Origin of the sequence: Maribacter confluentis (assembly GCF_030505015.1) — a bacterium.
In the GTDB taxonomy this organism is placed as follows: Bacteria; Bacteroidota; Bacteroidia; order Flavobacteriales; family Flavobacteriaceae; genus Maribacter; species Maribacter sedimenticola.
The window spans coordinates 3,633,307-3,690,977 of record NZ_JAUKUC010000001.1; the positions used below are offsets into that span (position 1 = coordinate 3,633,307).

A 57,671-nucleotide genomic window follows, 5' to 3' on the forward strand; every position below is an offset into this window, starting at 1 on the left:
AATGGATGCAACAAATGATCGACGGGGATACCGAAAAACGTTCAATATGGGCAAAGGTGTTGCAACGAAGAGGAGAAATGGGGTACCCTTATGTGTTCTTTAGCGATAATGCCAATAATGGTGCTGCAGATGTGTATAAGGACAAGAATTTGCCTATCTACGCAAGTAACCTGTGTACGGAAATCATGTTGCCTTCAAATGATAATTGGTCTTTTGTTTGTGTATTATCTTCGGTAAACGTATTACACTATGACAAGTGGAAGAATACAGATGCTGTGGAAACTATGGTTTATTTCTTAGATGCGGTCATTACAGAATTTATTGAGAAATTGGAACGTTACCGTGATTCTGATAGTAGAGAGGACAAGCAGACCTTCCTCTTTATGGAACGTGCATATAATTTTGCAAAGGATAACCGATCCTTGGGTCTTGGTGTTCTTGGATGGCATTCCTTACTTCAATCAAAACGTTTGCCTTTCAACAGTCAAGAAGCCTATAATTTAAATAGTGAGATTTTCAAAAGTATTAAAGAGCGATCGTACAAGGCATCAGAGAAGCTGGCCGTTAAATTTGGTGAGCCAGAAGTGCTTAAAGGTTATGGTAGAAGAAATGCAACCCTGAACGCAATTGCACCAACCACATCATCTGCCTTTATCCTAGGGCAGGTATCGCAAGGTATAGAGCCTATATGGTCAAATATTTATGTAAAGGACATAGCCAAAGTAAAGACTACCATCAAGAATCCGTTCTTAATGGAGCTTTTAGAGGAAAAGGGCAAAAATACTACAGAAGTATGGCATAGTATCCGTGATCGTGATGGGTCTGTTCAGCATTTGGATTTCCTTTCGGATCTGGAGAAAGATGTTTTCAAAACTTATTCAGAGATAGACCAGATGGATATTATATACCAAGCGGCAAATCGTCAGAACCATATTGATCAGGGACAATCCGTAAATATTATTGTACATCCGGACATGCCTGTTAAGGAAATCAATAAAATTCATGTAACGGCTTGGAAACTAGGTCTTAAGTCATTATACTATCAGCATAGTATGAACGCGGCGCAGAAGTTCAAACAAAAGAAAGAATGTGCAAGTTGTGAGGCTTAAATGATCAATCCTATACTGTTAATATTAAAAAGGTCGGCTAATACAGCCGACCTTTTTAATTAATTGTTTTTAATTTTTTTTACGCTATGCAGTTGCGTTTTGTGGTGCCCAATGGCTACATGACATACCAGGGGCTGCCTTTTGCGGATTGGCACAATCGCTAGATTCGTACCGTACACAGGTTATACAGTTAGTATCGTCCTTTAAAGCGGCCTTCATATCAAAACTATCGCACGTATAACTATTGCCTACCTTGACACCATGTACTTTACAGGTGTTGCCTTCCAATAAATTTTCACAATTAATACAGCTATTACCTAATCTTATCGACATAACAAATCATTTTAAATTCTCTCCAATATAAATTTCAGTTGTTTTAGAAACAATTTAAATTGCTGATATTCATGTATTTAAATTTAGATTGTATAAAAATAAGTAAGGTGTAAGCCTTAGGATTAGTATGCGGATTAATATTTCTGTTCACTATTTTTAAATAGTTGCTAAAGGATTTTCGTTTCCTATAATCAATAGAGTACAATAACTTTTTAGGTAAGATTATACTATTATAAACAAGTTTACCTGGTCCAATGCTAGAGCGCAGATTTTCAAATATCAATGGTAGTAATGTAGCTTGCCGGGTAAAAAAAACCTTTTAAGAAGGTTGCTGTACAGGGAGATAAAGTGACCTGGCTGGGGCTCGAACCCAGGACCCTCTCCTTAAAAGGGAGATGCTCTACCAACTGAGCTACCAGGTCAAAATAAAAAGAACAAAATCATGTATTCCAATTCCAAAAAAAAAAGGTCACATGTTGCAATAAAAAAGCCTCTTTTTGTTGAAGAGGCTACTATTTACTGGTGACCTGGCTGGGGCTCGAACCCAGGACCCTCTCCTTAAAAGGGAGATGCTCTACCAACTGAGCTACCAGGTCTAAAACATATCAAGATTATTTCCCTCAATGCGGGTGCAAATATAAGTCGATTACTTTATTATGCAAACCCTTTTCAAGATAAATTCATTTTTTTTTGAAATCCCTTTATTTTAGTTCAATTTTGCGCAAATGGAGAATATGAAAATAGTATTGCTGGGGTACATGGGCAGTGGAAAGACTACCATAGGTAGAATTGTTGCTAACCATTTAGGTATTAATTTTTTAGACTTGGACGAGTATATAGAGGAGCAGGAAAAAATGACCGTTGCAAATATATTCAGAGAACGTGGAGAGCTTTATTTCAGAAAAAAGGAACGTGAATATCTTGCTGATATTTTTTTACGGAAAGATAGTTTTGTGCTTTCATTGGGCGGTGGTACACCTTGTTTTGGTGATAATATGCAATTGGTAAACCAGCAAACCAAAAATTCATTTTATTTAAATATCCATATAGACGAACTTACAAATAGGCTAAAGCAGGAAAAGGAGCATAGACCTATGATCGCCCATCTTGCCAATGAAGAAGTGCAACAGTTTATTGGTAAGCACTTATTTGAGCGTAGCTACTTTTATAACATGGCCCATCAGAAAATAAAGGGCAATCAACGTACACCTTCCGCGTTGGCAGAAGAAATCATTGGTATGTTAGTCTAAATAGACCCGATCGTTCTTGGTTTCAAAATGTACGTTTACATGCTCTTGAAGTGACGTTGATAATGAAATGCCCTTATAATCTGCTTTTACAGGATATTTTTTATGGTTTCTGTTCACAAGAACGGCGGTTTTCAATTGTTTTAATGGGGTTTTTAAAAAATGATGCACGCCATAGATCAATGTAGTGCCGGAGTTAAGGACATCATCTACAATTACTACGGATTTGTTCATGAATTCCTTTTCATCAATAGAAGTGGATACTCCACTTTGTAAAGGATTCTTTTTATCCATCATTACCTTGCATAGTGTAATTTTGGCCGTCGTTATCTTGCGGAGGGTTGTCGCAATTTTTTTTGCAAAATTTAACCCGCCACCTTCAATGCCGGCAATGATAATTTCTTCTTCAGAAACGTTTGCTTCATAGATCTGATAGGCAATTCGCTCAATTTTATGCTTGATCTGTAAATGGGAGAGTATTGTGTGTTCCATGCAATTTATCTATAAGTAATAAAGATACTATTGTTTTTAAAAGTATTCTTATTCTTCTTCGTCTTTGGGTGTATTTAAGGCTCCTGGTCTTTCTGAGGTATCGCCTAACTCAGGGGCGTCCAAAAACTCATCAATTTCACGCCGGTCTTTCTTGGTGGGCCGTCCTATACCTTTTTTACGGTAATAATCCTTGGAATATTGCAAAAGCTCGTTATGTTCAAAAGCCTCTTTAGGTGTAGTATCCTTACGGTAAATGTCTACCAACTTTGCACCAACCCTGCTTTTAGGAATATCCAGTACGGTTAATTTAAAATCTATCTGGTTTTTGCGTACTATAATATCATCCATTGGGTAAACTTCCCTACCAGGCTTAACCGTTTGGCCATTTATTTTGACATGCCCTTTTTTACATGCCGTAGAGGCAATGTTCCTGGTCTTGAAATAACGGGTGCTCCATAAGAATTTATCTATGCGCATGTTGCTACAATTCTTTGTTAACTTCTCAACAAAAATAGGGGAAAATTGTATCTTGCGCGCTTAAATAAGATTTTTGATGAATTTGAAATATGCCTATTTATTAATTGCCGGTTTTTTTGTTATAAGTTCCTGTAAGAAGGATGATGACCCTATTGGGGAAATTGTACCGCCAAGATTACTTAGTGAGGTAGCGGTAGAGGACGATGCAGAAATCATTGAATTTTTAAAAACACATTTCTACAATGAAGAGGAGTTTGAAACTCCGCCAGATGGTTTTGATTACAAAATTAAATTTGATACCATAGCAGGCGATAATGAGGGAAAGGAATCCATTTTTGACAGTAAAAATTTAATTACCGAAACCTTTACCGTGGCGTCTTCGGATTTTGGCAGGGATGATGATGAGGTAATGACCGTTAAATTGTATACACTGGTCGTAAGACAGGGAATCAAGGAGGGTAAGCCTACAATTGGTGATAATGTTATTATCCGTTATGAAGGATCGCTGTTGGATGGAACGTTGTTCGATGCATCTACCAACCAACCAACGGTTTTTAACCTTTCTGGGGTTGTAAGGGGATTTGGTAATGGAATGAAAAATTTTCAAACAGGACAGGGACCTATTGAAGTAGGTGATGGTACGGTTACGTATGATGGTTATGGAATTGGTGCCATTTTTATACCTTCTGCCCTAGGTTATTTTGATGATTTACAAAACAGGTTGTCAGTTGCTCCAAAATATAGTCCGTTAATTTTTAAGATTGATGCTTTTGCCTACGAACCGGATTTTGATTTTGATGGGGATGGAATACCTTCCATTCAAGAAGATCTTAACGGTAACGGAAATTTAAACGACGATAATACGGATGATGATTTGGAAGGTTTAACCGTTTATTTACCAAATTATAATGATTCTGATGATGATAATGATGGTATACCTACTATCGATGAAATTAAGATTAATGGTGTTATCGTGAAAGATGACAAAGGAATTGTGCAATTTCCAGATACGGATAAAGATGGTATTCCTGATCATTTGGACAATGATCTGTAACAGCTTATTATTAAGCATAAAAAAGCCTCCTAAAATTTTAGGAGGCTTTTTTATGCTTTTAAAATAATTTTATAGTGCCAAGGATAAGCTCAATATCAACTGGTCTGGCCTTGTATCAATTCTACTAGGACCTACATTGGTAATATTGGTATTGATAAAAGAAGCTTCGTTATCGCTAAATCCTCTTTCGTAACGTAGATCAATACCTAGTTTTCCTAGATTTACACCGGCACCTATATTCATTCCTACGGAAAAGTCATTTTCTACATCATCAATGGTTATTCCGTCAAATTCAGTGTCAAGAATATATTGAAAGGCCGGTCCGGCAAATACATGTAATGGTCCTACAACATTAATGCCCAAAAGTACCGGTACATCTAATTTGCTCATATCAAAATCATTGCCGTCATAATCAGATTTTGTCTTTGTATAGACCAATTCTGGTCTAACATATACTTTAGATGCTCCTATCTTACCGAAAACCCCTAAATGATATCCCACATTTCTATCAGGATTTCTGGCAGCGTCACCGGCAGACTCAAAATAATCGCCGTTTGCACTATAGTTTAAACCTCCCTTTAAACCAAATTCGCCCTGAGCCATTGTATAAAGACCAGAAAGAGCCATAAAAACTACTAAAACTGTTTTTTTCATATTTGTCATTTTTTATAAGGAACCATCAGCAATAACAATACCAAAGGTTCCCTTTCTCGTTATACCATCAAAACGTGCAGGTTATTTCTTTATTGTTTAACAAAGCATTTGGGTTGATCTTCATTTTTTTGAGTTATTAATTATATTTTTTCTATTGCTTTTTAGATGAACATCTTTGGTTTTTATTAAGTTTTTACCACGTGCAGTTCATTATATTTGCACTTATATTTAGACAATTTGAAATTTACATTACACAAAACGGATGCACAATCCAAGGCTAGGGCAGGTACCATGATAACAGATCATGGTGCTATTGAAACCCCAATATTTATGCCGGTAGGTACCGTTGCCTCTGTAAAAGGGGTACACCAAAAAGAATTAAGGGAAGAAATCAATCCAGATATTATTCTAGGCAATACCTACCATCTTTTTTTAAGACCCAAAACGGATATATTAAAAAAAGCGGGGGGTCTTCATGAATTTATGGGCTGGGACAGGAATATTTTGACCGATAGCGGTGGCTATCAAGTATATTCATTATCGGCCAATAGAAAAATAAAAGAGGAAGGGGTAAAGTTCAAGTCCCATATAGATGGTTCCATGCATATGTTTACTCCAGAAAATGTGATGGAGATTCAACGTACTATTGGTGCGGATATCATAATGGCCTTTGATGAATGTACCCCTTATCCATGTGAATATAATTATGCCAAGCGCTCCATGCATATGACACATAGGTGGTTGGACCGGTGTATAAAACATTTGGAAAAAACTCCATTTGAGTATGATTACGAACAAACTTTTTTTCCTATTGTACAAGGTTCTACCTATAAGGATTTAAGAAGACAGTCTGCGGAATATATAGCTAATGCAGGAGCACAAGGCAATGCTATTGGCGGGCTATCCGTGGGTGAGCCGGCAGAGGAAATGTACGGAATGACGGAAGTTGTCTGTGAAATTTTGCCAGAAGATAAACCAAGGTATTTAATGGGGGTAGGAACACCGATTAATATTTTGGAGAATATAGCGTTGGGTATAGATATGTTCGACTGTGTTATGCCTACCAGAAACGCTAGAAATGGTATGTTGTTTACTGCTCATGGTACCATTAACATTAAGAATAAGAAATGGGAAGATGATTTTTCTCCCCTTGATGAAATGGGAACCACATTCGTTGACCGTGAGTATTCCAAGGCTTATTTAAGACATTTATTCGCTGCAAATGAATATTTGGGCAAACAAATTGCAACAATACATAACTTAGGGTTCTATATGTGGTTGGTGCGCGAAGCCAGAAGGCATATAATAGAAGGCGATTTTAAAACGTGGAAGGATATGATGGTTAAACAAATGGATAAAAGGCTGTAATGCTTTCAATAATAGATAGATACATATTAAAACGTTACTTGGCGACATTTTCGTTAATGCTGCTCTTGTTCATTCCCATTGGTATTATGGTGAACCTGGCTGAGCAAATTGGCAAGATGATAGACAATGAGGCTCCGCTGAACGAGATTGTAATGTATTATGTAAACTTTACCATTTATATAGGAAACCTATTGTTTCCTATCTTCTTATTTCTGTCCGTTATTTTCTTTACCTCAAAGTTGGCAAACAATACCGAAATTGTGGCTATATTAAGTTCTGGGGTATCCTATAGTAGATTTTTAAGACCTTATCTAATTGGGGCCACCTTAATTGCTATTGTAATGTTTTTTATGACAATGTTCATTGTGCCCAATGCAAGTGTTGGGTTCAATGAGTTTAAATATAAATACCTTAAAAAAGGCAAGCAAGATCGTGTAACAAACAATATTTTTAATCAGCTCAATGAAACCGATTTTATCTATGTAAGCAGTTTTGACCCTGCCAGGCAATTGGGACACAACTTTACTTTTGAACGTTTTGATAAGAACAATGAGTTGGAGTTCAAGATTTCTGCCGCAAACATTAGATGGGTAGAGAAAGATTCTAATTATAGGTTAACTTCATACAAAAAGCGTAAAATTGTTGGCGATACGGCTATTCTGGAAAGTAAACGACGGTTAGATACAATTTTTGCCTTTGATATAGGCGACCTTACCCCGGTATCATATGTGGCAGAAACCAAAAACCTTTTTGAGTTGGATACCTTTATAAAGGACCAAAAAAGAAAGGGAGCTTCAAATATCAATACGTACGTACTTGTAAAGTATAAAAGATGGGCATTGCCACTCACCGCTTTTATTTTAACATTGATAGCGGTTGCGGTTTCATCGGTCAAAAGGAGAGGGGGTATGGGTGTTAATTTGGCGTTTGGTATTTTGGTGGCCTTTGTGTTTATCTTTTTTGACAAGGTATTTGGTACCCTTGCAGAGCAATCCGGTTTTTCACCTTTACTTGCCGTAACCATACCCAATGTAATATTTGGTTGTTTGGCCTTTTACCTGCTACAAAATGCCAAAAGATAGATTACAAAATCTGCTACATTTACATTTCATTGTATTTATATGGGGGTTTACCGCAATTTTGGGCAAACTTATAACTATAGATTCCCTTCCGTTGGTATGGTCAAGAATGGGGCTTGCTACATTGTTTATTTCTTTATATATCTACTTTTCTAAATTTAACATTAAAGTCTCCAAAAAAACTTTTGTTTGGTTATTGCTTGGTGGTATAGTGGTTGCCTTGCATTGGGTGACCTTTTTTTTGGCCATCAAGGTATCTACGGTATCCGTTGCTTTGGCCATGATGTCTACAGGAGCCTTTTTTACGGCACTCATGGAACCGTTTTGGTATAAACGTAAAATCATAACCTATGAGATATTTTTTGGTCTGTTGGTAATTATTGGGCTCTATCTAATTTTTAAGGTAGAAACACAATATATGTATGGTATGGTTATCGCTTTGATCTCTGCATTTTTAGCCGCGGTATTCTCACTGATCAACGGTAAACTGGTACAAACGCATAAACCTTCTGTGATATCCTTTTATGAACTTGGTATTGGTGTGGTTTTTCTAAGTGTAGTATTGCTTATAAAAGGTGATTTGAATATGTCCCTCGTTCAATTAACCAGTATGGATTGGATCTATCTGTTGATCCTTGCAATCATTTGTACTGCTTATGCATTTATCGCATCGGTAAAAATTATGCGCGTACTTACCCCGTATACGGTCATGTTGACTACAAATTTGGAACCTGTATACGGTATTTTATTGGCATGGTTCATCTTTGGTAAAGAAGAGGAAATGAAACCAATGTTCTATGTTGGGGCTTGTATCATTCTTTTAACGGTCATAGCAAACGGTATTTTAAAACAAAGGGCAAATATTAAAAAAAGGGTACCTAAAATTTAGGTATTAAAGTTTTATCTTTGGCCTGACAACTAATGAAACTTTATTGAAATATGGAATATTTGGATTTTGAGCTTCCTATTAAAGAATTGGAAGAACAATTGGACAAGTGCATGATAATTGGCGAAGAAAGTGATGTAGACGTTACGGAGACTTGCAAACAGATAGAGAAAAAACTTGCTGATACTAGAAAAGAAATTTATAAGAACCTTACTGCTTGGCAACGCGTACAGCTTTCTAGACATCCAAATAGACCTTATACATTAGATTACATTAAGGCCATTTGTGGAGATACTTTTTTAGAGCTGCATGGGGATCGTAACGTTAAGGACGATAAGGCTATGATCGGTGGTCTTGGAAAAATCAATGATCAAAGTTTTATGTTCATTGGCCAACAAAAAGGGTATAATACAAAAACACGCCAATACCGTAATTTTGGTATGGCCAATCCAGAGGGGTATAGAAAGGCCTTAAGGCTAATGAAATCGGCAGAAAAGTTCCAAGTGCCCGTTGTATGTTTTATTGATACTCCTGGTGCTTACCCAGGTATTGAGGCAGAGGAACGCGGACAAGGAGAGGCAATTGCACGCAATATTTTGGAAATGACCCGCCTTAAGGTGCCGATCATTGTAGTGATCATTGGTGAAGGAGCATCTGGAGGAGCCTTGGGTATAGGTGTAGGTGATAAGGTACTAATGTTGGAGAATACGTGGTATTCCGTAATTTCACCGGAATCCTGTTCGTCTATTCTATGGAGAAGCTGGGAATATAAGGAAAGAGCTGCCGAAGCCTTGAAGCTGACCGCTACCGATATGAAAAAATTGAAACTGATCGATGAAATTGTAAGGGAACCTGCAGGTGGTGCACATGCAAACAGAGAAAAAACGTTCGAGACCGTAAAAAATAAAATTGCTTCCCATTTTGAGCAATTGCAAAAGTTATCACCAAAAGAATTGGTAAATCAGCGAATGGAAAAATATGCCCAAATGGGTGTTTTCAACGGCTAATCTGCAATTTAGGCAACTTAAAAATATACCGAGGATTTTATTCCTCGGTTTTTTTATCTTATCAACAGAAATTTGTAATTTATTAACAAGCAATTGTTAGTCAACTGTGAACATCGTAATGACGATTTTTGACGTTAACTAAAGGTTAATTGTATATTTTCGTACTATGGAGAACACTAAACCTATTGTGGGTCGCAAGATCGACAAATCTACTATTATTAACCTCGAAAGGGGTAAAATTCCACCACAAGCTGTTGATTTAGAGGAGGTTGTGCTTGGTGCTATGATGATAGATAAAAAAGGTGTGGATGAAGTAATAGATATTTTACATCCAGATGTTTTTTACAAGGACGCGCACCGTTTTATTTACGAAGCCATCTTTATCCTCTTTGAGGAATCACAACCTGTGGATTTATTAACCGTTTCTTCACAATTGAAGAAAGCAGGTAAATTAGAAGCTTGTGGGGGCGATTTTTATTTGATAAAACTTACCCAAAAAGTAGCTTCTTCCGCCCATATTGAATTTCATGCTCGTATAATTCTACAAAAATTTATACAGCGTAGTTTAATTAAAATTTCAGGAGAGATCATTGAGGAGGCCTATGATGAAAGTACAGATGTCTTTAGCCTATTGGATGCTGCGGAATCTAAATTATATGACGTTACCCAGGGAAACTTAAAACGTTCTGCGGAAACCGCCCAGGATTTAGTAATACAGGCCAAAAAACGAATCGAGGAAATTGCCGGAAAAGAGGGTATGAGCGGTATTCCTTCCGGATTTGATAAATTGGATAAACTTACATCAGGTTGGCAACCAAGTGATTTGATCATTGTGGCTGCAAGACCGGGTATGGGTAAAACCGCCTTGACGTTATCAATGGCAAGGAATATGGCAGTGAATTCAAATACACCGGTAGCTTTCTTTTCGTTGGAGATGTCCTCTGTACAGTTGATTACTCGATTGATTTCTTCGGAAACGGGACTTTCATCAGAAAAGTTGAGAACCGGTAAATTGGAAAAACATGAATGGGAGCAATTGAACGTTAAGGTAAAGTCCTTGGAAAAAGCCCCGTTGTTTATTGATGATACACCATCACTTTCTATTTTTGACCTTAGGGCAAAAGCTAGAAGGTTGGCATCACAACATGGTATTAAAATGATCATGATTGATTATTTGCAATTAATGACTGCCGGCGGATCGCAAAAAGGAGGAAACCGTGAACAGGAAATTTCTACCATCTCAAGAAACTTAAAGGCTTTGGCAAAAGAACTTAACGTACCCGTAATTGCTTTGTCTCAGTTGTCCCGTGCAGTGGAAACGCGTGGGGGAAGTAAACGACCAATACTATCGGATTTGAGGGAATCTGGGGCCATTGAACAGGATGCGGATATCGTTTCCTTTATCTATAGGCCGGAATATTATAAAATAGAGGAGTGGGACGATGAGGAACACACCCCAACACAAGGGCAGGCAGAATTTATTGTAGCCAAACATAGAAATGGTGGTTTGGAAAACATACGACTGAAATTTATTGGTAACCAAGGTAAATTTGATAACCTTGATGATTTTGATTCCCCTTTTGAATTTCAATCAAAAATGAACGCCAATGAGGAAAATCCGTTTATTACCAAAAATTTACCAAGTGCAGATGATGCTTTTGGTAGTAGTATGAACGCTGATCCAGATTTTGATGAGGATAATGACGTTCCTTTTTAAAAGCGGAAATAACACATGTTCAAAAGCCTCTTTTAAAGAGGCTTTTTTATTTTTTAGCAATTGTAGACCTAAATAGAACGTTATATATTTATAACAGCTTTAACGACAGCATAAATGCAATGCCAAAGATTTTGCCATATCTTTGAATAGCTATCTTGAACTATCCCATATGTCCAAAATTGTAACTTTAGTTTTTATCCTGTTTTTTTCCGTTCAATTGAAAGCATCATCCATCCTTATTCCAATGGATGCCGATAGCCAAAAAAATCATTTAAAAGCGTATGGCATTACGTATTGGGTATTGTCCAAACAACAAAAAGTGCAGTGGTTGCTCAATTATCGTGGGGGGTCCTTTTTATTGCCAGATGGTGAAAGTATACGAAAGGAATGTCAAATAAGAGGGGTTAGTTTTGAGGTACTGTCCGATGGTCATGCCAATTCTATCCTTGATGAAATTAGTAGTCCAGCCAAGAACCAAGATGCGGTCATTCTGGAAAAGGCACCTAGGATAGCGGTTTATTCCCCAAAGGATAACCAACCCTGGGATGATGCGGTTACCATGGCCCTGACTTATGCGGAAATACCCTATACCACTATATATGATGAGGAGGTTTTGGGAGACAAGTTGGCATTGTATGATTGGTTGCATCTTCATCATGAGGATTTCACGGGTCAATACGGTAAGTTTTATGGGGCATATAGGGCAACCCCTTGGTATATTGAAGGAAAGAAGAATGCGGAAAAATTGGCAAAAAAGCTGGGTTTTGATAAGGTTTCCGAAGAAAAAAGGGCCGTTGCACTAAAAATCAGAAACTATGTAATAGGCGGTGGTTTCATGTTCGCCATGTGCTCTGCTACCGATAGTTTTGACATTGCCTTGGCTGCAGATGGTATTGATATTGTTGAGCCTATGTTTGATGGTGATGCTTCGGACCCCAATTATCAGGCTAGTTTGGATTTTGGAAAAACTTTTGCCTTTACCGATTTTATTTTGGAACGTAGCCCATTAAAATACGAGTTCTCATCAATTGATATGACCACCAAGAGAGGTAATGTACCTAAGGAATCCGATTATTTTTCGTTAATGGAATTTTCAGCAAAATGGGATCCCGTTCCTACCATGCTCTGTCAAAACCATACTTCTTTGGTCAAGGGTTTTATGGGACAGACTACGGCATTTACCCGTAGCCAGATAAAACCAACGGTCATGGTTTTAGGGGAAAACAAAATTAATGAAGAAGCAAGATATATTCATGGCATTAAAGGAAAAGGATTTTTTACTTTTTACGGAGGCCATGATCCTGAGGATTACCAACACAGGGTAGGGGACCCTAAAACGGAATTGGAGTTACATCCTACCTCCCCGGGATATCGATTAATTCTTAACAATGTATTATTCCCTGCCGCCAGAAAAAAGAAACAAAAAACCTGATAATATCTATTATCTCCAAAAATTAAAAAACCGTTGCCACAAGTTGTGGCAACGGTTTTTATTTGCGTATACTTAAATTACTGTAAAATAGGCATGCTACTTTTAGAATACACCAATAAAATGGCTTCCCGTAACATTGATCAATTCTGCTCCTTTGGTCACTTCTCCGGTTTCGGTATCTACAACATAAATGTTACCATTCTCTCCTACGGCACCTTGAGTCAAATAAATTTCAGAACCCTCAACTACAAAACCTTGGTATTGGAATAAATAGAAATCTGGGTCATAAGGTATATCGTCAATTTTAACCGCCGTTCTTGCGTTGAGGTCTACCAATGCAAAGAACCCTTGAGCTCCTGCAACACCCTCTTCAGAGCCTTCATGGCGATAAGCCAAAACCGCCTTACCATTTGCAGCAGGTCTCCAGGCCAATACATAGGCACCGGTAACACCCAAGGCTTCGTCCAGATTAAAGTCGTAAGTATCATCATAGGTGTTATCAGCGTTAATTTTCAAGATATAAGAACCCTCTGGATCTCCTTGGTTGGCTTGGTACACACTACCGCTATATTCAAAGGCATTGATACTACGGTACCCGTTGGTATTACCATGACCAATACTAGATGTAATGACTGTTGGGTTTAATAATGAAGGGTAATCCAAAACAATAGTTTTAGAGCCTAAAATTTCATAGTCACTATCATTTTCTATGGTCGCGGGATCGATCTTGCTAACACGTGCACCAATATATAATTTATTTCCGGCAGCATTTAAAGTAGGCATATCTATTCTTGAAATGTAGTATCCTGCAGCTGATTCCTCATCACTTAAGGTAAGAACATGCTCTTCAAAGTTATTGATTTGGGAATCTACCAAATCTAAGGTCACCACGCCAATGGTAGAATTGGTGTATAGATAGGTGTCATCGGTAACATCGTCAGGAGTGCCGTTATCATCCACTTGATGTTCAGTATCAACATATACTGCAGCTCCTGTTTTATCTCCATCAAAAAGTTTTATCCATCTTGGCGCGGTCCCTACATATGGGGCAATACTAATCTCTGATCCTGTTTGGGAAAATGTTCCGCCACCGTCAACGGTATATTTGGTATAATTTCCACCGGTATCCCCTGCATAACTGATGTTGAAAATTGTATTTCCATCCTCTGAGGATTGTAATCTTGCCGTTCTATTGGAAGGGGCTACAAAGCCATTGTTAAATGGATCAACCTGTACAGATGGATCTTTGGCATCTTCACTTGTAACTGAATAGATCAAGGTTCCCCCATTGCCATCTCCCGGATTTTCTCCCATTTTTGCACCGGCAATGGTAATCCACCTTGGTTCTTGCTCAACAGGTTCTTCCGTATCTGGAGTTTCTGTTTCGGAATCTGGATCTATTATCGTATCGTCACTACTACAAGAGGTCATTAGACCGGTAGCCAGTATGATAGAAGCTAAGGTTTTAATGTTTAAAAAATTTAGTTTCATATTTGATTCTATTTAAATGATTAAAAATTATTGATTATGTAATTCAATTTTAGATAAAAAGCTCTGCCTGGTTTTTGTACTGAAAGATTATCATAAGTAGCTTGGTCAAAAATATTTTTGACATCAAAGCTCATTACAAAATTTTTCTTGGGAAAAGTATAGCTGAGCCCAAAGTCATGTGATACTTGTTCCGGAATTAAAAATTCTTCTTCTCCTGTAGTATTGGTCCCTGCCGCAAATTTGAACGTAAATTCATCGGTATAATATGTATTATAAAACAGGTTAAGTAAAGAGTTTGTTTGGAAAACATCCTTTAGGGTGTATCGTAATCCGGCATTCATGGTAAACAATGGTACATTGGGTACATTGGTTTCTACGCCAGAGTTGACGGTTGTCAAGCTCATGCGGGTTACATTGAAATTAACCCCTAAATTATTGTCGTAGGTGTAAAAGAATTCTGCTTCAATTCCTTTGGACTCTGCCGTATTTTCCAAATTGGTGTATTGAATGAACTCATCACTTTCCCTAAGTCCGTCTGCATTGGCGGGTAATCCTATTCTATTTTCAATATTTCGTGCAAAAAAATTAGAAGACAGGGTAACAGCATGTTTGTTAAAGTTGAACTTTCCTAAGCGAAACCCAATATTTAGATTGTTACTGGTTTCTGGTTTAATGGAAAGATTTGGTAATAAATTGTCCCCCGCATCACCAAATACCTCATTTTCGCTTGGTAATCTAATCGCTTTTTCTGCTGATGTCAATAAGGTTATTGTAGGAATTACTATGAAGGATGCGGCAAAACCATAACCGGTATAATCGTTATCGCTTTGATAAATTTCATCGATTACTGCTGTATTGTCCTCATTAAAGACGGGTTTTGTGTTTAGGACCTTCTGCCAATAATGTTTACCAAAAGCATTGAGCTTAAATTTATCCTCAAACGCATTTAGTTCATAGCTAAGCGAAAAGATATTCTTGTACAAATCACTGGTTTGTTGAAAGGTATTTTCCAATAACGATACCATTTCATCACTATCTTCCCTATCTACACCGCTATATACATGGTTGAACAATACTTTGTGATGGTCGTTAACGGTATAGGACAGACCAGAGCGTACTGAGGCTACTTTTCGTTCTATATTTGCCAGGGTCGGTCCATTTTCATTTTGTGAATTCCAGATATAATCCAAATATTCCCCATCAAAACCTACCAATCTTTTTCCTGCCCAAGTATAAGCTTGTGCTACAGTGTCATTTATAACACGGTTACGCTTACCATAAACCCCGGTGATATTCAAATCCAGACCCTTGGCAAGAAGATTCTTTTTTTGATAGGTAAGATTGGCCAATAGAGCGTCTGACTCCAAGAATCTTCCATTATAAGGAGATATGGTCACAAATGTGCCGTGCTGTACTTCCTTATATTCATCAGAGGCGGTGAATCCTACTAAAAACTGGTCTGCCCAGTCTACATTGGTATAACCAATTTGGGCCATGCCGCCGGTAGAACGGTATGCATCATGAAACCTTTTGGCCACAATGGGTGTCTGTACCCCATTGGGTGCAATATCAACAATTGTCCTGCCAGATATCTTATAGTCATTGTCAGAATAGTTATGAAACGCAGATGCTTTTACCGTAAATCCAGATTCCGAAAATCTATACGCGCCATTTAAATTGGTCTGTATGGTATTGAAAGAACCATAGGAAACAGATGCGTTCAAATTGTTTTTACCTCCTTCATGAAGTACAATATTTATAGCACCGCCCACGGCATCACTGGATAAATGTCCGGGAACTACTCCTTTGTATACTTCAATGTTTTTGATCATTGAAGGGGGAATGCTGTTTAAACTAAAGGATGAACCGTAAATTGAAATAGGAATACCATCTATGAATATACTGACCGACCTACCAGACAATCCGTTTAAACTATATTCTACATTAGAACCTAAGCCGCCGTTCTGACGTATTTTTACACCTACAGTAGTATTTAATAATTCATTGGTCTGAATACTTCTAAGTCCTGCCTCCTTAGTTTCTATAGAGTTTACTGAAAAACCTTTTGTTTCTAGCGCTGTTTTTTCAGTTTTACCGTTTACGGTTACCTCGTCCAGATTTTCTACGTTTTCTTGAATAGTAAAATTTACCTGAATGTCGTTGTATTCCTTATTGACCTCTATTGTCTTGGACCTGGTATGGTAGCCAATGAACGAGACCACGATGGTATGTTTGCCAAATGGAACATTAGATAGATTGAATTTGCCTTCCTCATTGGTCAACACTCCGCGATTTAGTCCTTCTATCAAAATATTGGCATAGGACATTGGTGTACCTGAAGGGTCTTTGACAGAGCCTGTAATGGTGCCTGTTTGCACTTGGGATAAACCTGTGTAAAATGTTGATAATAGTAAAAGGGTTATTAAATTTTTCATGTAAATAAAAAAGCGGTCTATATTTATTAAGATTTAGTCTAAATAAATACCTTTGCAAATCTAAAGCAGTAACATACGGTGCAGTACCGTAAAAAGAATTTTTACATACGCATAAGGAAGTAATGATAAAAGGGAGCGAAAATGGAGTGAGACCGGTTCTATATAAAAATATATGTACCAAAGATTTATTTAGGGGATCCTACATCAATAATGCTGTTCAATATAATACGGTAGAGGTTTCCAATAAAGATGAAATTGCGTTTATTACTGGAATTGATTTTACCAACAACAAATTGCTTTTTGAGTTTGATTCAGAGATTAGGGTCAAAAGTGATGAGCATTTGATTAAATTTCATTTTAGCTTAGAAGGGGAATATTCCTATCAGCCCTTAAGTCATATTAAATATTTAGTACAGATTCCTGAAAACCATTGTAATATGTTCTATTATCCTACAACTGAAGGAAGGGATATTTTCTTTAAAAGTAATATTAAGGTTTTTGAAATTTATGTAAAGCCAAAATTATTACAAAAACTTTTGGGTACGGATTTTGCTACCGGTTTTGGTAAATTGCAAGATGCCATAACCAATTCTAATTCATTTGTACTTTGGGATAAAAGTAAATTTATTCCCCCACAGATACGTAGTTATATCAATGAAATCATACAATGTCCCTATACTGGTCTGGTAAGAAAAAAGTATCTTGAAAGTAAGTTGACCGTACTATTGATTGATTTTATGATGGGAAGGCATACGGCAAAAATATCCAAAAACAATGTCAAATTACTCAATTCGGATTATTTGGCTTTGGTAAAGGTAGAGGCACATATTCGCAATAATTTAAAAGAACCACTTAAAATTTTAGATCTCTCGGAAATTGCAGGATTTAATGCTACAAAATTAAAAAGGGATTTTAAAAAAGTATATGGAATGCCGGTTTTCAAATATATTACGGCATTACGTATGGAGTTTGCCAAAAGTCTTATTACCCAAGATGGTGTATCCATTGCCCATGCCGCATATGAAGTTGGTTACGCCAATCCCCAACATTTTACCACAGCTTTTAAAAGGACCATGGGGTATTTGCCCAGTGAGCTAAAATCTGCTGTTGAACAATAAAAGAGGTGTATTTTTTGTAGGATTGTTTTTTTGAATGGTCTATTTAACCAATAATTCTAAAATATGTTCCACACCGTTCTCATCATTACTTAATGTGGTGTAATTGGCCATTTTTTTAACATTAGGATGTGCATTGGCCATGGCAAAACCATAATCCGATAAAGCAAGCATCTCCAAATCATTGTTATAATCACCAAAAACTATTAACTCGTCTGATTTGATATTGTAATTTTGCATAAGTTTTTTAAGGGCATAACCTTTATGCGCATTATTACTAGAGATGTCCAACCAATTTTCTCCGGACACCTTTACCTTCAAATCTTTTTCAAAATGCTTTACAAATGGATAAATATGTGCCTCTGAACTTTCAAAGTGATAGATGGCAATTTTAATGATTTCCAGATCAACATCCTTTAAATTATTCAAAATTTGAAATTCGGTATAGTATTCTTTTAGCTTTTGGGTAAACTTAGCTGAATTTCCTGCCGTAAATGCCGTATATTTTCCACATAGTACGGCGTGTATATTTGGTATTTGATCAAGGGTTTTTAATATTTTGGAGATATGCTCCTTGACCAGGGGAGTGGTTATTAGTTCTGTTTCCTGTTTTTTGGCAAATCCACCGTTTTCCGCAATAACGATTATATCATCCTTTATTGGGTGTAATTTTTCTACAATACTGTTATATTGTCTTCCACTGGCTGCAACAAATACTATTCCCTTTGATTTTAGTTTCTCAAATAAAGTAAAAAATTGATCGCTAACTGTATGGTCAGAATTTAAAAGGGTGCCATCCATATCCGTTACCACCATTTTTATCTTTGATAAATCCATTCATCCTATATTTAATTACAAAGATATTTCATGTATGTTTAGTAATTGAACGAATACATAAAGTTTTACACTCAAATGATATAAAAGTATTATGAAGATATTTCAAAAGGAATTTACCTTAACGCCCTATAGAAGGGGTTATCACATCATTACCCAAAGCATAATTGATAACATACCGGAACTAAAACATATTCAGCAAGGTTTTCTCCAAGTATTTATTAAACATACTTCCGCAAGTTTAACCATTAATGAGAATGCCGACCCTACTGTTCGTGATGATTTTGAAAGTCATCTAAATATCGTAGTACCCGAAAATGCTCCTTATTATAAACATGACTATGAAGGTTCAGATGATATGCCGGCCCATATAAAGGCGTCTTTAATGGGGGCATCTGTGCAGATACCAATTACCAATGGTAAGCTAAATATGGGTATATGGCAAGGTATATATCTCTGTGAACATCGAAACTATGCATCTGGTAGAAACCTTGTTCTCACTGCGTGGGGTATATAGTTTTTTATTAACTTGAAATTGAAATAAAAAATATGACTACAGAAGAATCCATTTTAAATAAAATACAGATATTAATAACCAATCATTTTGCGACACCCGAAATGGCCTTTAATTATTTTGATGAAGATCATGATCAAAAATTGACCAAAAAAGAAATCGTAAAATTGTTAAAAGAGGCAGAAATAAGCGGTTTTTTACGCGGAATAGTATCATCCAAACTTATAGAAGGGTATGATAAGAATGGTGATGAGCTGATAGATTGGCAAGAATTCAAGTCCGCTATAGCTAAAATTAAAAAATCCGATTCATAAAGAATCGGATTTTTATAAAGTGAGATTGTTATTAATTTATTTTACCTGATCTACAACCGCCTTAAAGGCTTCTGGATGGTTCATTGCTAAGTCAGCTAGAACTTTTCTGTTAAGTTCTATATTGTTAGCTTTTACTTTACCCATAAATTGAGAGTAGGACATTCCATGTTGTCTGGCACCTGCATTGATACGGGTAATCCAAAGTGAACGGAACGTTCTTTTCTTGTTTCTACGATCTCTATAAGCATATAACATTGCTTTTTCAACCGCATTTTTGGCTACTGTCCAAACGTTTTTACGTCTTCCAAAGTAACCTTTGGCTTGCTTCATCACCTTTTTTCTTCTGGCTCTGGAAGCTACTGCATTTACTGATCTTGGCATTTTTTCTAATTTTTTGTAGTAGGCGCCCTAATTTATTCAGGAACTTTTTTGGCCTAACTCCATGGTTAATAATTTTACCTTTTTAAAGAACGCTTATTTTAAACGTAACTGTTCTTTAATGCTGTTAACATCATGTTGGTGAACCAATGTATCATGAGTTAAAGCAAGCTTTCGCTTTTTAGATTTCTTCGTAAGAATGTGGCTCTTAAAAGCGTGCTTTCTTTTAATTTTACCGGTACCCGTTAGCTTAAATCGCTTTTTGGCACTGGATTTCGTTTTCTGTTTAGGCATTTTTCCTAATTTATTTAATTATCTCACTTTGCATGCTGAACGCTACTTACAAACGTAAGTAGCGTTCAGTATTTTTATAGTTACGGTCTATATGTATTAAACCGATCGTAATCTTATTTTCCTTTGGTCTTAGGTGCTATGAACATTGTCATTCGCTTACCTTCCAATTTTGGCATTTGTTCTACCTTACCAAGTTCTTCCAATTCTGAAGCTAATTTTAACAATAAAATTTCTCCTTGGTCCTTATATACTATGGAACGACCTTTAAAGAATACATACGCTTTTAACTTTGCTCCTTCTTTCAGGAATTTTTCCGCGTGCTTCTTCTTAAATTCATAATCATGGTCATCCGTATTAGGTCCAAACCTTATTTCCTTAACAACAACTTTGGAAGCTTTCGCTTTCATTGCCTTGTCCCTCTTCTTTTGTTCGTATAAAAACTTTTTATACTCCATAATTTTACAAACAGGAGGGTCTGCTTTTGGGGAAATCTCCACCAAATCCAAACCTAATTCTTCTGCTTTCTCAAGAGCCTGAGGAAAAGGATATACACCTACTTCAACATTGTCACCTACCAACCTAACTTTAGGGGCCGTAATCTTTTCATTAATATTATGGGGATTCTTATTTTCCCTTCTAGGTTGTGGTCTAAATCTTTTACGTATTGCTATGACTTAATATTTTTAGTTAAACTTTAATCTTTAAACGACTTTAAGGTACTATTTATTTCTGTGTTAACCAAGTCTGTAAACGTGGTTAAGCTTATAGCTCCTAAATCTTCACCTCCGTGTTTCCTAACAGAAACGGTGTTGGCAGCTTCGTCGCTTTCCCCTACGATCAGCATGAATGGCACTTTGCTCATTTCAGCTTCACGTATTTTTTTACCGATCGTTTCATTTCTATTATCGATAAGGGCGCGAATTTCGTTATTTTCTAGGGATTTTAAAACTTTTTGGGCATATATTTCATGTTTCTCGCTTACCGGAAGAATTATTGCCTGTTCTGGTGTTAACCATAATGGGAAATTACCCCCTGTATGTTCTAATAATAGCGCTATAAAACGTTCCATACTGCCAAATGGCGCTCTGTGAATCATGACCGGTCTGTGCAATTCATTATCACTACCTTTATAGGTAAGGTCAAATCGTTCAGGTAAATTGTAATCTACCTGTATAGTACCTAATTGCCATTGCCTGCCCAAAGCATCTTTCACCATAAAATCCAGTTTAGGGCCATAGAAAGCTGCTTCACCAGCTTCTATAATGTAATCCAAACCTTTTTCTTTCGCTGCATTGATAATTGCTTGTTCCGCTTTTTCCCAATTTTCAACAGAACCTATGTACTTGTCTGGGTTATCCAAATCCCGTACGGAAACTTGGGCTGTAAAGTTTTCAAATCCTAATGATCCAAGAACATATAATGAAAGGTCAATTACGTTTTTAAACTCTTCGTCTAACTGGTCGGGCGTACAAAATATATGGGCATCATCCTGAGTAAACCCTCGTACACGTGTTAATCCGTGCAGTTCACCGCTTTGTTCATACCTGTATACTGTTCCAAATTCGGCAAAACGTTTGGGAAGCTCCCTGTAACTGAACGGTTTAGAATTGTATATTTCGCAATGATGTGGACAATTCATTGGTTTAAGTAAGAATTCCTCATCTTCTTTTGGGGTGTGTATGGGTTGAAAACTGTCCGCGCCATATTTCTCATAATGACCAGAAGTTACATATAGTTCTTTTTGACCTATATGTGGTGTAACCACCATTTCATAGCCTGCTTTTTTCTGAGCTTTTTTTAAGAACTGTTCCAGACGCTCCCTCAAAGCAGCGCCCTTTGGCAACCATAGGGGCAGACCTTGTCCTACTTTCTGGGAAAATGTAAAGAGTTCCAGCTCTTTCCCTAACTTACGATGATCTCTTTTCTTGGCTTCTTCTAAAAGCTCAAGGTACTCTGTTAATTCTTTTTGCTTTGGAAAGGATATGCCGTACACTCTTGTTAATTGGGCGTTATTCTCATTGCCTCTCCAATATGCACCGGCCACACTTAGTATTTTTATGGCTTTTACAATACCTGTGTTGGGTATATGGCCTCCTCTACATAAATCGGTGAACGTATCGTGGTCACAAAATGTAATGGTGCCATCTTCTAGATTTTCAATTAATTCAACTTTATACTCATTCCCTTGGTCTTTGTAGAATTTTAATGCATCTGCCTTGGAAACTTCCCGTAATTTATAATCATGTTTTCCCCTGGCAATCTCTAAAGCTTTCTTTTCTATTGCAGGAAAATCCTTTTCCGAGATAACGCCTTCAGGTAAATCAACATCATAGTAAAAGCCATTGTCAATAGCCGGTCCTATAGTAAGTTTTACTCCAGGGTATAATTCTTCCAAAGCTTGGGCAACAATGTGCGATGTGGAGTGCCAAAAAGCGGTTTTACCTTCCTTGTCATTCCAAGTGTAGAGGATCAAGCTGCCGTCTGACTTCAAGGGAGTGGTGGTTTCAACTGTAGTATTATTGAATTTTGCCGAAATAACATTACGGGCCAAACCTTCACTGATACTCTTGGCAACCTCCATAGGTGTTGTGCCTTGTTCAAATTCCTTAACTGAGCCATCTGGCAATGTAATCTTGATCATATGCTGTAAATCTTTTCAGGTGCCAAAGATACTATGTTGTATTCATGTCCACAATAGTATAAGGTTATGTTTTGCCGATACTATTTATACGCAGGTCTATTTTGTAATTCTACGCGCTGATTCAATAGATTAAGGTCTCTTCTTCTAAGAATATAGATTTGTTGTTGCAGAAGTGATTGTTATAATAAGGTATATTTATTTTCGGTTGGTTCTGGGGGCAATGCGGATAATAATTAGTTAGTTGGTTTTTGTATTCTTAGTAATCAGTATACGGTTTGTATATATGTATAGTGTAGTGTGATGTATTTTATATGATGCCTTACTCTTGAAATGGTGATGTTTTTGGGGCTTTTTTGAAAGCCTAGTCTGGAATTTCTTTTCCTAGTTGCCTGGTCTCGTTTCTCAACCTGCTGTAAACATGTTGGTTAGCGCGCCGTTGCAATGGCCGTATGTTTTAAAAGGCTGTTCATCAGAGCGTTGCGTATTATTTATTCTTTAGGGGTATTTTCCGTTCCCATAAAGTTCAGTAAATCAGCGGGGTAGGTGGCGGTCCAAAAAAAACCTCATTTTTTTTAAAAAAAGCCTTGTAGGTTTGGAAATAGGGTGTACATTTGCAGCCCGCTAACGATGAAGATCACGGTCTTTGTCCGCCGCCGGGGCAAGTTCATAAAAATGTTGTTTTACCGGGCCTGGAAAGAAAATTTTATTTTTTTCACAAAGTAGTTGTCAGGTTAAAAAACAGTTGTATATTTGCACCCGCTTAGGGAATTACCTAGGGGAAACGAGGCGAGGGAATCGGGAGATTCGGTGCCTGGTTTATGGAAGTTCATTGAAATATTGTGGAGATAGGAATCGAGAAAAGGTGAGGACCTTTTCGAGAGGAACAAGAATTAAGGAAACATACAATTTAGTATGTCGCAGGACATATATAAGGAATTGAATCGAGAGTCGGGGCCGGGAGAGATTTTGACTTCGTTGGGACGAATATATACAGAACAACGATGAAGAGTTTGATCCTGGCTCAGGATGAACGCTAGCGGCAGGCCTAACACATGCAAGTCGAGGGGCAGCGGGGAAAAGCTTGCTTTTCCGCCGGCGACCGGCGCACGGGTGCGCACCGCGTATGGAACCTGCCTTGTACAGGGGAATAGCCTTTGGAAACGAAGATTAATGCCCCATGGTACCACGACCCGGCATCGGGATGTGGTTAAAGCCTTCGGGCGGTACAAGATGGCCATGCGTCCCATTAGCTAGTTGGTAAGGTAACGGCTTACCAAGGCTACGATGGGTAGGGGCCCTGAGAGGGGGATCCCCCACACTGGTACTGAGACACGGACCAGACTCCTACGGGAGGCAGCAGTGAGGAATATTGGACAATGGAGGAGACTCTGATCCAGCCATGCCGCGTGCAGGAAGAATGCCCTATGGGTAGTAAACTGCTTTTATACGGGAAGAAAAAGGGCTACGTGTAGCCTACTGACGGTACCGTAAGAATAAGGACCGGCTAACTCCGTGCCAGCAGCCGCGGTAATACGGAGGGTCCGAGCGTTATCCGGAATTATTGGGTTTAAAGGGTCCGTAGGCGGGCCGATAAGTCAGGGGTGAAAGTCTGCCGCTCAACGGTAGAACTGCCTTTGATACTGTCGGTCTTGAGTTATAATGAAGTTGCCGGAATATGTAGTGTAGCGGTGAAATGCATAGATATTACATAGAACACCGATTGCGAAGGCAGGTGACTAACTATATACTGACGCTGATGGACGAAAGCGTGGGGAGCGAACAGGATTAGATACCCTGGTAGTCCACGCCGTAAACGATGGATACTAGCTGTCCGGTACCTTGAGTACTGGGCGGCCAAGCGAAAGTGATAAGTATCCCACCTGGGGAGTACGTTCGCAAGAATGAAACTCAAAGGAATTGACGGGGGCCCGCACAAGCGGTGGAGCATGTGGTTTAATTCGATGATACGCGAGGAACCTTACCAGGGCTTAAATGCATATTGACAGGGTCAGAGATGACTTTTCCTTCGGGCAATTTGCAAGGTGCTGCATGGTTGTCGTCAGCTCGTGCCGTGAGGTGTCAGGTTAAGTCCTATAACGAGCGCAACCCCTACCGTTAGTTGCCAGCATGTCATGATGGGGACTCTAACGGGACTGCCGGTGCAAACCGTGAGGAAGGTGGGGATGACGTCAAATCATCACGGCCCTTACGTCCTGGGCCACACACGTGCTACAATGGCAGGTACAGAGAGCAGCCACGTCGCAAGGCGGAGCGAATCTATAAAACCTGTCACAGTTCGGATCGGGGTCTGCAACTCGACCCCGTGAAGCTGGAATCGCTAGTAATCGGATATCAGCCATGATCCGGTGAATACGTTCCCGGGCCTTGTACACACCGCCCGTCAAGCCATGGAAGCCGGGAGTGCCTGAAGTCCGTCACCGCAAGGAGCGGCCTAGGGCAAGATCGGTAACTAGGGCTAAGTCGTAACAAGGTAGCCGTACCGGAAGGTGCGGCTGGAACACCTCCTTTCTAGAGATTGTCCTTTTAAGGACGGTCCCTGACGAAGAGAAGAATGGAACCACGGTCCCGGTCTTTTGATTTAATAACAATGTTTCTTTTAAATGAAGTTCCACTATAACATCTCCATAATTATGAAATATAAGTAATTGCTTTTTTTTGCGAGGTATTTATTGCCGAGAGGAAAGAGTAGGGACAGTCCCATAGCTCAGCTGGTTAGAGCGCTACACTGATAATGTAGAGGTCGGCAGTTCGAGTCTGCCTGGGACTACAAACAAAAAGGTCGTTTTTGGTTAAGCGGCACGTTCATTAAGGATTGAAGGAAATTTTGGAAGTTGGGTATCCCAAGTTGGCGTATGGTCATCGATTAACTGATAACTGTTAACTGATAGCCGACGACTGAGAACGGGGGATTAGCTCAGCTGGCTAGAGCGCCTGCCTTGCACGCAGGAGGTCATCGGTTCGACTCCGATATTCTCCACCAGGCAATGCCTGAGGACATGAAATAGGGTCTTCGAGTATTGTAGGTGAAGTATCGATAGGATTTAATTGCCTGTCGTGGCTCACGACAACGTTCATTGACATATTGGAACAGGAGGTAAGACATTTAGGTGTTTTACCGACTAAAAAAGAAAGAAACACGAATCTTTATTAAGTAAAGAGTACGAATTAAGAATAGAATAGATTAAAGATCTGGCGACAAGCTGGAAAAGGGCGTATGGGGAATGCCTAGGCTCTCAGAGGCGAAGAAGGACGTGATAAGCTGCGAAAAGCTGCGGGGATCGGCACACACGATATGATCCGCGGATATCCGAATGGGGCAACCCGGCATATTGAAGGTATGTCATGGCGTAAGCCAAGCAAACCCGGGGAACTGAAACATCTAAGTACCCGGAGGAGGAGAAAACAAAAGTGATTCCGATAGTAGCGGCGAGCGAAATCGGATTAGTCCAAACCGTTGTTGTTTCGGCAATAACGGGGTTGTAGGACCACGACATTCGAGATGTGATGAACTAGAACGCTTTGGAAATAGCGACCATAGAGGGTGATAGTCCCGTATAGGCAAAGAGCATTTAGATAGTGGTATCCTGAGTAGTGCGGGGCACGTGAAACCCTGTATGAATCCGGCGGGACCATCCGCCAAGACTAAATACTCCTGAGAGACCGATAGTGAACCAGTACCGTGAGGGAAAGGTGAAAAGAACCGTGAATAACGGAGTGAAATAGATCCTGAAACCATACGCTTACAAGCGGTCGGAGCCCATATGGGTGACGGCGTGCCTTTTGCATAATGAGCCTACGAGTTACTTTTACTGGCAAGGTTAAGTTCTTCAGGAACGGAGCCGTAGCGAAAGCGAGTCTTAATAGGGCGCCATAGTCAGTAGTAGTAGACGCGAAACCGTGCGATCTACCCATGGGCAGGTTGAAGCTGTGGTAACACATAGTGGAGGACCGAACCCGTTGACGTTGAAAAGTCTTGGGATGACCTGTGGGTAGGGGTGAAAGGCCAATCAAGCTCGGAAATAGCTCGTACTCCCCGAAATGCATTTAGGTGCAGCGTGTAGATAGTTTCATAGAGGTAGAGCTACTGATTGGATGCGGGGGCTTCACCGCCTACCAATTCCTGACAAACTCCGAATGCTATGAAATGTTTCTGCGCAGTGAGGGCATGGGTGCTAAGGTCCATGTCCGAGAGGGAAAGAACCCAGATCACCGGCTAAGGTCCCAAAGTATATGCTAAGTTGATATAACGCGGTGGAACTGCATTGACAGCCAGGATGTTGGCTTGGAAGCAGCCATTCATTTAAAGAGTGCGTAACAGCTCACTGGTCGAGCGGTTCCGCATGGATAATAATCGGGCATAAGCATATCACCGAAGCCGTGACTTTGTATTTATACAAGGGGTAGGGGAGCATTGTAACTGCGTCGAAGGCGTACCTGCGAGGGATGCTGGAGCGGTTACAAACGAAAATGTAGGCATAAGTAACGATAATGCGGGCGAGAAACCCGCACGCCGAAAGACCAAGGTTTCCCCAGCTATGCTAATCAGCTGGGGGTCAGTCGGGACCTAACGCGAACCCGAAGGGGATAGTGGATGGACAACAGATTAATATTTCTGTACCTGCTCACGCTAAAAGTGACGGAGGCGAGAAGTTGGTGCGTACAGACGGAATTGTACGTTGAAGGGAGTAGTAATACCCCGATAGTACACCGAGGCCACGGCCAAGGTGATAATCCAGCATATCGACTTCCAAGAAAAGCGAGTGAAGCAGCCCGTACCGTAAACCGACACAGGTGGTTGGGATGAGTATTCTAAGGCGCTCGAGAGATTCATGGCTAAGGAACTAGGCAAAATAGACCCGTAACTTCGGGAGAAGGGTCGCCCCCTTATGGGGGGCCGCAGTGAAGAGGTCCAGGCGACTGTTTATCAAAAACACAGGGCTCTGCAAAATCGAAAGATGACGTATAGGGCCTGACACCTGCCCGGTGCTGGAAGGTTAAGAGGAGATGTCATTCCTTCGGGGAGAAGCATTGAATTGAAGCCCCAGTAAACGGCGGCCGTAACTATAACGGTCCTAAGGTAGCGAAATTCCTTGTCGGGTAAGTTCCGACCTGCACGAATGGTGCAACGATCTGGACACTGTCTCGGCCATGAGCTCGGTGAAATTGTAGTATCGGTGAAGATGCCGGTTACCCGCAGTGGGACGAAAAGACCCCGTGCACCTTTACTATAGCTTCGTATTGACCTTGGTCAAGCAATGTGTAGGATAGCTGGGAGACTTTGAAGCTGCATCGCCAGGTGTGGTGGAGTCATTGTTGAAATACCAGCCTTTGCTTGTCCGGGGCCTAACCCTCAATGAGGGAACAGTGCGTGGTGGGTAGTTTGACTGGGGTGGTCGCCTCCAAAAGAGTAACGGAGGCTTCTAAAGGTGCCCTCAATACGGTTGGCAATCGTGTGTAGAGTGCAATGGCACAAGGGCGCTTGACTGGGAGACATACAGGTCGATCAGGTTGGAAACAAGAGCATAGTGATCCGGTGGTTCCGCATGGAAGGGCCATCGCTCAAAGGATAAAAGGTACGCCGGGGATAACAGGCTGATCTCCCCCAAGAGCTCATATCGACGGGGGGTTTGGCACCTCGATGTCGGCTCGTCACATCCTGGGGCTGGAGAAGGTCCCAAGGGTTGGGCTGTTCGCCCATTAAAGTGGCACGCGAGCTGGGTTCAGAACGTCGTGAGACAGTTCGGTCTCTATCTACTGCGGGCGTTAGAAATTTGAGTGGATCTGACTCTAGTACGAGAGGACCGAGTTGGACCGACCGCTGGTGCACCAGTTGTTCCGCCAGGAGCATCGCTGGGTAGCTATGTCGGGATGGGATAAGCGCTGAAAGCATATAAGCGCGAAACCCGCCACAAGATGAGATTTCTTTAAAGGGCCGTGGGAGATGACCACGTCGATAGGCTATAGGTGGAAGGGCGGTAACGTCCGTAGCCGAGTAGTACTAATTGCCCGTCAGGCTTGCGCATACGTACGTCCCTTCCTTGTGGAGGGGCGCACGAGGGTCTTTACTTCTTTCTTTCGATTCTGAAACATATTTGACGATATACATGTTTCTTTCCTTTATAGGATCCTGTTCCATTCATGTCAACGATATTGCGGCGGAGGCCGCGGTCGGCAATGTCCGATCCAAAACTTAGGTGGCCATGGCGACGGGGCCCACCCCTTACCATTCCGAACAGGGAAGTTAAGACCGTTTGCGCCGATGGTACTGCTATACCAAGTGGGAGAGTAGGTAGCCGCCTTTTTCGAAAGCCCCTTACAGGAATGTAAGGGGCTTTTTTTATGCCATAAATTCAAATATATATTAGGGAATTTATTTAGTATTATAAATCATACCTAGTTTAAAAGCTATACATTTTATAAAATAGATGTCATATTTTAATTCATTGGATAAAGAGGAAAAATTTAATGCCATTTCTCACGGTATAGGTGCCTTATTAGCTATTATTGGTATGGTAGTTTTAATGTATTGCAATACGGATAAATCACCCTATGCTACTTGGGGAATTATAATTTATAGCCTATCTCTAATTAGTATGCTGGTTGTTTCGTCAGTATATCATGCCATGGATAATAGAATTTGGAAGTTGAGAATGAGAATACTCGATCATATAAATATTTATTATCTCATAGCAGGTACTTATACTCCGGTTGCGTTAATAACATTAATAAATGGTAATGGTTGGCAAATATTCTTTATAGTATGGGCAATTGCAGCAGTAGGTACTATATTAAAGCTATTTTTTACTGGTAAATACGAAATAGTGTCATTGCTCTTGTACTTGCTTATGGGTTGGCTAATCGTATTTGATTTCCAGAATCTACTAGCTAATACATCTGAAGTAGGAATAGAGCTGTTGGTGCTTGGAGGGGCATTCTATACTATAGGCATCATTTTTTATGCCGTTAGAAGAATTTCATATAATCATTTTATTTGGCACCTATTTGTACTTGGAGGCGCAATGAGTCACTGGTTCTTTATTTATTTAGATGTGATTTAAAGCTTTAAAATACTTTATGGTGCTGTATGCTATTAAGAATCTATTACAACCTTATAATCCTCATAAAATTTCTCAATTTGTAACATAGTATGGTTTAAAAACTCCATAGTTTCTCTCCAGCTATTTTTATTGTGGATAGATACATCGTTTAATTCAACATATATTCTAGATATCTCTTTTTGATTTTCTAAAGTATAAAAGTCTTCATAAATAGCATCTGGTAAGTAGTCATCAATTAGAATAGATTTTAAAGCAACTAATTTGTCCCAAACTTTTATACGTTGGTCAAAGTCAGTATCAACATCAATAGATACCATTGCAGCTTTTAAATTAAAATGATACTTAAATGAAAGACCCTTAATACCTGTTTTGTATAAAGTCCATTTAACTGGAAAGGATTTTCCAAAAGAAATCCAAAAGTCTTCTCGTAATTTTCTTGAGTCTTCTTTACTGAACATTTATAAAAAATATGCGATGACTATCCCTAAAACAATGACTAAAAGTTTATGTAGGTTAAATTTATGACCTTCGGAGCTTTCAAATAAAATTACGGTAGATATGTGCAATAAAACTCCTATAACCAAAGCATGTAAATAGACTGAATATGTAGATAGAAATTCTATATTATGGGCTAAAAATGTACCTAATGGTGTCATGATAGAAAAAAGCAACATAAAAAATGCGGCATGTAATTTTTTAATTTTTGCATTTAAAAGAAATATGCTAAGAATTATGGCAATAGGAATTTTATGTATCAATATGCCATATATAATAGTATCATTGGTTTCTATGGGTAATCCTTCCAATAAGGAATGTATACTTAAGCTAAAAAATAATAACCAAGGAAAGTTTAATCTATCTTTTGAAAGATGTACATGGCCATGTTCCGCACCTTTGGAAAAAAATTCCAAGAAAATCTGAAATAGAATTCCTAACATGATATAAACCCCAATCGTTTTTGCATTGGAATCAATATATACTTCCGGTAACATTTCAAAAATGGTCAAAGCCAATAAAAACGCACCGCTAAATGCTAATAATAGCTTAAAATATTCGTTTTTTTTTGGTTTTGCTATGACTACAAATAAAAAGCTAAGCAATACTCCCAAAATGGGTAATAGGTAAATCATGTAAATGCTGGTTTGGCTTTAATTAAAGGAATTAGGACTTTAATTAATCGGACTTCAAAATTAGCGTATTTTTGCGGTACGAGAAAAGAAGGATATGGGTAATAATTTTAAAATGGTCGCCAAGACTTTATTTGGTTTTGAAGAACTTTTGTCTAAAGAACTTAGAAATCTTGGAGCTAGTAATGTGGTAGAAGGCGTTAGGAATGTCTCATTTGAAGGAGATACCGGTTTTATGTACAAGGCAAACCTTTGCTTACGAACCGCTATAAAAATCATTAAGCCCATTCATTTTTTTTATGTGAGGGATGAAAATGACCTGTATAAAAAAATCTATGCTATGGATTGGACAGAACACCTTTCTGTTTCGGAAACGTTCGCAATAGATACTACGGTCAATTCCGATTACTTTACGCATTCCTTATATGTTTCCCAAAAAGCGAAAGATGCCATAGTGGACAAATTTAGGGATACAGATGGATCTAGACCAGATGTGGATGTCAAGAATCCAGATTTACGTATTAATATCCATATTCATAATAATGAATGTAATGTATCTTTGGATAGTTCAGGTACTTCTTTACATCGAAGAGGCTATAGAACGGCTACGAATATTGCTCCTATAAATGAGGTGTTGGCTTCTGGGCTATTACTTTTAAGTGGTTGGGACGGACAATGTGATTTTCTGGATCCCATGTGCGGAAGTGGAACCATGTTGACAGAAGCGGCTATGATTGCATGTAATATACCTGCTAATATTAACAGAAAGGGATTTGCTTTTGAAAAGTGGCCAGATTTTGATGCGGAATTATTTGAGAAAATTACTGATGCCAGTTTAAAAAAAACCAGAGAGTTTCATCATAAAATAATTGGTTATGACAAAGCTCCGTCCGCAGTGAGAAAGGCTCAGGATAATATTGAGAATGCTTATTTAGAGGAATATATTACCGTTGAGAGAAAGAATTTTTTTAAAACCGTAAAATCTACGGAGGGTACTTTACATATGTGTTTTAATCCACCTTATGGAGAACGATTGGATATTGAGATGGAAAACTTTTATGGTGCAATTGGGGATACCTTAAAGCAAGGATACCCTGGTACCAATGCCTGGTTCATTACAAGTAATCTTCAGGCTTTAAAATTTGTTGGTTTAAGACCTTCACGCAAGATTAAGGTTTTTAATAGTCATCTGGAGTCTCGCTTGGTCAAGTATGAAATGTATGAAGGAAGTAAGAAAGCTAAATATCAAGGAAATACAAAAGAATGAAATTAAAACATAAAGTACTGTTCTTAAATTTTGTTTGCTTTGCCGTTCTGTTTGTAATCCTACGTTTTGGAATTGGTTTTTTCTATAAGGAATATTCGTTCTTTATCTCCTTGATTTCAGCCATTGCCGCTTCATTATTGGGACCTAAATTTGCTTTGGTAAATAAAGAAGGAAAGGAGAAAATGGTAATGAAGTGGATTTTTATTAAAGGTTTTAGGGTTTTATAGTTCTCCACTATTGAGATCTTCTGATTCGGGCAGGGTATTGGCCTTCTTATTTTTTTTGTAAAAAGGTAAAAAATAAGAAATACTGTAGTTGTAACCTACTCCAAACCGGCTATCATCGGTAACCTTATTAAATCCTGGAATATATAGATTTGGAAATCTGTCATCTTCTTTTTGGGATATTATAATTCCTAGCCGTATACTAGCTCCTAAATAAAGGTTCTTAAATAATTCTACCTTGGTGCCAAATACCGCCTCTAGCCAAGTGGCGGAAAGACCAGAAAAATTTTCAGGTATATCCGATCCGCTCGGAAAATCCTCTGAGCTCCAATAATGATTGGTATTAAAATATTGATAGTTGTTAAGCGTATTTTCAAATGTACTGAATGCTAACCTTCCCCCTATATAAATCAAATTTTGCTCACCATACCAATTGGCATAGTTGTTCTTATTTACCCCAACCTTAATATAACTACCAGATGTGGTAAAATTATATAAGTCTTCCTGTTTGGTCTTTTCTTCATTACCTATTTCTGCGGCTATATATAAATTTTGTGTTAATCTATAGTCAGCAACCAATTCCAATCCTTTGTAATTATCATCCAAAGATGTTCTTAGGATTCTACTTAAATCCACTCCAAGACGTAATCCATAAGATTGTTTATAGGTAATCGTATCTTTTGGATTTAGGTCTATGGGCTTATTTTGGCAAATGGCCAAGCAGCTAAAGAAAATGAAAAAAAGATTAATGAAAAATCTTGACATGGGTAGAATCTGAATTGATTACTTGACTTCTTGTTATTTCTATATCCTGAATCCAATTTTCGGAATCTGTTGTTATGGTAGCTTGTAATTCATCATAATTAACAATAAACCCACAACCTCTTGAAAGAAAGTCTTCTACTCTTTGATAGGAAAAGTTTACCGTATCTATATTTCCGGTTTCTATACCTTCATCGTTAGTGGCGGAACTATTGATCATTATAAAGCTGGTAATATCAGCATCCGTCTTTAGTGGTATGGAGATGGTACTTAAGGCCGTTCTGTCCGCCACTGTATTGACCGTAACATTCTGGCCTACACCGACCACTCTTAAGGTGGGGACATTTTTTAAAGCACTAGTGTCCAAAATATTATAAAACTCTATGACCAAAAGAGGAGTGTCTCCTTCAACACAAATATCATCCTTTTCGCATGAGGATATTGCTATGATACACAAGAAACACAATATTACTGTTCGCAGCCTACTCATCTAATTCTTTCTTTTCTAAAAGTACAACATTTTCTACATGGTGGGTTTGTGGAAACATATCTACTGGCTGCAACTTGGTAACCTTGTACATATCTTTCATAAGTTCTAAATCCCTGGCTTGCGTGGCGCTGTTACAACTTACATAAACCACTTTATTAGGTGCAATATTTAGGATTTGTTGAACAACGTCTTTATGCATACCATCTCGTGGGGGATCAGTGATGATTACATCTGGCACACCGTTTTGAGCTATAAATTGTTCGTTGAATACATTTTTCATATCTCCAACAAAGAAATCCACGTTTTCAATATTGTTTCGCTCTGCATTTGCCTTGGCATCTAAAATTGCTTCAGGTACAGATTCAATTCCAACTACCTTTTTAGCTTTTTTAGAAACGAACTGCGCAATGGTTCCTGTGCCTGTATATAAATCATATACCAATTCATCGCCTTTTAAATCTGCAAAATTTCTTGTGATTTTATATAATTCATAGGCCTGTTCAGAATTGGTTTGGTAAAAAGATTTGGCGTTTATCTTAAACTTCAACCCTTCCATTTCTTCGAAAATATGGTCTCTACCCGAAAAACAAATAATTTCTTGATCGTAAATGGTGTCGTTCTGTTTTGGGTTGATAACATATAACAAGGATGTTATCTCTGGAAATGTTTTAGAAAGATGGTTTAGCAATAATTCTCTTTTCTCTTTATCATCCTCAAAAAATTGTACCATTACCATTACTTCACCAATAGAGGTGGTACGGATCATTAATGTTCTTAAAAGACCATGCTGGTTTCTTGGATTAAAAAAGGTGAGGCCATTTTCCGTAGCAAATTTTTTGGTCTGTAACCGTATGGCATTGGAAGGGTCACGTTGTAAATGACATTTTTTTATATCCAAAATTTTATCCCACATTCCTGGAATATGAAAACCTAAAGCGTTTCTATCTTCTATCTGTTGATCGCACTGAATTTCGTTCAAGGTAAGCCAACGACTATCGGAAAATGAAAATTCCATTTTATTCCTATAGAAATATTGTTCTTTTGATCCTAAGATCGGTGTTACTTCCGGTAGCTCAATATGGCCTATTCTTTTTAAGTTATTCTCAACCTCTTTTTGTTTATAAAAAAGTTGGTGCTCATAACCCATATCTTGCCACTTGCATCCTCCACATACACCAAAATGTTGGCAGACCGGATCAACCCTTTTTTTCGATAGAGTATGAAAATTGGTCGCCACACCTTCAAAATATGCTTTTCTTTTTTTTGTGGTCTGTACATCAACCACATCACCCGGTACGGTATTGGTTAAAAAGATTACCCTTCCATCTGGAGCTTTTCCTATGGTTTTACCCTTGGCTGCCGCATCTAGGACCGTAACCTTTTCAAAAACCAGTCGCTTTGTCTTTTTTCGCATAGCGCAAAAATAAAAGGTTTCTTTGGATTGCGAATACTGTTATTGATAGTATTAACAAGTAATTAAATACGTTGGACGGTATTATTTATTATGACAGCATTAATTTGTATTTTTGGAATTCTACAGGGATGATTTCTCTCCTACGCTGAATTTTCGACTCTTCGAAAGGAAAAAGGTATAGAAGGAATTGCTAAAGTTTTATTTAAAGTAATTTTATCATGTCAGTTTTAGAAAAGATTACTTCTAAGGATGCAATTGCCTTGGAAGAAAAACACGGAGCCCATAATTATCACCCATTGCCTGTTGTTTTAAGCAGGGGTGAAGGTGTTTTCGTTTGGGATGTGGAAGGAAAAAAGTATTATGATTTTCTTTCGGCCTATTCTGCCGTTAATCAAGGGCATTGTCACCCAACAATAGTTAATGCAATGGTTGATCAGGCTAGAACGCTATCCTTGACCTCTAGGGCGTTTTATAATGATATGTTGGGGAAATATGAAAAGTATGCAACGGAGACTTTTCATTTTGATAAGCTCTTGCCAATGAATACGGGGGCAGAGGCTGTAGAGACCGCATTGAAAATATGTAGGAAATGGGCTTATGAAAAAAAGGGTATAGCAGAAAATGCTGCGGAAATCATTGTTTGTGAAAATAATTTTCATGGTCGTACCACAACAATCATCTCCTTTTCAAATGACCCGGTGGCTCGTAAGAATTTTGGCCCGTATACGGACGGATTCATTAAAATAGAATACGATAATTTAATGGCTCTGGAAGAGGCCTTGAAAACCAATGAAAATGTAGCTGGGTTCTTGGTAGAACCAATTCAAGGTGAAGCTGGGGTTTTTGTGCCATCTGAAGGTTATTTAAAAGGTGCTAAGGCATTATGTGAAAAATACAACGTATTGTTCATTGCAGATGAAGTACAGACAGGTATAGCCCGTACGGGCCGTTTACTTGCCACATGCGGTAATTGCTCTTGTGTGGACAAACATTGTAGCGGAGAACCAGAAGTAAAACCGGATATATTAATCTTAGGAAAGGCATTATCCGGTGGTGCATACCCAGTTTCTGCCGTTTTGGCCAATGATGGCATCATGAATGTAATTCGCCCAGGCAATCACGGAAGTACCTTTGGAGGTAACCCAATTGCCGCGGCCGTGGGTATGGCTGCCCTAGGTGTTGTCAAAGAAGAAAAACTTGCTAAAAACGCTTATGTTCTAGGTGAAATTTTCAGGAAAGAACTTAATGAGTTTATTCCTACTTGTAACCTTGTGAAAAGTGTTAGGGGCAAGGGACTTTTAAATGCAATTCTTATCAACGATACAGAAGAAAGTTCCACTGCATGGGATATTTGTATGGCATTAAAGGAGAACGGTCTACTTGCTAAACCAACACACGGTAACATAATTCGTTTTGCACCACCTTTGGTCATGACAAAAGCAGAGTTATTGGACTGTGTGTCCATTATCATAAGAACCCTGCAAACATTTAAACAATAAAAAAATCCCCGAACATGTTCGGGGATTTTTCTTTGCTTACTATTGGTTATTGGAAATCTGCCGTAGCAAAAAACGCAATGATCAATCCAAAATAAATAATGGTAAGTATTAATAATATAACTGAAAGGGCCAGGCCTATATAAGAGAGCACTCTACCGGTCTGTATGTTATCATAACCACTATAATTGCCCGGATTGGCTTCATGGAAAGCTTTTGCTTTTTTAGCATAGTTCAAACCTATGAAACTAAAAATTGCACCAAAAGGCCCACAACAGAAAAGGGTCAATACTATAGATAGAATGCCAAATGTTAATGCATTACTGGAACCTGGAATTTTTTCTTCCATTATTATTGATTTAATAATTCGTTCATTCGCTCCTGTATAAGCTCTTGATCTTGACTCATGATTACATCCCAACCGATCCACATAATAAACCAAATCATGAACAATAAAAATAAAATGTTCAGTACCAGACCTATGATTGTAACCAGCTTTGCCGTTTTAAGGGCGGAGTAATTAGTGTAATCATTTGGATTTGCATTATAGAGCTTGGTAGTATTTAGTGCAAGTACCAAACCAATGATACTAAGAATTAGCCCTAAAATACCATAACACCAGCATAGAATGATTGAAGCTATACCGAGCACTAATATCAATGTTACATTAGGTAATTTTTGTTGTTCCATAATTTAAAGGTTTAGTTAGATAAATTTTAAGATATAATTGGTCAATATAAATCCTACGGTGCTAATCATAAGAATTATTGTAATGGTGTTAGCATACTTTATTGTATATAACTTGTTTGCTCCCAAAAAAGCCAAAAGTAATAGCATGGGATAAATGGCAGGATACATTTTAAATGCCTCAATAAATTCTCCCTTGGTCAAAAAAAGTATGGCACGTTGCATACCGCAACCTGGACAATCTATCCCTATTAATTTTTTAGTAAAACAGGGCAACATAAAATTATCCAACCCCAAATAAATAAATAATGCCCTTAATCGCATTTTATAGAAATTCTAAGTTGGAAAATTACCATTATTTTTGTGTATTCAAAATAAAAACATGTCTCAATTTCAGATAGGCGATATTGTAGAAACAATTGATGATGTTATCAAGGGAAGGGTAAATGCCATTAACGGTAAGGATATAACGATCATTAGCGATGATGGTTTTCCTCTAGTCTATGAGCCCCATGAACTTGTGTTAATGGCCAACGATATACGTGTCTCTAATTTTGATATTGCTCGCATTAAAAAAGAAAAGGAAATACCAAAGCGGAAAAAATCTACCATTGTTAAGCCAAAAGAGCGTAACGCCCCTAAGATGGAAGTGGACCTGCATATTAACCAATTGGTGAAAAATCCTAAACAACTGGACAACTATGCTATTCTGAACCTGCAATTGGAAACCGCAAAAAGGCAATTGGATTTTGCCATAGCCAAACGCATTCAAAAAATTGTCTTTATCCACGGAGTAGGGGAAGGAATTCTAAAGGAAGAATTACGTTACCTTTTCAATAAATATGGGAATATTAAATATTATGATGCAGAGTATCAAAAATATGGCCTAGGGGCAACAGAAGTTTATGTCTACCAAAACCCTTAGATTATCCGCCAGTAGTTACTTCACCAAACTCATTAATCTGCAGATCTGTAATTCTACTTCCATTTTCATTGACAAATGTAATGCCACTTAGCTTGATAGTGTGCGTAAAGGTTACGCTATCCGCCGTTGTAGTACTAACGGTAACAGAGCCGCCTTCAGCCTCAATTTCTTCAATGACCGTTGGTGTAAGTGGTGGTGGTGCATCACAAAAATAGGCACTGGTTACGGTTTCAGAAAATATACGATAGCTTACTTGTGAGTTTCCGGGAACAGCACTTTCCCTATCCGTCGTGGTTACTTCATTTTTTAGGAGTCCGCTAGCCAAGGTAATGATCAAGGACTCGTCACCATTGATCTTAAAAACCACGTTGGTAGAAGATGTGGATAACGTTCCACAATTTTGGACATTGTCTATGCTATCAAAGTCCACTGTTTCTATTTGAAGGTCGCCATCATCACAGGCAAACAATAAAAATAAACAACCAATTAGTAGGTATTTTTTCATACATCAAATTTAATTTAAAAATTATAAACCCATGGAAAGCACACCCTCCATTTATGGGTAAATTAACTTTATTTGAGCTATTTTTGTTCTTTATTTATTAGAGCAGGTTTTGATGAAACAGGTATATTTAGATAATGCGGCAACAACACAGGTTCACCCTAAGGTAATTTCAAAAATGCAGGATGCATTGGCTAATTCCTACGGAAATCCTTCTTCTACACATAGTTTTGGCAGAACAGCGAAAACGGCCATAGAAAGTGCAAGAAAGACAATTGCCAAATATATTAATGCACAGCCTTCTGAAATTATTTTTACCAGTGGAGGTACTGAGGCGGATAATATGATATTAAGATGTGCGGTGCGTGATCTAGGGGTAAAGACTATAATCACTACTAGAATAGAACATCATGCAGTACTGCATACGGTAGAGGAACTGGAAGCAAAAGGTCTTATAGAATTACAATATGTTAATTTGGATGCTTATGGCAATCCTGATTTGTTGCATTTGGAAGAACTTTTGAAAAGCAATGGTTCTAAAAAATTGGTAAGCCTTATGCATGTGAACAATGAAATAGGCAATAAAATAGATTTGGAACAGATTACCTTATTATCCAAAAAATACGATGCCTTGGTACATTCCGATGCTGTTCAATCCTTAGGTCATTATGAATGGGATGTAAAAAAGTTTCCAATAGATTTTCTAGCTGCAGCAGCTCATAAATTTCATGGGCCTAAAGGAATTGGTTTTGCTTTTATCCGAAAAAATTCAGGTATGAGCTGTATGATATCCGGAGGGTCTCAAGAACGTGGGCTCAGGGCAGGTACGGAGTCTTTCCATAATATTGTTGGTCTCCAAGAAGCGTTTGTGCACGCCTATGATAATTTGGAAACGGAAAAGAAATATGTAGAAGGACTTAAGAGGTATTTTATAGAACAGGTAAGAAAGGATATACCGGAAGCCAAATTTAACGGACATTCCGCAGATATGGAAAATAGTACCTATACGTTGGTGAACGTTTGTTTGCCCATTACGGAAGATAAGGCTATGATGCTTTTATTCAACTTGGATATTAAAGGTATAGCTTGTTCAAAAGGAAGTGCATGTCAATCCGGGAGCGATACCGGTAGTCATGTCCTTACCCAAATTTTGTCCAAGGAAGACATGAAAAAACCATCTGTGCGTTTTTCATTTTCTACCTATAACACGAGGGAGGAAATTGATTATACCATTAAGGTGCTCAAGGATATAATAGAAAGTTAGTTTAATTTTTGTTACGGTCTCGTTTTCTTTCCCTTTCGTATGGAAACTTTCTAATGGCCAATTTCATCATACGGTCAATGAGGTCCGTGGTGTTTTTGCCGGTTTTTTTATTAATCTCCTTTTCATATTTCCATAGCAGTCTTCCAGTGTCGCCATCGCTGATCTTTATGCCAATTCGGCCATAATCCGCTCCACCGGAAATATAATCCGTAAAGCTGAACTCTGTAGGTATACCGCTAGAAAGTAATATGTTTAAATCCAAAGTTCCGCTAATTATACCATCTACACCCAAAATTTCACTTAATTGTTTGGTGGTGTAGACATCTATATTTTCATAGGTTACATTGTTTTGTGCCAAAATAGCGGTAGTATTTTTTATATTCTGAAACTTTACCGGTAGCTTTTTCTTTTTACTTCTTCTGGAAAAATAAGTTTCTAAAGCATTTTGTACAGCATATCCTTCATTTTCTTCAAGTCTTTTTTGTTCCTCCCTGGAAATGGGTTCGTTAAGGTCTAGATTTGTTAGAAATGGTATTATTGCCAATACGGCATGATCTTCACTTAATTCATCAAAATTTGGGCTTTCATAAATGTTCTTTTGTCCAAGGGCTGCTATACAGTACAATGTGGTCAATAAGAAAAGTATTCTTTTCATCTTTTAATTTTAAAGGTGTATTCCTAATTTTAGATTCAATACCCTTGATGTTAAATAATTGGGCACGGCAAATTCGTTCTTACTGTCCACATCTCTAACCCATGTATTGGTTATGGAGTTTTGGTTGTTGAATAAATTAAAGATTTCAAACCCTAGGCTTAGCTCTTTAAAGGCGTGTAACCAATGCGTGGCAGGAAATTGCTTGTCCTTGCCTACAAAAATATAGGAAATTCCTAAATCTGCACGTTTATAATCCCTTAATCTATTCTGAAAAATATACGGATCTGCATAGCTGGGCGAACCTCCAGGTACACCGGTTTGATAAACCAGGTTAAGGTACATTTTTAAATCTGGAATTTTAGGAATGTAATCCTGGAACAGTACTCCTATTTTCAAGCGTTGATCTGTGGGCCTAGAAATATAACCCCGGTTATTCCTGTTTTCTTCAGTCTTTAAATAACCTACACTGATCCAAGATTCGGTTCCAGGTACAAACGCCCCGTTCATACGAAACTCTGCACCGTAAACATAGGCCTCCGTTTCATTATTTGCACTATACCGAATGCGCACATCTTCTAAGGTATATGGATTTACATGCTCCAATTTTTTATAATAGGCCTCACCCAATAGTTTAAAGGCCCGTTCCCATAGAAGAAAACTGTACTCACTACCAAGAACAAAATGTATTGCCCTTTGTGCCTTTACCGAAGGTATAACCATACCGGTAACATCCCTTAATTCCCTATAAAATGGTGGTTGGTGGTAGAGTCCCGTAGTAAACCGGAATAACATATCCTTATTCCAATCTGGTTTAAGGGCCAATTGTAACCTTGGACTATATACGGTTTGTGATACTTGTTCACCGGTATCATCCCTAACGGACCAATGATGAAATCTTATACCTAGATTATAATAAACATTGGCTTTGTTCCATTTATTTTGTGTGCCAAATTGCGCATAACCGGAGAAACGGTCGGTCTGAACAAAATTTAAGGCGTTTAAACTGTTATAGGCAACTAAGGGAGCATTGTAAGGGTCTAAAGGTTGATTGTTTACAAATTCTGGTCGTGGAGGTCTAATTGAAAACCCGACAGAATCTATAAATTCTGATTCCCTTAATTGGTCCCTTATATCTTCATGGGTATATTTTGCACCCCATTCAAGAATGGAGTTGTTCATTGTATGGGAGCCTTTATGTTCAACATTTAAAATTAGGGCGTCCAAGTCATTTCGGGTTCTATTAAATTGAGAGCCTATGCCTCTAGGGTTCAATGCACTGCCCATGGTCTCACTGGTAAAATTGCTGTCTACTTGGCCCAGACCATAGGTTGCGATAACATCTGAGTATTCCTCTTCAGTAGTATGGTAAAGCGAAGATATTAGCTTTAAAACCGTATTTTCATTTAATTGATACGTACCTTTTAAAGCCCCCAATGCTGTGGTATATCTGTTTTTCTCCAACCCTTCATAATAAACAATTAAAGCTTGTGGGTTCTCTAGGGTGCCAAAATTGGTCTGCCTGTTCAATGGTTCGTTAACATAATCGTTAAGGGCCAAATTGCCTAAAAAATCCAATTTAAACTTGGGGTTGAACCGGTAGGTTAAATAACTCTGTACATCCGTAAATGAAGGATTAAAATTGCTTTGTGTCTGTTGGCTATTGACCAACAAGGCATTATTCCTATATCTTAAACCGGATAAGCTACTGAACTTGCCATTTTTAGATACGGTTTCCACACTAGCTTGTGCCCCTAAAAAGCTGCCTTCCATACGTAAGGAAAATACCGTAGGAGTCTTGTATTTGATATCCAATACAGAAGATAATTTATCTCCGTACTTGGCCTGAAATCCTCCTGCGGAAAACTTAACATTTTGGACCAGGTCGCTATTAACGAAACTAAGGCCTTCTTGTTGGGCAGACCTTATTAAAAAAGGTCTGTACACTTCAATTTCGTTTACATAGACCAAATTTTCGTCATAATTGCCTCCCCTTACCGCATATTGGGTGGAAAGTTCGTTATTGGCATTTACGCCTGGAAGTAATTTTAAAATAGTTTCTACCCCCGCATTGGCTCCTGGGATTTTTCTGATAGTTGCGGGGGCGATATTTAAAATTGTTTCTGTTGCCCGTTCTCCGTTTGCCAATACCGTTACGCCACCAATTTGTATGGTATTATTTTTTAGTACTGGGTTAAACTCAAATATGTCGTTCGTAGTAAGAATCAAATTTTCCAACACTACATCCTTGAATGCAATATGGGAAAAGATAATAGTGTTTTCTTGGTCCGCAACAAGCTCTAGCGAATAATACCCTATATCATTTGTGGTGGTCCCTAAAGTTCCAGCAGAAATATTTACGTTGGACAAGGCGTTGTTGTTTTCATCCAACACAATACCCGTAATGGTGGCATTTTGCGCAAATACAATGGTGTTGCACAATACTATGATAGCCCCCAGAACACTAAACGGTCTCAAATATCTATTTTCTATAAAAAGAGGTGGTAAGCGTACTTACATTGCCTACATTATCTGTAACGGTCACTTTAAGAACACATTGCGTTTGGTCGGCAATCTTATCATCAAAATTATACGTCAATGTATTGCGTTTAGGTTCATATTCCATCAATATCCATTCACCGTTCAAAGTTGCCGTATATGAATCAATTCCACTTAAATCGTCCGCAATGCTTACACTAAGGTATTTGTAGTTATTGAGCCATTGCTTTTCCTTAAAATTTTTTGTTCTAATGGTTGGCGGTGTAGTGTCTTGTGCAATGGTATAGGTTCCCAAATTTCTGGTACGTGCGGTAAACAGATCGCCGCGTTTGTATGTGTTGGTAAAATTTGGCTGTAATTTATCGTTCAATCTTGCAATGAACAACTGTTTGTGCGTTTCCTTGGGATATTTTGATGCGTCAAAAGTAATAGTGAAATTCCTATGGGCCGGTACAGTATTGCTATGTATGGTAACCGTATCGGCACCTTTTTTTAAGTCGATATAAAAATCTTCATAAAATGTATTTGCCGGAAAATAGACTTTTGCGCCCCCCAAGTCATAGTTATTTGGCTTTTTGGCTACCAAAAAATTATCGGTCACTTTATCATTGTTTGTGCTAGGGCTTTGATTTTCCTTCCCTTCAATAGGAATGGCAAGTTTAACCGTGTTACCGGCATAATCCTTAATGATTAGATTAGCGGTATAGCTAAGCCCTTTATTTACTTTGACCTTACCTTCGTTATAAAGCTCCTTGTAAATGCTTAAATTGTTACCGGGAGATTTAAAACTTTTCTGTATGCGCTGCCTATGCCTACCATAATAATCATAGTCTATCAATGTATTGATGTATCTGGTTTCGCCAAATGAGAACGACTCAAAATCATATAGCGAATAAATTTTTCCGTTGACGTTGAATTCTACGGAATAAACCCCGTTTTTATTTGCAGCCATATCCAATCTATCATACCCAATGAATCCAAAACCTATTTCTCCAAGGGCATCGACCTTATCTGCCAAATAGGTGCCATCATCCTGTCTACTAAAATTAATCTGTGTCCTTTCTTGGTTATGATTAATGTGCGCGTTGCCGCTTAACGGATATGCAAATAGTTTTTCCAAAATAGGATTTGTTGCATCAGCTACATGCATTCCATAAAGAAACGGGTTCGTTGGCTTTTCTGATATACTACTTCTAATTTCAAAGTGTAGGTGTGGACCAGCAGAGCCACCCGTGTTTCCGCTATATGCAATTAATTCTCCTTTGGTAACCTTTATTTCCCCATAATCAGGAAAAACTTCAACCTCAAATGATTTTTTTTCATATTGGAGTTTTTTAATATAGGCTTCTATGGTAGGTGAAAACTTCTGTAGGTGGCCATATACCGAGGTGTAGCCGTTTGGGTGGGCAATGTACAGCACTTTGCCATATCCCCATAAGGAAACCTTAATACGGGTAACGGTTCCGTCTCCTATGGCGTTGACCGGAATTCCTTCCCGCTGCTGTGTCTTGATGTCCAGACCCGCATGAAAATGATTGGAACGTAGCTCACCGAACGTCCCGGCCAAAATTATAGGTATGTCCATTGGAGGGCCAAAAACATCCTTAGGATATTGTTCTTGACCTAGTAATGTTAGACAAAAAAGAAAGAATAGGACGCAGGGTGAATTTTTCATATGGTAGATTGCAATAGTGCGAAAATAATTAAACAACCACAATTCTATGAAGTTGCCCGTGCTAAAATTTTTATAAAGACAGCTTGGCTATATAATTGTTAATTTAATTACAGTTCATTTTGGAATATTTCACAAAACTATTGCTAAGTCATCTAATCTATGTTAACTTTGTGTAAATCGCATTGATTTTGATGTATGGGCGAATTGATTAAAATCGTTGATTCCTTAGAAGATAAAATTAGCAAATTGTTGCATAAGCTGGAAGTGCTGAACAAGGCTAATTTAGAGTTGGAAAAGGAATTGAAGAATATAAAATCTTCACAGGAGAATGCAAGTAAAACGGTATCTGAATGGGAAGAGAAGTACAATTCTCTTAAACTGGCAAATTCAATGCTTGGCAGTAATACAAACAAAACAGAAGCTAAGCTTAAAATAAATACATTGATACGGGAGTTGGACCATTGTATAGCCCAACTTTCAGAATAATGTCTATAAAATATGTCAGAAAAGCTCAAAATAAAACTTTCTATTGCAGATAGGGTATATCCGTTGACGATCGATCCTGCGCAAGAGGAAGGTTTAAGAAAGGCCGCTAAAAATATTGAACAGCTGGCCAAAAAATTTGAGCAGAATTATGCAGTTAGAGATAAGCAAGATGTATTGGCCATGTGTGCCCTGCAATTTGCATCTAAAATTGAGCAAAACGGCATTGAGCAAACGGAAGGAACCAAAGAGGCCGAACAACGTTTAAAAGCGTTGAACGATTTGGTGAACTCTAAATTGGCTTTGTAAAAAAACGTTCTTTAAAATACATTAAGTTACTGCCCACATTGGTAATACCTTTTGACAAACTCAACATTTATTTTTTTAAAAAGGGTGAGTTTAGATTGTAAAAGCAGGCCCTACTCGTATAGGGATCCTTGATCAGTCTGTTAGCCCTAAACCTGTTTACCGGAGTTTGATCAAAACTTCTCCAATGTGGGCTTTTTTTTATTAATTAATTAGACTATGGATAGTACAATGATAATTATTGCCGCAATAGTAGGGCTGGCAATCGGTTTTGCAATAGCAAAATTTTTGGAAAAAGGGAAAGCCTCTAAAACCATAATAAATGCAAAGAAAGATGCTGAGCGCATTATAAAGGAAGCAAATAAGGAAGGGGAAAGCATTAAGAAGGAAAAAATATTACAGGCCAAAGAAAAGTTTTTAGAACTAAAGGCCGAACATGAAAAAGTAATTTACGGGAAGGACAAAAAAATAAGCGAGGCGGAAAAGCGTACGCGAGATAAGGAATCTCAAGTGAGTAGCGAGCTTGCCAAAAACAAACAAATGAACTCCCAGTTAGACGGAAAACTAAAGGAAGTAGAGCAGAAAAGGGCCTTGTTTGAAAAAAGACACGAAGAACTGGACAAGATGCACAAAAGCCAAGTTCAGCAACTAGAGGTCATATCTGGACTTTCTGCAGATGAAGCTAAAAATCAATTGGTGGAAAGCCTTAAGGAGACTGCCAAGTCAGACGCTATGGCCTTTATACAATCTACGGTAGAAGAATCCAAACTTACCGCCCAACAAGAAGCCCGTAAGATCATTATCAATACCATTCAACGAATTGGTACGGAAGAAGCTGTAGAGAACTGTGTTTCTGTATTCAATATTGAATCTGATGACGTTAAGGGTAGAATTATTGGTAGGGAAGGTAGGAACATTAGGGCATTGGAGGCGGCTACTGGTGTGGAAATCATTGTTGATGACACTCCTGAAGCTATCATCCTTTCCTGTTTTGATTCTGTACGTAGAGAAGTGGCAAGATTGTCGTTACATAAATTAGTGACAGACGGTAGAATACACCCGGCTAGAATTGAAGAAATCGTTAAGAAGACCGAGAAACAAATAGAGGCGGAAATTGTTGAAATTGGTAAGCGTACGGTCATTGATTTAGGTATTCATGGATTGCACCCTGAACTTATACGTGCCGTGGGTAGAATGAAATATCGTTCTTCATATGGCCAAAATTTGTTGCAGCACTCTAGGGAAGTTGCCAAATTGTGTGGTGTTATGGCATCTGAACTTGGTCTTAACCCTAAAATTGCCAAACGAGCAGGTCTATTGCATGATATTGGTAAAGTGCCCAATACTGAAAATGAAGTGGAGACTCCACATGCTATCCTTGGTATGCAATGGGCGGAGAAATTTGGAGAAAAAGCTGAGGTCTGTAATGCCATTGGAGCCCACCATGATGAAATAGAAATGAAGACTCTTATAGCTCCAATAGTACAGGTCTGTGATGCCATAAGCGGGGCTAGACCAGGTGCTAGAAGACAGGTGTTGGATTCGTATATTCAACGTTTAAAAGACTTGGAAGAAATTGCATTTGGTTTTAGCGGGGTGCAGAAAGCCTATGCTATACAGGCCGGTAGAGAATTAAGGGTTATTGTTGAGAGCGAAAAAGTAAATGATGAAAGGGCAGCACAATTGTCCTTTGAGATTTCACAAAAAATTCAAACGGATATGACATATCCTGGTCAGGTAAAAGTTACCGTTATCAGGGAGACTAGGGCGGTGAATGTAGCCAAGTAATAATAAATCATATAATGATAAAAAAGCCTCTTATTGATAGAGGCTTTTTTATGTCAATGATTATTTAAGCTATTTAACCATAATCTAAGCTTGTTCAGTTCTGTTGAGGTAAGCTTATTCTTTTTGCCTTTTGGCATTCTTTTCTTTACAAATACTTGCTGTTCTATAGCCAAGGAATAAAGATTAATATTATCACGGGTAAACACCATACCTCTTTGTTTAGTAATATGACAGCCATTACATTGGTCCATAAGAATGATATAGGCATTCTCTTGGGTATTTTCTTGGGGAAATGAATAGGGAACTATGTTATTTGTTGTTAGGGGTCTATTAAATACACCTATAACGAACATAATTGTCAAAAGTATAAGATGCTTCATGATAATGTTGACCTTAATACTATCGATTAATACTATTCAGAATTGCGGTCAACTACATTTGTTTTTTATTCTTCCTCACCGGCAACACCTTCGCTTTCATTTACATCCTTGGTCAAATTATTTTTTAGAATATTCAATTTTTTCAATTTCGCTTTCCAAGCAGCTAGCGATTCTTTATGCTGATTGACTCGTTTTATCACATCCTGTACCAACGGATTGCTTTCAGATGCATTCGAGAAAAATTCAAGATTGTTTTCCAACTGCCTTATTTCGCTCTTGCTCTCATCTATTTTTTTCCTAATAAAAGCGCGTTCGTTTTGAATTGCCTGTTCTTGGTTATCCGTTGTTTTGAGTTGTTGAATTTTATTACCATATTTCAACAGTTCAGACTCTTGCTTGCTAACTCCACATTTATGGAACAAGGCATCAATTATTTTGTCGAATTTTTGGTTAATGTTCTTTTTCTTGAACGGAACTTTACCAATTTTTTTCCATTCTTCTGTAAATTCCTTAATAGCTGCAAGGTCCTTTTCTTTTTCGCCGCTCAATTTAAAATCCTTTAGACGCTCAATACAGGCATCTTTTTTCTTGTAATTTTCTTCTTCTTCCTTAAATGCATCATTCTTAAGTGCATTTAATCTGTCAAAATAATGGTTACAGGCATTTTTAAAATCCTTCCAAATTTTATCGGAATATTTACGCGGAACATGGCCTATCTTTTTCCATTGGCTTTGTATACGCTTCATTTCTGAGGTGGTTACATCCCAATCCTCACTATCTTTTAATGATATAGCTAAATCAAGGAGCTCCCTTTTCTTTTGCAGGTTTTCCTGTTGTTCTTTTTTTAAGTTTTTGTAAAAGGCATTTTTGTTTTGGTTGAATTCACGTACTGCGCTTTTAAACGCATTCCATGTTTTGGAATTCACCTTTTGGGGAACTTGGCCGGCCTTAAAGAATGTCTCCCTTAATTCCTCAATCTTTTTTATTTGTTGCTGCAAAGTACCATGATTGGAAGAAACAGAAGATGCTATTTCCTTTATTTCTTCTATGATGGCATTCTTGCGCTCTAAATTTTCTTCCTTGATTTGATCAAGGTTCTTAAAATAGTCCTGTCTTCTTTCATGAATAGTTTTGGTAGCCGCGCTAAATCGGCCCCAGATTTCCTCCCGATGCTCTTTGCCAACCGGTCCCAAATCTTCTTTCCAGATTTTATGTAATACTTGTAATTCCCTAAAGGCCCTATTTAAATCTGGTTCTTTGGCAAGTTCTTCAGCTCTTGTGACTATTTTGCTTTTCTCTTCCAGATTGTGCTTAAAATCAAGATCCCTTAATTCCCGGTTGATATTTAAGAAATCATAAAAAATTTCAATGTGGTGGTGATACGTTTTCCAAACATTGTTGTAATTGGCCTTAGGTATAGGACCCGCGTGCCTCCATTTGGCCTGTATATCCTTAAAGTTGTTGTAGGTTGTGTTAATATCCTCCTCAACATTTACCAAAGCTTTTAACTGTTCTATTAAATCTAACCGATAGGCGAGATTTTCTTTATGGCTTTTTTCTAAGCTTTTGTAATACTGATTTCTTTTCTCCCTATATTCTGCATACACTTCGTTGAATTGTCTTTTGTCAACGGAGTTGTACCTAAAGTCAATTTCATTTCCACCATTGGCTATGAATTCTTCCTTTTTTTCTTCTATAAATTCATCGAACTTTTGGTTGAATTCATCTTTAATGGAATCTACATGTTTACGTATGGCCTGTACCTTTTCATTTTTAACTAAGCGTTGCAGTTCCCCAACCAGGTTTTCCATGTTCATTTCATGATAATCCGGCATAGGTATTTCATGTCTTTTAACAGTATCTTCATCTTCCGCGTCCTCTGCATTGGACTCATCTATTTCATCTATGGCATCAGGTTCTTTTGCGACTGAATCTAAAGATTCTTCCGTTTTTTGCTCTTCTGTAATTTCCTCCTGTACATCTTGACCTTCCGCAACGTTACTTGAAGTATCCGTAGTAGAATTTTCTTCTGTTGATGATTCTGGTAATTGGTGTTCTTTATCCTCGGACATATTCCTTAATTATATGTTTACAAGATAGTGACTACCCCTAGAATTGCAAAGTATTAGCGTCTATTTTTAGTATTGGCCTACGGTGCATTGGCATGCTTTAAAATTGCGTTTTTTTATGCATTTTAGACTATAGAGTTTTTTTCTTTATTAAATATTGTTCCAAATAGACCATGCTTTCTCCGCTTGTAACTCCAACATTCTTAACCCGTTGCAAGTACGTGCTCCATTTAATTTACCCGTTTGCAAAAATGCCGTAACCTCCGGGTTATAAATAAGGTCGAACAATAAATGTTTTTGGCCTATAGAAGTATAGGGTAAGGCAGGTTTTTCCTCTATATTAGGAAAGGTACCTACAGGAGAACAATTAATGATCAAGGTATGTTTTTCGATAGTATCACCGGTTAACTCATTATATCTAAAACCATTTTTTTTGCCTGACCTTGATACAAATCTATAATCAATTCCCAATTCATCAAGTACAAAAGCTATTGCTTTTGAAGCGCCTCCGGTACCCAATATCAATGCACTGTTGTGGTGAGGTTGTATGTAGGGCAATATGGCGTTTTTAAAACCATAGGCATCCGTATTAAAGCCTGTAAGGCCATTCTCATCAATTTTTATGGTGTTCACCGCTCCAATTTGTTGAGCCGCATGATCAATATGGTCCAAGTAAGGAATGACCTCTTCTTTATAGGGAATGGTCACATTGAGTCCGCTAATTGTATTGTTGTTTGAAAATATTGAAGGAAACACTTCTATGGAATTCAAGTCAAAATTTTCGTAACTATAATTTTCAAGACCTAAATCTTGGAATTTTTTTTTGAAATATCCCCGGGAGAAAGAGTACGAAATATTCTTTCCTACCAAGCCAAATTTATGTTGTTCTGTTTTTTCCATACCAATCTAAAAGTAACAAAATGCTAATACCAATAACGATAAATAATATAGCGGTCCAATTTTCTAAAATGCCCATGTCCGGTAGAAAACGTTCATAATTCATGATTATCCTTTTTCCATTGGAATCCAGTAATACACCGCCATCTTCACCAATTTTATAAATTGTTTTTTTCCAAGGCCATACAACGCCCAAAGAACCAGTAATAAAACCTAATATGGTGGCAGTTGTAATATGTTTATAATGTTTTAGGACAAAACTTAATACATGTGATAATGTTACCAAGCCTGTTGCGGAGCCAAATGTAAACACCGCTAATATTTTTAAGGTATGCAATCGTTCACTATTAGAAGTGAAGCTAAAATCACCAACAATTATTTCTGAAAAAGTATCATACAGGGCATTTACGGAATCTACTAAAAGCAGCACATAATTGCCCAAGAGAATTAAAATAAAAGAACCCGAAAGTCCTGGTAAGGTCATGCCGGATACACTGATCATACCACATAGAAATATGAATATTAAATTGTCGTTTTCCTTTGCCGGACTCAAAAAACTAATGGCAACACCAATACCTAATCCTATGAGTGCAGCGGTAAAGGTCTTCTTTTTCCAATAATCAAAATCCTTACCTATATAATAGATAGAACCTAATATCATACCAAAAAAAGTGGACCAGACCAGTAATTCTTTTTTGACCAAAAAATAATCCAGTAGTTTGGATATGCTGAAATAACTTATGAGCATACCAAAGATCAACAGGGTTAAAAAGGGTCCGTTTATATATCTATAAAAGCTTTTAAATCTTCCGCTGATCAATAATTTGAACGCCTTTGCATTGATTTTTTGAAGCGAGTATATAAATTCCTCGTAAAACCCTCCTACAAAAGCAACGATGCCCCCAGATACGCCGGGTACTTTGTTGGCTGTACCCATGCATAATCCTTTTATGACCAAGAAAATTTTATCGGTTAAGGATCTGGGATGGTTCATGTAGTTTTATTGCTTACTTCTTGGAAGCTGATTTTTCCAATATAAAAATAAGGGAAAAACCAATGACAGCAACTACAATTGCAAAGGTTAAATGATTATCACCAGTAAAAGAAAATGGCGATATGTTTTCATCTATAATAATCTCCTTTTTGCCAATCTGTATAACCTCGGTAATATTTTTCCAAGGCCATATTTTGTTCAAAGAGCCTAAAATAAAACCTGTTAATACCGCTAATGTCGCATCTTTATAATTGGTAAACATCCATTTTAAGATTCTTGCAAAACTCAAAATACCAAAAATTACCCCTGCGGCGAAAGTCGTTACTATGGCGAGGTCCTTATCGTTTACCGCTTCTAGCACAGTTTTGTACGAGCCGAGCAATACTAAAATAAAGGACCCGGATATACCTGGTAAGACCATTGCACAAATGGCTATGGCGCCGGATAGAAATATAAATGGTAGGCTACTCGTACTTGTTGATGGTGGTAGCGTAGTAATATAGAAGGCGGATACGGTTCCTAAAATGAACAGCGCTATAGCCAGTATACCCCATTTTTTAATTGATTTCGCAACAAATAGTACACTTGCCAGAACCAACCCGAAGAAAAATGCCCAAGTAGGTATGGGGTGGGTAACCAGAAGCCAGGAAATTACTTTTGAAAGTGAGAGTATACTAATAAGCATTCCCAAACAAAGAGCTACTAAAAAATTTCCGTTCAATTTGTCCCAAAAGGTGGCAAACCCTTTTTCCCTAAACAATTTTAATGTCGTTAAATTAACGTTGTTGATCGAGGTTATAAATTCTTCATATATTCCCGTAACAAAAGCTATGGTTCCTCCCGATACCCCGGGGACCAGTTCCGCAATGCCCATGGCCATGCCTTTAAGGCTAATAAATATGTAATCTAATGGTTTTCTATTTTCCATGAAATGTAGAACCCGTTCTAAGAGGCTTTATTGTATTTGTTTACAATTTTCTGGGTCCAATCAGAATTGCCAAATTCAGGAAATTTTTCTTTGAACAGATGAAGCTTTTTTTGATTTTTGTCAATCTTTAGCGCATCCATCAAAGTTATTCTGGCATTGATCAAATCATTGGCCATACATTGAAATCCTACAGATTTATATAAAAGCTTAAGATTGTCAGGATAAAATTCCCTTCCTTGTGCCAGAATTTCTATTGCGGCATGGGTTTCCCCATTTATATGCACCACGTCTGCCCATTTCAACCACGTATCCAATTCATAATTACCTAAATCCACGGTTTGCTTAAAGGCAAAATCTGCTTGGTCATAATTTTTGAGCGCTGTATGAATCTGTGCACACTTTTTCCAGTATAGTGGGTTTTCCCCATCTATGTTAAGTGCTTTATTGATGTAAAAAACTGCCTTTTCAAAGTCTTTAATATTGTAATAAAGATTGGTAATGGCCAACCATCCTTTATCCAATAACGGATCTTCATGTACCGTTTGGTAAAAGTAATATTTGGCCATTTCAATATCTTTAAGCTTTTCATAGCATTTTCCTATTCTTAAGAATGCATGTGAGGTGGGATCTTCAATAGATATTGTGGTCTCATAATTTTCTATGGCCTCTTTATGTCTACCTAATTTCTCCAACACCTTTCCTTTTTCAAAATATGCACCTATAAAACTGTCATCTGATATAATGGCAAACTCAAAGGCGGTCAATGCCTCTGCGTACATTTCTATATACGAATATTGCTTACCTAGTTGGTGCCAAGCTACTTCGCAATACGGATTACTTTCCAAATAGTCGTTTAAGTATATGATGGCCCCATCGTAATCTTCCAAAAACTCAAAACAGTAAATTACATTGTAGAGCGATGAATAATCCTGTTCATCATATTCAACACATTTCATAAAGCTTTTCTTAGCTTCTTTAAAATCGTCCATGAACAGATACTCCATACCAAGTAAGCTATAAATGTCAAAACTATTGGTGCTGAAGGCTAGGGCTTGGCGCAATAGTTCAACCGCAGCTTCATGATTGTCCTGCTTGGAGAAAATATTTGCACGTTGTATATAGATCTCTTCGTTTTGGTGGTCTAGCAGTTGCAGTTCATCCAATAATGCTTCCGCTTTTTCTATTTGATTTTCAAACACCAATACTTCAACCTGAAGCAATTTTAATTCAATTGATGCAGGATGCTGTTGTAACCCTATCTTAATGCCTTTTTTGGCCAAGGAAATTTTCCCGTGGTTTAGATAATGGTGAACAATATCTTCAAAATCCTCCGCATCAAAGAAATAGACATCGTCTGTCTTGAGCATCGATTCAAATTTTGTAATTGGTTTGTCCGGTTTCTCGTTAGATTCTAACGCCATAGGAACTTTTTGGGATTTCTAGATAATTAAAAGTAAGTGTTTGAAGCGTGTTAGGGTAGGTGATAGTGGCTATATTATTAACAAATTAGTTAACAACCTTGAATTACAGCCTATCCAAAATACCTAAAACTATAGCACATCCTTCTATAATTTCCTCTACGGAAATGGTTAAGGGAGGGGTAATCCTTACTGCTTTATCTTCAAATAATAGCCAGAACAATATTAAATTTTTCTCTTTAGCTTTAAGCACGACGGAGTTGGCCGTATCTGCAGTATCCATTATCAAAGCGAGCATTAATCCTCTTCCGCGTATCTCTTTTATCCTTGGATGGACCAAGTGCTTTCTGAATACTTGTTCTTTGGTCAAAGTATCTTTTATTAAAGTGGTCTGCAGTAGCTCGTTTAAGGTGGCCAAACTGGCCGATGCTACCACCGGATGTCCTCCAAATGTGGTAATATGTCCCATTTTAGGCCGTTCACTTAACGTACCCATTATTTTAGGACTGGACACGAAGGCCCCAACGGGCATACCCGATGCCATTCCCTTACCAATGACCAATATATCCGGTACACAATTGTAATGTTCAAAGGCAAATAGTTTACCGGTCCGTCCAAATCCAGGCTGTATCTCATCCAGTATCAATAACGCACCGGTTTCATCACAACGTTTTCTTACCTTTTCCAAATACCGGTTTTGGGGTTCAATAAATCCGGCACCTCCTTGTATGGTCTCCAAAATTACACACGCCGTCTTGGTGGTAATTTTATTTAATTCCTTTTCATTATTGAAGGTTATGTGATACACGTCTGGGAGCAATGGCCTAAACACACTTTTGCGTTCCTCAAAATCCATTAAACTTAAGCTTCCCATCGTATTGCCATGATACGCGTTCCTTGCGGATATTATCTGTGATCTCCCCGTATACCTCCTTGCCAATTTTAAAGCTCCCTCAATTGCTTCCGTTCCTGAATTTACCAGATAAGTAACCTCCAAGGGCTGGGGCAATTGTGCGGCCAACAACTTTACATACTCCGTTGCGGGCGATTGTGCATATTCACCATAAACCATTACATGCATGTATTTTGCAGCTTGTTTCTGTACGGCCTCTACCACGTTAGGATTACTGTGCCCCAAGGTACAGGCAGAAACCCCTGCAACAAAATCTAAATGTGCGTTACCGGCAGTATCATAAATATAGCTACCACTGGCATGTGAAATTTCCATCCCTAAAGGGTAGGGTGAGGTTTGTGCCTGATATTTTAAAAAGTCCTTGGTCATGGGAACTATTTAATTCACCTTCTTTTTAGTTGCATTTGCTTTTGGGTCTACGGCATTGTCCGTTTTGATCTTATTTACGGGGTCAGACTCATTTTGACTGCGCTGCTGTTCTTCTGCATCTATGTCAATAGGATTGTCTATTCCTTGAATGACCACCAGTTCCAAATTATTGTCGTCCTCGTCAAAAATATCCTCCTTGGTCAAAATACGCTCATCTCCGCGCCACACAAATCCTTTTAATATCCTGCTATTTTCGGGCAGGTCCTTTTCGGGAAATATATCACCATCTGGATCCGTAAAAAAAGTAAGGTTTTCTATATCGTTCTCTTCCATGGTTATCCTGATCTTGCTACATACCGTTTTATCTATCCCAATAAGTTCATCGTCATCATTATACATGTAGTAGACCACCTCCGTATTTTGTACCAGGTCAATTAATTTTAATTCGTTTTCTATGAACTTGCCAAATAGGTTAATGCCCTTTGCCTGGTTATAACCAGTCATGCTAACACTATCCAAAGAAATTATAAAGGCATTTCTTAATACTTTTAAGGAATCTAGTTTTTCAGTTTTTAGATTGGATTTTAAATGGATGCTGTCTCCTGTCATTTGATTGGCACCGTTCCATATAACCGGATTTTTGATCAATTGGGTGATACCTGTCTTTTGCTCCGAGTGTATGCTATCGCACTTACCGCTCAAATCTGTCTTATAGAATTTGGCATTTCTAAATGCCCTGAGCAAGCGTTCTTCAGGTTTGCCGGTAACCATCAAAGTGTCTCCATGTACATAGAGCGAGTCTTGTTGCTGTACTGAAATAGATACCGCTCTTCTGGTGGCAAATACAGAGTCTTTTGCTTTATGTACCTCTGCATAATGTGCCCTTATGATACCCTTGTTAATGGTATCCGTTACGGTAATATTATTGGTAGCAGATGCAAATTCATTGGCTTTGTTAAAATAAACGCTATCCCCTTCAATTATTCTATTATTATAATCTATACGTGTGTTTTTAATACCATAACCGCTTTCTATTTTAGTATCGTAAAATCCACGTTCACAGTAAATTTTATAGGCTTCCCCTACAATTGTAGAGGGGCCGTACATGTATGCATTTTTAGAGGTAGTGTAATAATCCAACTGTTCGGAATCTAAGGTGTATTCTGGATTTTGAACATGTACGCTATCCAAAAATTGATACTTTTTCAATTCCATGAAGTATTTGCCAATCTTACTGGTCAACGTATTTGCCGAATCAATTACAGTACCATTGTCACGATAAAAGGCCTCTTGTTTTTCCCTGTCAAATCTCAGGGTGTCCGTTTTTAAGGTCATGGAGGCATTTTTTAAAATGACGTTTCCCCATGCTTTTGCCAATTTATCGTCCCCTAGGTAATTGATTTTTTTACTGGTCATTTGAACCGAGTCCCCTTGTTTCAGAATTACATTGCCAATGGCTTCCAAGCGGTTCTCAAGTTGGTAATAAATGGCTACATCGCACCAAAGGTCTGCACCTTGATGTTCAAATTGTACCTGTCGTTCATCTTTGCTGAATATTGAAGCTCCGGGATAGTCTACTTCGTTCTTTGTGAAATTGGCCCCATGAACAATATTAATTTGTTTGGCTTCTTCTTGATCCGCACTATTTTGGGCTAGACCATGATTTGCAAATGCCAAAAGTAATAGGGCGAATAAACCGATAGTTTTCAATCTACTTTTTTTTTCAAAAATAGAACAATTTCCAAGAGCGGATAATACTATTAGTATACATTTAGGAAACGCTTAGGGTATTAGCTCTGGTTTCCTGTTCTTTTTAAACTTTTGTCCAAATCCTGAGTTGTTGGGCATATAGGCTTCGTCCAACACAACGTTTGCACCATCTTCTGGAATAAGATTTTCCTTTCCCAAGGCCCAAAAAATACCGTTCAAAGCAATTTTTCTAGCTTCGGGAATTTTAAAGTCAAAAGGATGGCCAAGAGTTGTGAAGAAAACTCTGGCCTTGATTCCAGAAGAGCCCGTATAACTTTTGGTCCATGCAACGGGGTTATCCAAAGGATACTTGTTCAACTTGCCATCAATTTCATGCTGTGATTTTGTGGAGTGCCCCATAAGAATTGGCTTGCTGTCTCCTTGAAGTTTCCAACCGCCGCCATCAACATGGTATAACCAGGAATATGCCTTAAAATCATTGA

Annotated in this window: 53 protein-coding genes, 4 tRNA genes, 3 rRNA genes and 1 other RNA gene (2 of these 61 only partly in view); 27 read left to right on the forward strand and 34 right to left on the reverse strand. The window is 38.1% G+C overall.

Translation table 11 applies throughout. The features are described 5' to 3' along the window. Positions 1–1,109 carry the 3' portion of a ribonucleoside-diphosphate reductase subunit alpha gene (locus Q2T41_RS15945; protein ID WP_304436894.1) on the forward strand. Its footprint begins 676 nt before the window's first position, so 1,109 of the gene's 1,785 nt are visible here — the last part of the coding sequence; the start codon falls outside the window, past its left edge; the stop codon is at positions 1,107–1,109. An 84-nt stretch (positions 1,110–1,193) separates the two neighbouring features. On the opposite strand, the gene Q2T41_RS15950 is transcribed toward Q2T41_RS15945, so the two are convergent. The 3 genes from Q2T41_RS15950 to Q2T41_RS15960 form a co-directional block, all read right to left on the reverse strand. Further along, complete coding sequence (locus tag Q2T41_RS15950; protein ID WP_144805372.1) at positions 1,194–1,442, reverse strand: hypothetical protein; 249 nt, start codon at positions 1,440–1,442, stop codon at positions 1,194–1,196. Between the two features lie 349 nt (positions 1,443–1,791). After that, positions 1,792–1,864: transfer RNA gene (locus tag Q2T41_RS15955), tRNA-Lys, on the reverse strand. A 98-nt stretch (positions 1,865–1,962) separates the two neighbouring features. Next, a tRNA-Lys gene (locus tag Q2T41_RS15960) sits at positions 1,963–2,038 on the reverse strand. Between the two features lie 138 nt (positions 2,039–2,176). Here Q2T41_RS15960 and Q2T41_RS15965 point away from each other — a divergent pair. After that, the gene (locus Q2T41_RS15965) at positions 2,177–2,692 is read left to right on the forward strand and encodes a shikimate kinase (protein ID WP_304436895.1); all 516 of its coding nucleotides are present in this window, start codon (positions 2,177–2,179) and stop codon (positions 2,690–2,692) included. On the opposite strand, the gene Q2T41_RS15970 is transcribed toward Q2T41_RS15965, so the two are convergent. After that, the gene (locus Q2T41_RS15970; RefSeq protein ID WP_089261970.1) at positions 2,684–3,181 is read right to left on the reverse strand and encodes a phosphoribosyltransferase family protein; all 498 of its coding nucleotides are present in this window, start codon (positions 3,179–3,181) and stop codon (positions 2,684–2,686) included. The two genes, Q2T41_RS15965 and Q2T41_RS15970, sit on opposite strands and share 9 nt — an antisense overlap. Positions 3,182–3,229: 48 nt before the next feature. Beyond that, entirely contained in the window at positions 3,230–3,658 is a 429-nt protein-coding gene (locus tag Q2T41_RS15975; protein WP_304436896.1) for an RNA-binding S4 domain-containing protein, read from the reverse strand. 76 nt (positions 3,659–3,734) lie between these two features. Between Q2T41_RS15975 and Q2T41_RS15980 the strand changes: the two genes are divergently transcribed. Then, a complete protein-coding gene (locus Q2T41_RS15980; RefSeq protein ID WP_304436897.1) occupies positions 3,735–4,712 on the forward strand; it encodes an FKBP-type peptidyl-prolyl cis-trans isomerase in 978 nt (325 codons plus the stop codon). Between the two features lie 69 nt (positions 4,713–4,781). On the opposite strand, the gene Q2T41_RS15985 is transcribed toward Q2T41_RS15980, so the two are convergent. Beyond that, positions 4,782–5,366, reverse strand: a complete 585-nt coding sequence (locus Q2T41_RS15985; protein ID WP_304436898.1) for a porin family protein — start codon at positions 5,364–5,366, stop codon at positions 4,782–4,784. Between the two features lie 237 nt (positions 5,367–5,603). Between Q2T41_RS15985 and tgt the strand changes: the two genes are divergently transcribed. The 6 genes from tgt to Q2T41_RS16015 all read left to right on the forward strand — a co-directional run bounded on the left by tgt (position 5,604) and on the right by Q2T41_RS16015 (position 12,855). Then, positions 5,604–6,734: a tRNA guanosine(34) transglycosylase Tgt gene (gene tgt, locus Q2T41_RS15990; RefSeq protein ID WP_304436899.1), complete on the forward strand. Its 1,131-nt coding sequence runs from the start codon at positions 5,604–5,606 to the stop codon at positions 6,732–6,734. Beyond that, positions 6,734–7,816, forward strand: a complete 1,083-nt coding sequence (locus tag Q2T41_RS15995; protein ID WP_304436900.1) for an LptF/LptG family permease — start codon at positions 6,734–6,736, stop codon at positions 7,814–7,816. The genes tgt and Q2T41_RS15995 overlap by 1 nt, the downstream gene beginning before the upstream one ends. Next, a complete protein-coding gene (locus Q2T41_RS16000) occupies positions 7,803–8,702 on the forward strand; it encodes a DMT family transporter (protein WP_304436901.1) in 900 nt (299 codons plus the stop codon). The genes Q2T41_RS15995 and Q2T41_RS16000 overlap by 14 nt, the downstream gene beginning before the upstream one ends. A 50-nt stretch (positions 8,703–8,752) precedes the next feature. Continuing rightward, positions 8,753–9,706: an acetyl-CoA carboxylase carboxyltransferase subunit alpha gene (locus tag Q2T41_RS16005; protein WP_089261958.1), complete on the forward strand. Its 954-nt coding sequence runs from the start codon at positions 8,753–8,755 to the stop codon at positions 9,704–9,706. Positions 9,707–9,872: 166 nt separating this feature from the next. Continuing rightward, positions 9,873–11,423 carry a replicative DNA helicase gene (dnaB, locus tag Q2T41_RS16010; RefSeq protein WP_304436902.1) on the forward strand — a complete coding sequence of 517 codons (1,551 nt, stop codon included), beginning with the start codon at positions 9,873–9,875 and terminating at the stop codon, positions 11,421–11,423. A 169-nt stretch (positions 11,424–11,592) separates the two neighbouring features. Then, complete coding sequence (locus Q2T41_RS16015) at positions 11,593–12,855, forward strand: asparagine synthetase B (RefSeq protein ID WP_304436903.1); 1,263 nt, start codon at positions 11,593–11,595, stop codon at positions 12,853–12,855. A gap of 102 nt (positions 12,856–12,957) precedes the next feature. On the opposite strand, the gene Q2T41_RS16020 is transcribed toward Q2T41_RS16015, so the two are convergent. After that, entirely contained in the window at positions 12,958–14,346 is a 1,389-nt protein-coding gene (locus tag Q2T41_RS16020) for a DUF4374 domain-containing protein (RefSeq protein WP_304436904.1), read from the reverse strand. Positions 14,347–14,366: 20 nt separating this feature from the next. Beyond that, on the reverse strand, positions 14,367–16,781 hold the full coding sequence (locus Q2T41_RS16025) for a TonB-dependent receptor (RefSeq protein ID WP_304436905.1): 2,415 nt from the start codon (positions 16,779–16,781) through the stop codon (positions 14,367–14,369). A gap of 146 nt (positions 16,782–16,927) precedes the next feature. Here Q2T41_RS16025 and Q2T41_RS16030 point away from each other — a divergent pair, with 146 nt between their 5' ends. Next, complete coding sequence (locus Q2T41_RS16030; protein WP_304436907.1) at positions 16,928–17,899, forward strand: helix-turn-helix domain-containing protein; 972 nt, start codon at positions 16,928–16,930, stop codon at positions 17,897–17,899. A 39-nt stretch (positions 17,900–17,938) separates the two neighbouring features. Here Q2T41_RS16030 and Q2T41_RS16035 read toward each other — a convergent pair whose 3' ends face one another. Further along, positions 17,939–18,733, reverse strand: a complete 795-nt coding sequence (locus Q2T41_RS16035) for an HAD family hydrolase (protein WP_304436908.1) — start codon at positions 18,731–18,733, stop codon at positions 17,939–17,941. Positions 18,734–18,824: 91 nt separating this feature from the next. Between Q2T41_RS16035 and Q2T41_RS16040 the strand changes: the two genes are divergently transcribed. Both Q2T41_RS16040 and Q2T41_RS16045 read left to right on the forward strand, forming a co-directional pair. After that, entirely contained in the window at positions 18,825–19,247 is a 423-nt protein-coding gene (locus Q2T41_RS16040; RefSeq protein WP_304436909.1) for a secondary thiamine-phosphate synthase enzyme YjbQ, read from the forward strand. A 32-nt stretch (positions 19,248–19,279) separates the two neighbouring features. Continuing rightward, positions 19,280–19,558 carry an EF-hand domain-containing protein gene (locus Q2T41_RS16045; RefSeq protein ID WP_089261942.1) on the forward strand — a complete coding sequence of 93 codons (279 nt, stop codon included), beginning with the start codon at positions 19,280–19,282 and terminating at the stop codon, positions 19,556–19,558. A 36-nt stretch (positions 19,559–19,594) separates the two neighbouring features. On the opposite strand, the gene rplT is transcribed toward Q2T41_RS16045, so the two are convergent. The 4 genes from rplT to thrS all read right to left on the reverse strand — a co-directional run bounded on the left by rplT (position 19,595) and on the right by thrS (position 22,871). Then, entirely contained in the window at positions 19,595–19,939 is a 345-nt protein-coding gene (rplT, locus tag Q2T41_RS16050) for a 50S ribosomal protein L20 (protein ID WP_089261940.1), read from the reverse strand. 93 nt (positions 19,940–20,032) lie between these two features. Then, a complete protein-coding gene (rpmI, locus tag Q2T41_RS16055; protein ID WP_047245905.1) occupies positions 20,033–20,230 on the reverse strand; it encodes a 50S ribosomal protein L35 in 198 nt (65 codons plus the stop codon). 113 nt (positions 20,231–20,343) lie between these two features. Further along, positions 20,344–20,901: a translation initiation factor IF-3 gene (gene infC, locus Q2T41_RS16060; RefSeq protein ID WP_089261938.1), complete on the reverse strand. Its 558-nt coding sequence runs from the start codon at positions 20,899–20,901 to the stop codon at positions 20,344–20,346. A 23-nt stretch (positions 20,902–20,924) separates the two neighbouring features. Then, entirely contained in the window at positions 20,925–22,871 is a 1,947-nt protein-coding gene (thrS, locus tag Q2T41_RS16065; RefSeq protein ID WP_304436910.1) for a threonine--tRNA ligase, read from the reverse strand. A gap of 998 nt (positions 22,872–23,869) precedes the next feature. Between thrS and Q2T41_RS16070 the strand changes: the two genes are divergently transcribed. The 6 genes from Q2T41_RS16070 to trhA all read left to right on the forward strand — a co-directional run bounded on the left by Q2T41_RS16070 (position 23,870) and on the right by trhA (position 29,950). Next, positions 23,870–25,400, forward strand: a 16S ribosomal RNA gene (locus Q2T41_RS16070). A 185-nt stretch (positions 25,401–25,585) separates the two neighbouring features. Then, positions 25,586–25,659, forward strand: a tRNA-Ile gene (locus Q2T41_RS16075). 136 nt (positions 25,660–25,795) lie between these two features. Continuing rightward, positions 25,796–25,872, forward strand: a tRNA-Ala gene (locus Q2T41_RS16080). Between the two features lie 212 nt (positions 25,873–26,084). Then, positions 26,085–28,915 (forward strand): 23S ribosomal RNA (locus tag Q2T41_RS16085). Positions 28,916–29,082: 167 nt separating this feature from the next. Continuing rightward, positions 29,083–29,194: ribosomal RNA gene (gene rrf / locus Q2T41_RS16090) — 5S ribosomal RNA — on the forward strand. Together the 16S, 23S and 5S rRNA genes with 2 tRNA genes alongside form the textbook arrangement of a ribosomal RNA operon. A gap of 141 nt (positions 29,195–29,335) precedes the next feature. Next, the gene (trhA, locus tag Q2T41_RS16095) at positions 29,336–29,950 is read left to right on the forward strand and encodes a PAQR family membrane homeostasis protein TrhA (protein WP_367186889.1); all 615 of its coding nucleotides are present in this window, start codon (positions 29,336–29,338) and stop codon (positions 29,948–29,950) included. 32 nt (positions 29,951–29,982) lie between these two features. Here trhA and Q2T41_RS16100 read toward each other — a convergent pair whose 3' ends face one another. Both Q2T41_RS16100 and Q2T41_RS16105 read right to left on the reverse strand, forming a co-directional pair. Beyond that, positions 29,983–30,408: a DUF4268 domain-containing protein gene (locus tag Q2T41_RS16100; RefSeq protein ID WP_304436912.1), complete on the reverse strand. Its 426-nt coding sequence runs from the start codon at positions 30,406–30,408 to the stop codon at positions 29,983–29,985. Beyond that, the gene (locus Q2T41_RS16105) at positions 30,409–31,080 is read right to left on the reverse strand and encodes a ZIP family metal transporter (RefSeq protein ID WP_304436913.1); all 672 of its coding nucleotides are present in this window, start codon (positions 31,078–31,080) and stop codon (positions 30,409–30,411) included. It abuts the gene before it with no gap. Between the two features lie 94 nt (positions 31,081–31,174). On the opposite strand from Q2T41_RS16105, the gene Q2T41_RS16110 reads away from it, so the two are divergent. Next, the gene (locus Q2T41_RS16110) at positions 31,175–32,344 is read left to right on the forward strand and encodes a THUMP domain-containing class I SAM-dependent RNA methyltransferase (protein WP_304436914.1); all 1,170 of its coding nucleotides are present in this window, start codon (positions 31,175–31,177) and stop codon (positions 32,342–32,344) included. Continuing rightward, a complete protein-coding gene (locus Q2T41_RS16115; RefSeq protein WP_304436915.1) occupies positions 32,341–32,571 on the forward strand; it encodes a hypothetical protein in 231 nt (76 codons plus the stop codon). The genes Q2T41_RS16110 and Q2T41_RS16115 overlap by 4 nt, the downstream gene beginning before the upstream one ends. Here the strand turns inward: Q2T41_RS16115 and Q2T41_RS16120 are convergent. Genes Q2T41_RS16120 through rlmD form a run of 3 tightly spaced genes read right to left on the reverse strand, consistent with a single transcriptional unit; the run spans position 32,566 to position 35,234 of the window. After that, positions 32,566–33,333 carry a DUF6048 family protein gene (locus Q2T41_RS16120; RefSeq protein ID WP_304436916.1) on the reverse strand — a complete coding sequence of 256 codons (768 nt, stop codon included), beginning with the start codon at positions 33,331–33,333 and terminating at the stop codon, positions 32,566–32,568. The two genes, Q2T41_RS16115 and Q2T41_RS16120, sit on opposite strands and share 6 nt — an antisense overlap. After that, positions 33,314–33,787 carry a DUF6452 family protein gene (locus tag Q2T41_RS16125; protein WP_304436917.1) on the reverse strand — a complete coding sequence of 158 codons (474 nt, stop codon included), beginning with the start codon at positions 33,785–33,787 and terminating at the stop codon, positions 33,314–33,316. Before Q2T41_RS16125 ends, Q2T41_RS16120 begins: the two co-directional genes overlap by 20 nt. Before the next feature lie 25 nt (positions 33,788–33,812). Next, a complete protein-coding gene (gene rlmD / locus Q2T41_RS16130) occupies positions 33,813–35,234 on the reverse strand; it encodes a 23S rRNA (uracil(1939)-C(5))-methyltransferase RlmD (protein ID WP_304436918.1) in 1,422 nt (473 codons plus the stop codon). A gap of 218 nt (positions 35,235–35,452) precedes the next feature. Between rlmD and rocD the strand changes: the two genes are divergently transcribed. Beyond that, the gene (gene rocD / locus Q2T41_RS16135; protein WP_304436919.1) at positions 35,453–36,733 is read left to right on the forward strand and encodes an ornithine--oxo-acid transaminase; all 1,281 of its coding nucleotides are present in this window, start codon (positions 35,453–35,455) and stop codon (positions 36,731–36,733) included. A gap of 46 nt (positions 36,734–36,779) precedes the next feature. On the opposite strand, the gene Q2T41_RS16140 is transcribed toward rocD, so the two are convergent. Genes Q2T41_RS16140 through Q2T41_RS16150 form a run of 3 tightly spaced genes read right to left on the reverse strand, consistent with a single transcriptional unit; the run spans position 36,780 to position 37,741 of the window. Then, a complete protein-coding gene (locus Q2T41_RS16140; RefSeq protein ID WP_245838950.1) occupies positions 36,780–37,079 on the reverse strand; it encodes a CCC motif membrane protein in 300 nt (99 codons plus the stop codon). 2 nt (positions 37,080–37,081) lie between these two features. After that, the gene (locus tag Q2T41_RS16145) at positions 37,082–37,420 is read right to left on the reverse strand and encodes a CCC motif membrane protein (protein WP_089261886.1); all 339 of its coding nucleotides are present in this window, start codon (positions 37,418–37,420) and stop codon (positions 37,082–37,084) included. Positions 37,421–37,435: 15 nt separating this feature from the next. Beyond that, positions 37,436–37,741, reverse strand: a complete 306-nt coding sequence (locus Q2T41_RS16150) for a DUF2752 domain-containing protein (protein WP_089261884.1) — start codon at positions 37,739–37,741, stop codon at positions 37,436–37,438. 58 nt (positions 37,742–37,799) lie between these two features. On the opposite strand from Q2T41_RS16150, the gene Q2T41_RS16155 reads away from it, so the two are divergent. Further along, positions 37,800–38,342, forward strand: coding sequence for a DUF8465 domain-containing protein (locus tag Q2T41_RS16155; RefSeq protein ID WP_304436920.1), 543 nt, complete (start codon positions 37,800–37,802; stop codon positions 38,340–38,342). A 1-nt stretch (position 38,343) separates the two neighbouring features. On the opposite strand, the gene Q2T41_RS16160 is transcribed toward Q2T41_RS16155, so the two are convergent. Further along, complete coding sequence (locus tag Q2T41_RS16160; RefSeq protein ID WP_089261880.1) at positions 38,344–38,847, reverse strand: hypothetical protein; 504 nt, start codon at positions 38,845–38,847, stop codon at positions 38,344–38,346. Between the two features lie 112 nt (positions 38,848–38,959). On the opposite strand from Q2T41_RS16160, the gene Q2T41_RS16165 reads away from it, so the two are divergent. Then, complete coding sequence (locus tag Q2T41_RS16165) at positions 38,960–40,108, forward strand: cysteine desulfurase family protein (RefSeq protein ID WP_304436921.1); 1,149 nt, start codon at positions 38,960–38,962, stop codon at positions 40,106–40,108. A 1-nt stretch (position 40,109) separates the two neighbouring features. Here the strand turns inward: Q2T41_RS16165 and Q2T41_RS16170 are convergent, their stop codons facing one another. From Q2T41_RS16170 to Q2T41_RS16180, 3 genes are read right to left on the reverse strand one after another with little or no spacing between them, the layout of a single operon-like run. Next, positions 40,110–40,763, reverse strand: coding sequence for a hypothetical protein (locus Q2T41_RS16170; protein WP_089261876.1), 654 nt, complete (start codon positions 40,761–40,763; stop codon positions 40,110–40,112). A gap of 9 nt (positions 40,764–40,772) precedes the next feature. Then, entirely contained in the window at positions 40,773–43,238 is a 2,466-nt protein-coding gene (locus tag Q2T41_RS16175; RefSeq protein WP_304436922.1) for a carboxypeptidase-like regulatory domain-containing protein, read from the reverse strand. 4 nt (positions 43,239–43,242) lie between these two features. Beyond that, positions 43,243–44,934, reverse strand: a complete 1,692-nt coding sequence (locus Q2T41_RS16180) for a M23 family metallopeptidase (protein WP_304436923.1) — start codon at positions 44,932–44,934, stop codon at positions 43,243–43,245. Positions 44,935–45,129: 195 nt separating this feature from the next. On the opposite strand from Q2T41_RS16180, the gene Q2T41_RS16185 reads away from it, so the two are divergent. The 4 genes from Q2T41_RS16185 (at position 45,130) to rny (ending at position 47,511) form a co-directional block, all read left to right on the forward strand. Next, complete coding sequence (locus tag Q2T41_RS16185; protein WP_089261872.1) at positions 45,130–45,420, forward strand: coiled-coil domain-containing protein; 291 nt, start codon at positions 45,130–45,132, stop codon at positions 45,418–45,420. Between the two features lie 12 nt (positions 45,421–45,432). Further along, positions 45,433–45,726 (forward strand): cell division protein ZapA, encoded by a 294-nt coding sequence (locus Q2T41_RS16190; protein WP_304436924.1) that lies wholly within the window; start codon positions 45,433–45,435, stop codon positions 45,724–45,726. 58 nt (positions 45,727–45,784) lie between these two features. Further along, positions 45,785–45,894, forward strand: a non-coding RNA gene (ssrS, locus tag Q2T41_RS16195) — 6S RNA. Between the two features lie 48 nt (positions 45,895–45,942). Further along, positions 45,943–47,511 (forward strand): ribonuclease Y, encoded by a 1,569-nt coding sequence (gene rny / locus Q2T41_RS16200; RefSeq protein ID WP_089261868.1) that lies wholly within the window; start codon positions 45,943–45,945, stop codon positions 47,509–47,511. A gap of 53 nt (positions 47,512–47,564) precedes the next feature. Here the strand turns inward: rny and Q2T41_RS16205 are convergent, their stop codons facing one another. From Q2T41_RS16205 to Q2T41_RS16245, 9 genes are all read right to left on the reverse strand, one after another. Beyond that, the gene (locus Q2T41_RS16205) at positions 47,565–47,891 is read right to left on the reverse strand and encodes a hypothetical protein (protein WP_304436925.1); all 327 of its coding nucleotides are present in this window, start codon (positions 47,889–47,891) and stop codon (positions 47,565–47,567) included. A 65-nt stretch (positions 47,892–47,956) separates the two neighbouring features. Continuing rightward, the gene (locus Q2T41_RS16210) at positions 47,957–49,963 is read right to left on the reverse strand and encodes a DUF349 domain-containing protein (RefSeq protein ID WP_304436926.1); all 2,007 of its coding nucleotides are present in this window, start codon (positions 49,961–49,963) and stop codon (positions 47,957–47,959) included. Between the two features lie 147 nt (positions 49,964–50,110). After that, the gene (locus Q2T41_RS16215; protein WP_304436927.1) at positions 50,111–50,860 is read right to left on the reverse strand and encodes a shikimate dehydrogenase family protein; all 750 of its coding nucleotides are present in this window, start codon (positions 50,858–50,860) and stop codon (positions 50,111–50,113) included. Further along, positions 50,838–51,851 carry a DUF368 domain-containing protein gene (locus Q2T41_RS16220; protein ID WP_304436928.1) on the reverse strand — a complete coding sequence of 338 codons (1,014 nt, stop codon included), beginning with the start codon at positions 51,849–51,851 and terminating at the stop codon, positions 50,838–50,840. The genes Q2T41_RS16215 and Q2T41_RS16220 overlap by 23 nt, the downstream gene beginning before the upstream one ends. Before the next feature lie 13 nt (positions 51,852–51,864). After that, the gene (locus tag Q2T41_RS16225; RefSeq protein ID WP_304436929.1) at positions 51,865–52,779 is read right to left on the reverse strand and encodes a DUF368 domain-containing protein; all 915 of its coding nucleotides are present in this window, start codon (positions 52,777–52,779) and stop codon (positions 51,865–51,867) included. A 17-nt stretch (positions 52,780–52,796) separates the two neighbouring features. Continuing rightward, positions 52,797–54,200, reverse strand: a complete 1,404-nt coding sequence (locus tag Q2T41_RS16230; RefSeq protein WP_304436930.1) for a tetratricopeptide repeat protein — start codon at positions 54,198–54,200, stop codon at positions 52,797–52,799. A gap of 103 nt (positions 54,201–54,303) precedes the next feature. Further along, positions 54,304–55,479, reverse strand: a complete 1,176-nt coding sequence (locus Q2T41_RS16235; RefSeq protein ID WP_304436931.1) for an aspartate aminotransferase family protein — start codon at positions 55,477–55,479, stop codon at positions 54,304–54,306. A 9-nt stretch (positions 55,480–55,488) separates the two neighbouring features. Beyond that, positions 55,489–57,189: an OstA-like protein gene (locus tag Q2T41_RS16240; protein WP_379921069.1), complete on the reverse strand. Its 1,701-nt coding sequence runs from the start codon at positions 57,187–57,189 to the stop codon at positions 55,489–55,491. A gap of 72 nt (positions 57,190–57,261) precedes the next feature. Then, on the reverse strand, positions 57,262–57,671 hold the 3' portion of the coding sequence (locus tag Q2T41_RS16245; RefSeq protein WP_304436932.1) for a ThuA domain-containing protein. The gene runs 586 nt beyond the window's last position; the window shows 410 of its 996 coding nt (coding positions 587–996); the start codon falls outside the window, past its right edge; it ends in the stop codon at positions 57,262–57,264.

Bases quoted from the DNA above. Each gene is read 5' to 3' on its own strand.
- Q2T41_RS16015 (WP_304436903.1), top strand. From the start codon at position 11,593: ATGTCCAAAATTGTAACTTTAGTTTTTATCCTGTTTTTTTCCGTTCAA.
- Q2T41_RS16140 (WP_245838950.1), bottom strand. From the start codon at position 37,079: ATGGAAGAAAAAATTCCAGGTTCCAGTAATGCATTAACATTTGGCATT.
- Q2T41_RS16170 (WP_089261876.1), bottom strand. From the start codon at position 40,763: ATGAAAAGAATACTTTTCTTATTGACCACATTGTACTGTATAGCAGCC.
- Q2T41_RS16225 (WP_304436929.1), bottom strand. From the start codon at position 52,779: ATGGAAAATAGAAAACCATTAGATTACATATTTATTAGCCTTAAAGGC.
- Q2T41_RS16045 (WP_089261942.1), top strand. From the start codon at position 19,280: ATGACTACAGAAGAATCCATTTTAAATAAAATACAGATATTAATAACC.
- Q2T41_RS16230 (WP_304436930.1), bottom strand. From the start codon at position 54,200: ATGGCGTTAGAATCTAACGAGAAACCGGACAAACCAATTACAAAATTT.
- Q2T41_RS16180 (WP_304436923.1), bottom strand. From the start codon at position 44,934: ATGAAAAATTCACCCTGCGTCCTATTCTTTCTTTTTTGTCTAACATTA.
- rocD (WP_304436919.1), top strand. From the start codon at position 35,453: ATGTCAGTTTTAGAAAAGATTACTTCTAAGGATGCAATTGCCTTGGAA.
- Q2T41_RS16220 (WP_304436928.1), bottom strand. From the start codon at position 51,851: ATGAACCATCCCAGATCCTTAACCGATAAAATTTTCTTGGTCATAAAA.
- Q2T41_RS16210 (WP_304436926.1), bottom strand. From the start codon at position 49,963: ATGTCCGAGGATAAAGAACACCAATTACCAGAATCATCAACAGAAGAA.
- Q2T41_RS16000 (WP_304436901.1), top strand. From the start codon at position 7,803: ATGCCAAAAGATAGATTACAAAATCTGCTACATTTACATTTCATTGTA.
- Q2T41_RS16105 (WP_304436913.1), bottom strand. From the start codon at position 31,080: ATGATTTACCTATTACCCATTTTGGGAGTATTGCTTAGCTTTTTATTT.
- Q2T41_RS16185 (WP_089261872.1), top strand. From the start codon at position 45,130: ATGGGCGAATTGATTAAAATCGTTGATTCCTTAGAAGATAAAATTAGC.
- Q2T41_RS15970 (WP_089261970.1), bottom strand. From the start codon at position 3,181: ATGGAACACACAATACTCTCCCATTTACAGATCAAGCATAAAATTGAG.
- Q2T41_RS16235 (WP_304436931.1), bottom strand. From the start codon at position 55,479: ATGACCAAGGACTTTTTAAAATATCAGGCACAAACCTCACCCTACCCT.
- Q2T41_RS16025 (WP_304436905.1), bottom strand. From the start codon at position 16,781: ATGAAAAATTTAATAACCCTTTTACTATTATCAACATTTTACACAGGT.
- Q2T41_RS16035 (WP_304436908.1), bottom strand. From the start codon at position 18,733: ATGGATTTATCAAAGATAAAAATGGTGGTAACGGATATGGATGGCACC.
- Q2T41_RS15975 (WP_304436896.1), bottom strand. From the start codon at position 3,658: ATGCGCATAGATAAATTCTTATGGAGCACCCGTTATTTCAAGACCAGG.
- Q2T41_RS16205 (WP_304436925.1), bottom strand. From the start codon at position 47,891: ATGAAGCATCTTATACTTTTGACAATTATGTTCGTTATAGGTGTATTT.
- Q2T41_RS16100 (WP_304436912.1), bottom strand. From the start codon at position 30,408: ATGTTCAGTAAAGAAGACTCAAGAAAATTACGAGAAGACTTTTGGATT.
- Q2T41_RS16190 (WP_304436924.1), top strand. From the start codon at position 45,433: ATGTCAGAAAAGCTCAAAATAAAACTTTCTATTGCAGATAGGGTATAT.
- Q2T41_RS16040 (WP_304436909.1), top strand. From the start codon at position 18,825: ATGAAGATATTTCAAAAGGAATTTACCTTAACGCCCTATAGAAGGGGT.
- rpmI (WP_047245905.1), bottom strand. From the start codon at position 20,230: ATGCCTAAACAGAAAACGAAATCCAGTGCCAAAAAGCGATTTAAGCTA.
- rny (WP_089261868.1), top strand. From the start codon at position 45,943: ATGGATAGTACAATGATAATTATTGCCGCAATAGTAGGGCTGGCAATC.
- Q2T41_RS16005 (WP_089261958.1), top strand. From the start codon at position 8,753: ATGGAATATTTGGATTTTGAGCTTCCTATTAAAGAATTGGAAGAACAA.
- Q2T41_RS15965 (WP_304436895.1), top strand. From the start codon at position 2,177: ATGAAAATAGTATTGCTGGGGTACATGGGCAGTGGAAAGACTACCATA.
- Q2T41_RS15950 (WP_144805372.1), bottom strand. From the start codon at position 1,442: ATGTCGATAAGATTAGGTAATAGCTGTATTAATTGTGAAAATTTATTG.
- thrS (WP_304436910.1), bottom strand. From the start codon at position 22,871: ATGATCAAGATTACATTGCCAGATGGCTCAGTTAAGGAATTTGAACAA.
- Q2T41_RS15995 (WP_304436900.1), top strand. From the start codon at position 6,734: ATGCTTTCAATAATAGATAGATACATATTAAAACGTTACTTGGCGACA.
- rplT (WP_089261940.1), bottom strand. From the start codon at position 19,939: ATGCCAAGATCAGTAAATGCAGTAGCTTCCAGAGCCAGAAGAAAAAAG.
- Q2T41_RS15980 (WP_304436897.1), top strand. From the start codon at position 3,735: ATGAATTTGAAATATGCCTATTTATTAATTGCCGGTTTTTTTGTTATA.
- Q2T41_RS16145 (WP_089261886.1), bottom strand. From the start codon at position 37,420: ATGGAACAACAAAAATTACCTAATGTAACATTGATATTAGTGCTCGGT.
- Q2T41_RS16155 (WP_304436920.1), top strand. From the start codon at position 37,800: ATGTCTCAATTTCAGATAGGCGATATTGTAGAAACAATTGATGATGTT.
- Q2T41_RS16120 (WP_304436916.1), bottom strand. From the start codon at position 33,333: ATGTCAAGATTTTTCATTAATCTTTTTTTCATTTTCTTTAGCTGCTTG.
- rlmD (WP_304436918.1), bottom strand. From the start codon at position 35,234: ATGCGAAAAAAGACAAAGCGACTGGTTTTTGAAAAGGTTACGGTCCTA.
- Q2T41_RS16165 (WP_304436921.1), top strand. From the start codon at position 38,960: ATGAAACAGGTATATTTAGATAATGCGGCAACAACACAGGTTCACCCT.
- Q2T41_RS15985 (WP_304436898.1), bottom strand. From the start codon at position 5,366: ATGAAAAAAACAGTTTTAGTAGTTTTTATGGCTCTTTCTGGTCTTTAT.
- Q2T41_RS16110 (WP_304436914.1), top strand. From the start codon at position 31,175: ATGGGTAATAATTTTAAAATGGTCGCCAAGACTTTATTTGGTTTTGAA.
- Q2T41_RS16020 (WP_304436904.1), bottom strand. From the start codon at position 14,346: ATGAAACTAAATTTTTTAAACATTAAAACCTTAGCTTCTATCATACTG.
- Q2T41_RS16150 (WP_089261884.1), bottom strand. From the start codon at position 37,741: ATGCGATTAAGGGCATTATTTATTTATTTGGGGTTGGATAATTTTATG.
- Q2T41_RS16160 (WP_089261880.1), bottom strand. From the start codon at position 38,847: ATGAAAAAATACCTACTAATTGGTTGTTTATTTTTATTGTTTGCCTGT.
- Q2T41_RS16115 (WP_304436915.1), top strand. From the start codon at position 32,341: ATGAAATTAAAACATAAAGTACTGTTCTTAAATTTTGTTTGCTTTGCC.
- dnaB (WP_304436902.1), top strand. From the start codon at position 9,873: ATGGAGAACACTAAACCTATTGTGGGTCGCAAGATCGACAAATCTACT.
- Q2T41_RS16215 (WP_304436927.1), bottom strand. From the start codon at position 50,860: ATGGAAAAAACAGAACAACATAAATTTGGCTTGGTAGGAAAGAATATT.